This is a genomic window from Psychrobacter sp. K31L, from assembly GCF_017942195.1.
GTDB classification, from domain to species: Bacteria; Pseudomonadota; Gammaproteobacteria; order Pseudomonadales; family Moraxellaceae; genus Psychrobacter; species Psychrobacter glaciei.
In genome coordinates, this window is sequence record NZ_JAGKSC010000006.1 from 115343 (window position 1) to 173013 (window position 57671).

Genomic DNA, 57671 nt, shown 5'->3' on the forward strand with positions numbered 1-57671 from the left:
TACCAAATTCACCCAGATGGGCGGTACCGATGTTCAAAATACAAGCCACGTCCGGACGGACAATTTCAGTGGTATAAGCAATTTCACCAATATGATTGGCACCCAACTCTAAGATGGCATAGCGATGGTGATCAGATAATTCGAGCAGCATCATCGGTACACCCAAATCGTTATTGAGATTGCCACGAGTGATGAGCGTCGGTGCTAATCTGCCGAAGATACTTCCAAGCATCTCTTTACAAGTGGTCTTACCGCTGGAGCCTGTAATGGCAATCACGGTCAAATCTTGATGCTGCTGACGACGATAGGCGGCTAATTGCCCTAGCGCTAAGCGAGTATCCTTGACAACTAACTGCGGAATATTGGTAGAGATAGGTCGTGAGACGATAGCGGCAACTGCGCCCTGTGAGGCAGCCATATTGATATAATCGTGACCATCAAAATTATCACCCGTTAAGGCTAAAAATATATCACCGGTTTTTATCGTGCGCGTGTCAGTGGCAATACGGTTGCTAGTAATGCCGTTACTTATCTCTGCTTGTTCTTCATTTAACTGTCCTGCATCTAACTGCCAGTGACCATCAATAGCGGTGGTGGCTGCTAGCAAGTTATCTGCTTGCCAGACATACAGCCCTTGCGACTGTATGGTGTTATCGTTGTCGGCTGTCATAGTAGTGATTACCTTATATGATGATTACGTATTTCTTATAACTAGGGTCTGTTGAACATTCAAATATTAGGACTGCTGATCGCTAAAATCACCTCAAACCTTTTACCAAATCAGGCGTAAACCGACGATAATGTCGAGACCTTAGCTAGGTTTACAACAACGTTTGAGGTAATTTTAGCATCAGCCTTTCAGGGCAGGGCTATTTTTCGCCAATACATGGCGAAATTGTCTAACCTAGAATGACTAGGCATCAAAAATTTCACTGCGTATTGTCTAAAAAATAGCCACTGCCAGTGCCACATTTGAATGTTCAACAGACCCTGCATGTTAAAACTTATAAATATTATTAAAAAAATTAGTGGTGCTAAAAATTATTGATGCTAAACATTTAGACAGCACTCTTTTATACGCGCCCAGCGTGCTCTAGGGCATGTTGTAAAATAACACTGTCGTCAAAATCATAACGGACATTATTGATTTCTTGATAAGTCTCATGACCCTTGCCAGCGATGACCACAATATCATCGGCAGCCGCTTGATTGACGGCATATTCAATCGCTGTTTGCCGTGCTGGTTCGATATGGGTACGCTGATATTGCTCCGCACTCATGCCTGCTTGCATATCTTGCAAGATCACTTGTGGGTCTTCGGTGCGTGGGTTATCTGCTGTTAGAATCACTTGATCCGCACCTGCCAGCCCTGCTTGCGCCATCAATGGGCGCTTGCCTGCATCACGGTCGCCACCGCAACCAAACACTGCCCATAGCTGACCTTTGCAATGGGTTTTTAGACTGGCTAACACCTGACTTAAAGCATCAGGCGTATGCGCATAATCAACGATAAAGCAGCCATCATTAGAGGGCACACGTTGCATACGACCAACAGCACCTTGTAGCTGTGGCACGACTGGCGCAATACGCTCAATACCTACATTTGACTTAGCACCAATCGCCACTGCTGCTGCCATAGCGGCAAGCAAATTCGCCACGTTAAAACGTCCAAGTAATGGACTAACGATATCTAAATTATTAATTTTCCCATCGCCGAAATCTGTATGCAGGCTAATCTCGACACCTTGTAAGCTGGGCTTGATTTTAGCGGCGACAAAAGTAGCCGTTTTTGAAGCATCCAAACTATAGGTCCAAACCGTCAATTCGCTGGCATGGGCCGTATCCAACATAACCTGCGCATGCTCATCATCGATATTGATAATAGCGTGGGTCAAATCCGGAAAATGGGCTTTATCAAACAATCTGGCTTTGGCCGCTGCGTACTCTGCCATATCAGCATGATAATCCAAATGATCGCGGCTTAGGTTGGTATAAATCGCCACCGACACAGGCATACCCTGCAAACGCTGCTGATCTAAACCATGTGAGCTGGCTTCCAATGCCAATAGCTCGGCGTTTTCTGACCCCATTTGATATAAGAACTGCTGGACGGCTAGCGCATCGCCAGTGGTATGGCTGGCTTGCACCAAGGCACCCAATCTACCGTTACCCGCTGTACCCATGACGGCACTACTCATGCCAGTCAACTGGGTTAATTGCGCCACCAGTTGACTGATGGTGGTTTTGCCATTGGTACCTGTCACCGCCACCACTGCTGGTAGTGTCACTGGCTGCTGATACTGCAAACGCGCTTGGATTAAGTCACCTAAAAAGTCACGGATGTTGGGCACATATAAAACAGGGCAAGGCAAGGAGTCTAATTGCTGCTGCACTATAGATTGTGAGTCATCCGTGCTTAGAGCAATATTGGCATGTGGTGGCACATTAGCCGTGGCAAGCAAAGCAATCGGATCGATTTCTGATAGGATAAAAGCCGCATTTTTAGCGGCTTGATAAAGGTAATCACGACTTTTTTGGCAGTTTGGCGTATGGCTCTTTAGTAGTACAAACACATCGTTTGGCGCTACCTGACGGCTGTCCAAACGAAACCGCTGAAACGGTACGTTGGCAACTGTATTTAGTTGAGCGGAAGCTGCCTGATTTGTTGATGTTTGAGTGGCTAGTACTTGAGCTGATGCTGCTATCATCGCCGATAATGCCTGCGCTAGGCGATGGTCATTACGGTTGCTAGCATCCATAAGCTGTTGCAAGTTAACCGTAGCACTGGTTGGCGATGAAGTGAGCATAGTCATTGGCAAATCCTAAACAGTTAAAACAAATCAGATCATTAGTAGCTGGATACTCAAAAATCCATATCCATGCCTACTGGGCTTCAGTTTTTAAGGGCTTATCTAATGGCACATTATAGAGGCGTAGCGCTTCTTTCATGACGTTATGGAATACGGGTGCTGCGGTCAGACCAGCATAATGAAGCCCTCGAGGGTCTTCTACTAAGATGACACCGACCAGTCTTGGGTTTGATGCTGGCGCCATGCCAGCAAAGACGTTGCGATATTGGTCAGTATAATAACCGCCTTTTGGGTTGATACGGCGCGACGTACCCGTCTTACCCGCTACTCGATAACCGTCAATCGCCGCTGCTTTGGCGGTACCACCTTCTTCGGTAACGCTCTCTAACATCTGTACAATCGACATGGCTTGTTCGTGCGCCATGATGCGTTTGCTTGGCTGCACTTTGTCACTCTTAACCAAGGTCAAAGGATGCATGACCCCGCCTGCTGCCAATGCCGAATAAGCCTGTGCCACCTGCGCTACAGTCGCCTCCATACCATAACCATAACTGATCGTTGCACGACGTGAGGTCTCTTTTTCTTCCGGTGTAACCACAAGCCCACTACCTTCCGCTGGGAACTTTAACGGTGTCTTTGAACCAAAGCCAAATTGCTTTTGCATATTGGTAATAGCATCAGCGGGCAAAGATAAGGCAATCTTGGTCGAGGCCACGTTACTTGATTTTTGTAGGAGTGTGGCAAGATTGATGGTGCCCAAATTATTATGGTCACGAATGGTATAACCACGCACACGAATTGAACCCGGATTGGTATCAATTAAAGTAGTCGATGTGTATTTGCCCGAATCTAGCGCGGCAGCAACGGTAAATGGCTTCATGACTGAACCCGGTTCAAATACATCAAGGAGCGCACGGTTACGCTGGTTTTCACCAGTCATCTCATTTAGATTATTTGAGTTAAATGATGGCCATGTCGACAATGCCAATACTTCACCAGTCTGCACATCAACGACCATGCCAGTTGACCAGCGGGCTTGTTGCAAGCGCCCTACTTTCTCTAGCTCTTTATAAAGCAAATACTGTAAACGTGAATCAATCGTCAACGCCACGTCTTTGCCAGGTATTTCTGGCTCAACCTGTTTGATTTCTTTTAGGCTGTTTTGTTTGGCGTCTTTAAGTACCAACACCTTACCATCATCACCCGCCAGATCTTTTTCAAATTGGCGCTCGATACCAGCGCGTCCCTCATAGCCACCTTCAGGATCGTTGGCATTTTGCCCCATAAAACCCAACAGCTGAGAGTTCGGTTGGGGCTGCGGATAATAACGCTGAAAGAAGTTTTTTTCGTACACACCAGGGAAATCAAGCGAGCTGACGCCTTGAGCTATTTCAGGTGTCACTTTATTAAGTAGTGGCAAATAATGCGAGCCTGCGCCCGACGGTAGTGCTGCTTTTACCGCCGCTTCATCGGTCACATCAATACTATCGTCGACAGCGGTGACCTTTTTTAATTCACTGACCGGAATATTTGCTGCCGCTGCCAGTCGAGTCAGATCCATATTATCCAGTCGCTTTTGCATGCGTGCTTGTAGCTGTGGACTATTAGGATTGGTGATTTTAATGCGTTTGAGCTCGTAGTATTCACGCGAATAGTCATGCGGACTAAAAGAGACAGTCGCAAGCGGTGCACTAACGGCTAAGGGTAGATTATTGCGATCGGTAATCATACCGCGGTAGGACTTTTGCGTCCGTACGCTGGTGATGAGCTCGTTACCTTTATCTTGATAAAATTGTGCGTTGGCCACTTGGATATAATAGGCACGTCCTATCAGTAGCGCCAGTACGACAAGCGCCATGCCCCAAACAGTACGGAATCGGTTTTTATCGTACTCAAAGCCGCCACGAGATGATGCACCAGTGGCCTTATTAAACACCATTTTTTTACGATTTTTGACACTGGTATACGCGCCTTGATCCTCATTTTTTTTGAGGCGACCAAAGAGTTTGGCTTTGCGATTGTCTGAGGACTTGCTGTCAGTTTGTCCTGATTTGGCCGCACTAGCAGGACGCAAAGGCTTGGTCACTTTACCGCTGGCAGGTTTTTTACTGGTATTTTTTGCGGTTGTTTTACCGCGATTGGTATTTGGCTTTTTATCACTCATTGTCCTGCCTCCGCAAGGTTGGCGTCGGTCACAGGAGCATCGGTTATAGGAGCGTCCGTTTCGATTACGTCTGAATCATTGACTCTAATCATCTCTGCGCTAGACGGCTGGGCTGGTGCCAATGCAACGGCAGCACCCGGCTGAATGATGAGCTTATCCGTGAGGGCTGGTGAAAACATGCCAAGCTCAGCAACAGCACGACTGGCTATTTGCGGGGTCGCACTAAAGGTTTGCTGTTCAATTAAGAGGCGCTGATGTTCAATTTTCAGCTTACGTTCTTGTTTTTTCATGTCTTGCAAGGTTCTATAGTCCTGATGATATTGCTGCACTTCCTCAGCGGTTTTGATACCGCTCCAGACGATGGCCGCTGCCAATAGCAATAATACGGCGACATAAATACTGACCACATTAAAGCGGCGCACGAATAGCTCGCCAACGTCAGTGGTATTGGCTGTAGCGGCGCGACGGTTTGCTGGTTTGTCAGATATTGCCATGACGATCTCAAAAAAGTAAACTTCAAATATAAAAGAGCAGCAACTGTCTGCAGGTAATAAAATCTCATCCCTGCTCAGTACCATCAAGAAAAATACAACCAAACATGCTGTGCAATGATAGCCATAAAAACCTGCCATGATTGACGTTTATTCTAAAACCAACTGTCATCTATGCTAAGAACTAATCGTCATCGCCAAATTAGCTCATATATAAACAAAAAAGTAACTGCTGAGCCTAGCAGATAATATTTACAGCTTTTTAACAGTTGCGTAAATATTAAGACATTTAGTCACATTCACTCACCAGAATACTAGGGTATGCCGTCGACAGGTTTTATTACTTTAGTGTTTGCTGATAATCGGTATCCGTACGTGTCGCTAATCGCAACCATGCACTACGCGAGCGTGGATTATGACTGACCTCAGCTTTGCTAGGGCCAACACGTTTGGGCTTGCTAAAATACCGTGGACGATTTGGCGGCATTGGCAGATTTTCGTCTTCTGGATATTGCCCTTTGCTATGACGCTGCAAAAACTGCTTAATGCGGCGATCTTCTAAAGAATGAAAGCTGATAACTGCCAACTGTCCGCCTGACTTTAATATAGGAATACTTTGTTCTAAAAAGTCATCAACATCGCCCAGCTCATTGTTAATAAAAATACGCATGGCTTGAAAGCTTTGCGTCGCTGGATGCTTGCCGCGCTGCCAATTAGGATGCGCCACTTTTATTACTTCTGCCAGCTCGAGCGTGGACTTGTAACTTTCCATCTGCTTAATCGCACGCGCAATACGGCGACTGTGACGCTCTTCACCAAACTCATAAAGCACATTGGCCAAGGTTTCATCGTCAACTTTTTCTAACCACTCAGCGACCGACTGGCCACGACTGGTATCCATACGCATGTCCACCGCACCGTCGCGCATAAAGCTAAAGCCACGGCTACCATCATCAATCTGCGGTGAGGAAATACCCAAATCCGCCATCAACCCATCAACTTGCATGATGCCCATGGCTGCCAGACTGTCCGTCAATGTCGCAAAGCTGTCATGAACCACTTTTACACGACTGTCGGTAGTTGCCAATTCGCGAGCAACGGCAATGGCGGTCGGGTCTTTATCAAAGACGATCAATGTTGCATCATCAGCAAGTTGACTCAATAGTAGCCTGCTATGACCACCGCGACCAAAGGTTGCGTCGACGTAGATGCCACTCATTTGCAAGCTATTTTGACGGTCACTGCTTTGTTCGTCACTGCCTGTTTGCTTGGGCAGTGCATTAACACCAAGCACAGCGGCGACGGCTTCTTGCAGTAAAACAGCATCGTGAACGAAACTTAATTCATCTGACACCTTATCGCCTTGATTAGGGTCTTGAACAGAAATGTCTTCCATAGCAGATGGGCTAAGCGCTGACTCAGGGCTATCAGTAGCAGCAGAAGGACTGGCGTTAACATTTGGCGTTAGCTTAGATTTAGATTTTGATAATGACACAAACAACTCAGTAGATGACGACCATAATGGCCAGTAATAGTAAAAAATCGGATGAAAATAAACAAGTTATACCTTGTCTAACATTATTATCGCAAGGATACGCTGGTAGTCAAGCGCTAGAAGGGCTTTTCATTAAAAATATCACATCTCTCTGTTATACTAGCGCTATATTTTACGCTATTTTTCAACATTGACGGCTATTGTTTCATCCGTATTTTTTCAAACTTTTGATTCATATTTGTCCTTACCCTCTTTCACTGCCTTATTTATTAACAACAACATTCTGAGATTCCTATGACGCAAACATCGACCCAAAAACCAACCCAAGCATCAACACGCCCTGTGCGCACTCGTATCGCACCCTCACCAACTGGCTTTCCTCACGTAGGCACCGCTTATATTGCGCTATTTAATTTGGCTTTTGCTAAAGCCCATGGCGGCGAATTTATTTTACGTATTGAAGACACCGATCAGACGCGCTCAACTGAGCAATCAGAGCAAATGATTTTGGACGCCTTACGTTGGGTAGGACTTGATTGGGCAGAAGGCCCAGATATTGGCGGCCCACACGCCCCTTATCGTCAGAGCGAGCGCAGCGATATCTACAAAAAACACGCCGAGATACTCATAGAAAAAGACCATGCGTTCCGCTGTTTTTGTACCAGTGAAGAGTTAGACGCTATGCGTGCTGAGCAAATGGCCAATGGCGAAACCCCACGTTATGATGGTCGCTGCGCTCATCTTGCTCCAGAAAAAACTGAGCAACTGGTAAGCGAGGGCAAGCCGCACGTGATTCGTATGCGCGTACCGACTGAAGGCATCTGTCAGGTACATGACATGCTACGTGGCACCGTTGAGATTCCTTGGACTCAAGTCGATATGCAAGTACTGCTAAAAACAGACGGCATGCCAACATATCATTTAGCCAACGTCGTTGATGACCACTTGATGGAAATCACTCATGTGATGCGCGGTGAAGAGTGGTTGAACTCTGCGCCTAAGCATCAACTGCTATATGATTATTTTGGTTGGGAAATGCCAACGCTTTGCCACATGCCGCTACTGCGTAACCCTGATAAATCAAAACTGTCTAAACGTAAAAACCCAACCTCTATCACCTACTATCGTGATGCAGGCGTGCTACCTGAAGCATTGCTAAACTATCTCGGTCGTATGGGCTACTCAATGCCTGATGAAGCAGAACAATTTACCTTAGAAGAAATGATTGCCAGCTTTGACATTCAGCGTGTGTCACTTGGCGGCCCTATCTTTGATATCGAAAAGCTCAACTGGCTCAATGCTGAATGGCTACGCGCACTCACGCCAGAAGAGCTAAAAAATAAAATCCTTGAATGGGCAAGCAACAGTGACAAGCTAACCGCTATCGCAGCGGCGATTCAACCACGTATCGAGCTATTGTCTGATGCGGTTAATTGGGGTGGTTTCTACTTCCAAAACCTACCTGACATCAATGCTGAGAGCTTCACTCATAAATCACTCACCCCTGAGCAAATCATGGAGATGCTTCAACTGTCATTATGGCAGCTAGAAGTATTGCCTACTTGGTCAGAAGAAAACATCTATGCTACGCTAAAAGGGCTGGCTGCACATCTTGATACTAAGATGCGTGACTTTATGGCGCCGTTCTTTATCGCTATCGCTGGTAGCACCTCATCGACACCAGTTATGAACTCTATGGCGATTATCGGTGCTGATATGACGCTGACACGCTTGCGTCATGCCGTTGACGTGCTGGGCGGCTTAGGTAAAAAGAAACTCAAAAAACTAGAGAAACAAGCAGCAGAATTGCCAGACTTTTTGGCTGTTGAATAGCTTAGCTACTGAGTAATAAATTAGCTGAAATTTTTGGATTTGAAAGGGTCAGGCCAGTTCTGACCCTTTTTCATTCTTAGTCAGTATTACTATAGTCGTTACTAAATGAAATGGATACACGACATTATGATGCGTGACTGGTACAAATTTTTCTTGCTTGCTGTGCCTAAGCAGACAAAGGCTACAAAAAATTCATATCCGTCACGCTGTCTCTTTTTTATATTGACCTGACTATACCCTTCTACTGTCAAACCTCTTAACTGGAAATAAACATGGCCGCCAAAACCGTCACGATAGAAAGCAAAGATTATGTCTTTAACACGCTCAAAGAAGCGCAGAAATACTATGATGCCATCGTAAAAGAGCTTTATGATGCAAAACTTACCCTGACAAAGGGTCAAGATTTTGAAGATTTGAAGTGGATATACACCACTTACTGTGGTTATACCAATCATAATGTCGATCAATTAAAAGAATCTGACATCGTTGGCTTTAAAGGAATCAGCACAGTACAACAAAAAGGCGGGCAATATATCCCCACAGAATGTGCTGCTATTGTTTTTTCAGATAGCACCGAAGCAGAATTCTTTACCGATAAAGCCATTAAAGAGATTGCTAGTCAGCAAAATCCACGCTAATTTGGGCTTGTTAAGCAGCTAAAATCGCTTTAACCACGTTTTTTCGCATATTTATGCATTATTTTTAAAATAGTGGTTGACAAGAAGGCTGCTGTTACCTAAAATACGCACACTCTTAGCGAGGGGCTATAGCTCAGTTGGTAGAGCACTTGCATGGCATGCAAGGGGTCAACGGTTCGACTCCGTTTAGCTCCACCATACTATTTAAGACAAAGCTCAGTTTACTGACACTTTAGAATAAATACTCGCTAGTAGGACGATATCAGCACCTAGGCAAGGCTTTCTCTATTATTAATAGATAAGCGCTCTGATATTGTGAAGTACCGTTGTAACCACTGGTTATAACACTCTATGCGTCCCCATCGTCTAGAGGCCTAGGACACCGCCCTTTCACGGCGGTAACGGGGGTTCGAATCCCCCTGGGGACGCCACTATACGGCGTCACTTATTAGCACTTTTGCTTAGCACCTTTAAGCATCAGGTTAGACTAATAAGCGAACAATGAAAAATCCCAGTCATCATACGGTGACTGGGATTTTTTATGTCTATAATTTTTATAATAGCTTATTGCGACTCACCTCTCAATCACCATTTAAGACTTTATCGGACAAACTTCTAGCCTGTCCGATAAAATCGTTTACGACTTGACCAAGCCTTTTAACGACAAGTTTAATGATAGATAAGTGCCAAACAAAATCACGACTGAGCCAATGATAGCGCCGATATCCAGTGCCTCGCCAAGCAGGACATAACCAAAAAATATCGCAAAAATGGGAATAACCAGCGTAATACTGGTTGCACGCATGGGGCCAATATTTTTGATCAACTGGTTCATAAAGATAAGCGCAATGGCGGTCGAAAACACCCCAATACAAATCACCGATACCCAAGCTTGCAGGCTAATGCTTGCGCCATAAGGGAATTTATATACAGCAATTGGCATCATTACCACGCTTGCGATGATTAGTGAGCCTGCCGTAATAGCAATCGGTGAGATGTCGTAAAGATAGTTCCTAGTGATGTTTGCCCCTATCGCATAGCCAACACAGGCAAATAGCGCATAACCCATCGGTAACAACGCTGAGCCTAAATCCGTCCCCAAGCCCTGCCCTTGCGCACCAAACAAGTTCTCACTCATCAAAATAATCACCCCAACAAGGCCAATCACCAACCCTAGCGTTTGGCGCTTAGTCAGTCTTTCTTTAAAAAACGTGCTGGCAATAAAACCGCTCATCATTGGCACAGAAGCATTGAGCACTGCCAGTACCCCAGCGTTTACGGTCTGCGCTGAAAAGGAAAATAGCACAAAGGGAATCGCAGCGGAGAACAAACCAACGACGGTCAGCATTTTGTAGCTTTCTTTAATACCTTTGCGATTTTTTGCGCTGATTAACACAAAAATAAGCATGGTTAAGCCAGCAAATACCACGCGTAAGCTAGCAAATGCCAACGAGCCAAACTCAGGGACACCCACCCGATAAAATATAAATGAGAGCGACCACATAAAGGAAAGTGCAAAAAAGGTAATAAGGTCGCGTCTGGTCATGGTGTACTCAATTTGGCTGGCTATTTATTTAGCGGTGTTAAATGGGTTGGTTAAGTCATAAAAAATATTGTGATCATAACGTTTTAATGGCTTTAGAGATGCTGTTTTTATGTGTTTTTGCAGGATAGATATCAAGAAATAAGTAAGACTTCTTGAGTTTTGGCAAGACGAAAATTTGAATGTAGCGCAGGTTTGTAATGATTGAGATAACTTGGTTTGAGTAAGATTGATTTGAACAAGGTTAATTTTATGGATGTCGGGCGTGATAGGATTTGATAACAGATGGGTGTTCTTGCTAATTAAACTTAAGCTCACTACTATCTATCCTATAAAAACTTATAAAATATATAAACACTCTATAACGTAGGGATTTCTAGGGCTATCACAGGAAATATTTGGCTATGTTCGGTATTGAAAATTATCTAGGATTCATTTTGGCGGCTATTCTGTTAAACCTAACACCCGGCACCGATAGCATGTACATCATTACCCGTAGTATGGCGCAAGGGCAAACAGCAGGGTTTTATTCGGTGTTGGGCATCACCTCAGGTATTTTGGTGCACACGTTATTGGCGTCGCTCGGGTTATCAGTATTGCTTGCCAACTCTCCTACGGCATTTATGCTCGTCAAATATATTGGTGCCAGTTACTTGTGCTATTTAGGCTTTAAGATGCTAACGAGCAAAAGCTCGAACTCAATAGCGAACAGTTTGTCCAAAGATCAGCACGTTACTAGCCAAAAGGATGTCGACGGCTGGAAAATCTATAAGCAAGGCGTATTAACCAATGTGTTTAATCCAAAAGTGGCCTTGTTCTTCTTGGCATTTTTCCCGCAGTTTATTGACTCCAGCTATGCTTATGGCATGCTATCATTTTTGATGTTAGGACTGACTTTTGCTGTGACTGGTTTTGTTTGGTGCTTGTGTTTGGCCTTATTAGCTGCACGATTTAGCGCACGCCTGCGGGAAAACCCCTCTATTGAAACGATGTTAAATAGAATCAGTGGTGTGGTGTTTATCGGGCTGGGAATTAGGCTGTTGACTGAGAAAGGTTGAAGCAATGGGAATAAACGGTAAAGGAAATAATAATGAACGATGACACTAAGCAGAAAATCACTTTACTACTTGAAGAGTTACTTAACACTACATGCTCAGAAGCAAGGCAAATAGAAATAAATCTTGAAGTAAATAAATTATCACCCGATCCACTTTGGAGTGATTATATATTCTGGAGTGAGGAGTATGTAAACGAAGATTTAAGTATAAATTACGAGGGATTTTTGGATAAAATTTCTGAGTATCCAAATTCTTATGAGTACAGAACAAAGAGTCGCATTTTAGAATTGGCTCAAAAGCTTATTATTAAAGATTTCTCTGAAATTAGTGAAGTTGACATAGTAAATGAAATCAATGAACTGTCTCCTGATATTAACTGGACGAATTATCTTTTTGTCGATAAGACTTGCTTGAACAATGACGGTAGCCTCGATAAAGAAACGTTCTTAAATAAAGTATTTAAGGAGAGCTGGAATGAGAACTTCAAATGATTCAATGAAATAGTTTCCAGATACTACAGTCAGTAAAAAGTAATATCGATACATCACGCACTGCTGATATCAATTTTTCTTGCTTGCTGTGCCTTTACAGACAGAGGCTACAAAAAACTGATATCAGCAGTATCGTAGCGTTTTTGGAATATTTTGACTATAGTTTCCTTTTTCCTCACCCAATAAAAAAGCCCAACCCCTATTTTACTGGGATCAGGCTTTTTGTCATGCTAAGTCTAACCTGTCATTAAGCAGCGTCTTTATTCTCAGCCGCCAATTGACGTAGTACATAGTGCAACACGCCGCCATGACGCACGTATTCGCGCTCTTTTGGCGTTTGTAGACCGACGTTAACCTCAAAGGTTTCTGCTGATCCATCAGCACGAGTAGCAGTGACTTTGGCGGTTTTGCTTTCACCATTATCGAGACCACTAATGCTGATCACTTCTGAACCATCAAGCTTATAAGTCTCAGCGTTTTCACCTTCTTTAAAGGTCAATGGCAACACGCCCATGCCGACTAGGTTTGAGCGGTGAATACGCTCAAACGAGCTGGTCAGTACCGCTTTTACGCCGAGCAAAATAGTACCTTTGGCTGCCCAATCACGGCTAGAGCCAGAACCATACTCCGCGCCGCCAAGGACGACTAAGGGACGCTTGTCTTCTTTATACTTCATCGCGGCATCATAAACGGCCATTTCTTCACCGTCTTGTAGCGTGGCGCTGTCGCCTTTGAAGTAATAGGTATAGCCGCCTTCTTTACCGCCCATCATCGTGTTCTTGATACGGATGTTAGCGAAAGTACCTCGAGTCATGACCGCATCATTACCACGGCGTGAGCCATAGCTGTTGAAGTCGGCTTGCATAACACCGCGCTCTTGCAAGTATTTGCCTGCTGGCGAGTCAGGATCGATATTACCAGCGGGTGAGATATGATCGGTCGTGATTGAATCACCGAACAGACCTAAGATGCGTGCGCCTTCGATATCACGGATACCGTCTGGCTCCATGGTCATACCATCAAAGAACGGTGGGTTCTTAATGTACGTCGAGCCTTCATCCCATGGATACAGCTGGCTATCGGCTGAGCTAATGGCGTTCCAAGCAGCACTACCATCAAACACTTCGCCGTAGTTTTTGCGGAACATTTCAGCGTCGATATTGTTGGCAATCAGCTCATTGATCTCTTCTGATGTTGGCCAGATATCTTTTAAGAACACATCATTGCCATCTTGATCCTGACCTAGCGGATGGGTAGTCATATCGATATCGACCGTACCAGCTAGTGCATAAGCGACAACCAATGGCGGTGACGCCAAGTAGCTTGCTTTCACATGCGAGTGGATACGACCTTCAAAGTTACGGTTACCAGACAGTACAGCCGCAGCGACCAAGTCATTTTCTTCAATACCTTTCTCGATAGATTCGAGCAGCGGGCCTGAGTTACCGATACAAGTCGTACAACCATAACCGACTAAGTAAAAGCCCGTTTTTTCTAGCTCATCCATCAGTTTGGTTTTTTCTAAATAGTCAGTCACGACTTTAGAACCAGGTGCTAGTGAGGTTTTTACCCAAGGCTTAGCCTTTAGGCCTTTAGCAGCGGCTTTTTTGGCTACCAAACCTGCACCAATCATCACCGCAGGGTTTGAGGTGTTGGTACAAGAGGTAATGGCGGCAATCACAACTGAGCCATCACGCAACTTGTGGTCTGTCTCATCAATTTTTACCGTAGAGAACACCCCATTGGCAGGCTGATATCCATCATTTTGATTATTATTGATCTTTGGCTGCGCTGCCAAGGCCTCGGCTTGCTCTTGCTCACCGCCTTCTTGGTCAAAGCGTACTTTACCATCGACTTCTGACTTGCGATCTTTGGTCATTTTTTCTAAGGTTTCGCCAAATTTTTCGTGCATATCAGATAAGTTGATACGCTGTTGTGGCAAGTTAGGACCAGCAAGCGCAGGCTGTACTGAGGACAAGTCTAAATGCAAGTTGCTTGAATAGGTCGCCGCTGGAGTGTCGGCATCGTGCCACATGCCTTGTGCTTTGGCATATTTTTCAACCAGCTCGATTTGCTCTTCGTCGCGGCCTGATAGACGCAGATAATCAATCGCCATTTGGTCAATTGGGAAAATACCACAAGTCGCGCCATATTCTGGCGACATATTGGCAATCGTCGCACGATCGGCGAGCGGCATACTGTGTAGGCCTTCACCGTAGAATTCGACAAACTTGCCAACCACGCCATGAGCACGCAGCATTTCAACCACACGCAATACCAAATCGGTTGCGGTGACGCCCTCGGTTAATTTACCCGCCATCTCAAAACCAACGACTTGTGGAATCAGCATCGATGATGGCTGACCAAGCATGGCAGCTTCTGCTTCAATACCGCCCACGCCCCAACCAAGCACGCCAATACCATTAATCATCGTGGTATGACTGTCAGTACCAAACACCGTATCAGGATAAGCGGTTAGCTCGCCATCTACGTCAGCGGCCATCACCACACGTGCTAAATACTCAAGGTTGACTTGATGAACAATACCAGTCGCTGGTGGTACAACAACGAAGTTTTCAAAGGCATTACGACCCCAATGCAAGAACTCATAGCGCTCATTATTACGCTTAAATTCGATCTTTTCGTTCAAATCTAGCGCGTCTTCGCGACCATAAGCATCGACTTGTACCGAGTGATCGACGACCAATTCACTAGGGATAAACGGGTTAATTTGCTCGGCTTTACCACCCAGCTCAACCACCGCATCACGCATGGCTGCCAAATCGACGACCGATGGCACACCAGTGAAATCCTGTAAGACGACGCGAGCAGGCATAAAGGCGATTTCTTTTGAAGCTTCAGCACCTGCGTCCCAATTGGCAACAGCTTCGATGTGGTTTTTACCCACAGATTGACCGTCGTCTTCATTACGCAGGAGATTTTCTAATACGACTTTCATGCAATATGGCAGTTTACTGATATTGCTATAAGTTTTGGTCAGCTCAGGCAGGCTGTAGTAGGCATGTTCCTTGCCATCGACCGACAGGGTGTCTTTTACGTCAAAGATATCACTCATGGTAGCTTCCTTATCTACTGGGTAGATTGTTATGAATTTATTGTTATAACTGGTGGCTAGATGGATTTGCTATGGTGGCTAGATGGATTTGCTATAAAGGTGTTCGTTTGAAAAAGGCTTAAATGAATTTTGTACTTTCATAGTTGGAATTTCGAAAAAAAATCATTAGACCTTGCATCGTTCATCACGACTCTCCTTTACCATAACAAATCTAGAGCGCTTTGTTAACGCCTAGACGTTGTCAAATCGTGGCACAATCGTAAACGCAACAGCAGCTTAGCGGTTTATAAATAAGGTGTTCAATGATTTTTCACTTTTTGCTTTTGCGGCGACCATGACGGAACACATAAGGGTCGTCATAAAAGCTCACATCGGCATTTTCTGCCCAAAAATGCGGCACGCCCAAAATAGGCAAAGGGGCAAGCTGACGCGGTGTGACGTTATCTTGTGACAACAATTTATCCATATATTGAGCAATTTTGCTGTCCAAATAGACCATGCGCGCAGACAACGATAAACTAAAAAAATCCTGCGAAACATCAATAACGATACTGTGCGCGCATAAAGGTTTGCGCGGTCGTATTAATTGCTCCAGCAGTGCATGACCAAAAATATAAACCGCAGTCTGAGACTGACGATTCAGTTGCTGTGGATTGTCCCAGCTATTACGTGACTCTACCAAACTTGCTTGCCAATTAAAATCAATCAGCGCCTCGCCAATAAATGGCTCAGACGTCACTAGCACTGCCCCATTTTCATCAAATACGGTGATGGTATCGCGGACGCGTCCTCTGCTAGCGCCAATTCCCTGATGGGCAATCTCCGCCATATGATAATAATTGAGCAGTGCTTTAGTCTTCGGAAAGGTCAGCCAAATGCTGCCGTTAAATAAGTCATGCAAGTTGTCACGCGTCGGGATATTGCCTGTCGTGGCGATAAAGCTCTCGTACGCTTCGCCTTCTGGCAATGCATGCTGTGAGACAAAGTTTAGCGTGTGTGCCTGATTATCTTGGGTAGGATTGGTGGTGGGTAGCTGGCTTTGCAAATGCTCACTTTGCTGGCTTAACGCTTCGTTTAAAACCTTAGCAATCACGTCAGGCCGACTCTTTGGTTTAGCTTCATTAGAGCCCTCAGCTTCATTAGAGCCTTCAGCATTATCAAGGCATTCAGCATTTGTCTCACTGAGCTGAGCGATGGCGTTACTGATATGGTCCAACTGGTGTAAATGAGTCAACCACGGCGCTTGCCAATCAATCTCAGCAAAGCTTTTATCAAGACTGCCGTCGCGTGTAAACAAGCTTTTAATAAGCATATCAGAATGGAGTGTGGTGGATAAATCAATGACGGTCATGGGGCGGATCTCTATTAGACGTAGGGCTTGTCTATGGTATCATAGAGCGCTTTTTTGCTGCGAGATAGGCAGCTTTAAGCACCCTTTTTAGCGATATTTTATGGCAAATCTTTATGGCAAATTTTAATACCCACCTAAATGTCGCATTCATGGCCAGTGGTACGCTCAGTTTGACGGTTTATAAAGCGGGATTAATTGATGATTCAGGGTTTTTGATGTGTGTGGCGCTCGGTACCATCGGTGGGCTGCTGCCTGATTTGGATTCTGATAATTCGACACCGATTAAGCTGGGTTTTAATATCACCTCGTTTATCTTTGCCTTTGGTCTGGTGATGCATTGGCGCAGTGATCTGAGCTTATTGGCGCTAATAGCATTATGGCTAGCTGGCTACGGTTTTATGCGTTACGTGGTTTTTCATATCTTTACCACCATGACCGTACATCGCGGCGTCATGCATTCTGTACCCTATATGGCGATACTGGGTCTGGGGCTAACCTACCTAAGCTACAGCGTGCTACAACTTCCACTGACGGCCAGCTGGTTTTACGGTTTGTTTTTATTCAGTGGCGCAATGGTACATTTGGCATTAGATGAGCTATATAGCGTTAATTTATCAAATATGAAAATGAAGCGCTCATCGGGTACGGCGATGAAGTTTTACCAGCATAAAGATAAATGGTGGTATCTGCTGCTGTATGTCATCCTTGCGCTCTTGATCTACTTTGCGCCACCTTTCGATGAATTTTGGCAGCAACTACGTGACCCAGCACCTTGGGCGAAACTTAAAATCGGTCTATGGCCAGAATTGATAAAAAACTGGCTGAATTAAAATTTATAAAACTGTTAAAAAATGAATAACAACTCGAGTAAATGATGTCGATTTCCCTACAAACCTGCCCTTGCCAAGTTAACCCATCATCAAACGTTATAAGCTCACCGCTACTTTATAAAGATTGCTGTCAGCCTTATCATGACAGTTTATTGAGCGAAGAAGCTGATAAGACAGATGGCGTAAAAGCGGACTCTGCTGAGCGTCTCATGCGGTCGCGTTATAGCGCCTTTGTATTGGTCAAGCCAGAATATATCGTTAAGACCTCGCTACCTGTACAGCAAAAATTGCTAGATATTCAGGCGATTGAGTCTTGGGCAAAAGAAACAGATTGGGCAGGATTAGAAATCGTAGCGCATACAGCAAAACTTGGTAAACGCCATGCGCAGGTTGAGTTTAAGGCTTATTTCAAGACAAATAAGGATTTGCAAGCACATCATGAGTTGTCTGCCTTTGTGAAGGTGACAGACAAAATCAATAATGATGAGCGTTGGTATTTTTTAGACCCGACGGTCGAGATGACTGTCAGCCAAAAGCAGCCGTGTATTTGCGGTTCTGGAGAGAAGTTTAAGAGGTGTTGTGGTGTTTATTTGGTTTAGCTTCTCTCTCATTTTTCAATATTTCTCTCTCAAATTACTAGCTTAGTTATAATTATTCATTTTATAAAAACCATATATATCAATACTTTAAAAAATTATCGCTCTTTCTCTCTCTCATTTAGGCTTTTTCTCTCTCAAACCTCTCTCAATTAAAATGCTTCTCTCACTTCATAACCCACTTAGAGTACCGACCCACTCCAACGTTTTCTATTTTTTCTGTTTTTCTAAGTTTCGTCAATAAATGACCTATTTTAGTGACTTTCTGTTTTTCATCGAGAACTTCACTAAGTGTTGGTATTAGCAAGCTATCGATATCAGGCCTTGTAGCACATTCGTATTTGTCTATATAGTCTAAAATAAGTTGCATATAAAAAGTATCATCTTGAATCCTATTACGTATGTATTTAGCTTTTTTATTAGTGGCTTCTGCCACTGATGATGATACATAGTAGTTAGGTCTTCGTCCTTCTATAAGGTTCTTCCGTTGTAACTCCTTAGCCATACTTTTAGAAATATTTTGACCCTTTTGAACTCTATCTAAAGCTATAATTTCCATTATTGATAAATCTGTATTTTTAATTAATAACTTGCTATATGCAGGGTCTACAACATCACCGTATATAATTAACTTAACAGCCTGAGGCATTGTCAAATCGTAATCAGGTAACGGCAGATAGCGCTTCGCCTGTTTCTCGTACATTTCATGGATTCCATAACCCATTGTGTCAATCATATTCAATTGAACCATAGCTTGGGCAAGCTTATAATTACGATACTTTTTTGGTCTTCTCTCTTCTGTTACATAATCCACAGGTTTACCTTCGAAAAAGCTTCCTTCACTTTCAAAGATTAAACGATCTATTTTTTCAGACACGATAATTCTAGAGTTTTTAGTGTAGTCCTGATGGGCTATACAGTTATGCAAAGCTTCTAAAACGACACGTTGATTATATTTATCGATTTCAACAGGAATGAGCTCATCATCAGGTAAAATTCGTATTTGGAAATTACGTATCTTCTGGTATAGCTGTGTTGATGTTAATAAAAAAGGTGGATAGAAGTGTTCGTAAGCTCTTTCTTCCGCTTCTAAGCTCCATACCATAGCCGCAGGGTGAGGTGAAAGAAATCTAGCTGACTCTGGTTTGCCAAGAAGTAAAAGCGTAGATCTAGTAATTTTGCCATTTTCAGTTAATCTAGCTCTGTTTAGAAAATCTAAATCATCTAGCTCAAGCACTGCTTGGCTTTCTAGCCTTTGATCCATTTTTCTAGCAAAACCTTGCTTTGCTTTATTTAATGCATCCGGATCTAGGTCATTTATAGTCGCTTCTGATACTATTTGTGCCGACCAATCTATCCATTTTTCTTGTTGATTAATCTCATTTAACTTGTCCAATCCTAGTGCTACTAAACTTTCACCAGCTCTAGCGTAGTAATGCCCGTTGTAAGATATTGGCGAACCTTTAGGTGCTGCTGGAATTTGAAACATAACAACACCCCCTTTAGGATGTTGCAATTCAAAAATATTTCTAAAGGTGATTGTTGGTTGCGTATCTTGAGAAATCTGCTGACTCACTGCTTGGATACGTTCAGAACTCTTAGCCTTGTAGTCTGTGCCAATGACTTGTCGGGTTTTATCATCAATACCAAATACTAGCCAGCCAAAACTTTGCCCTCGCAAATTAGCTTCGTTAGATATAGCTGAGAAATACTTCCCGATATCAGATAAAGAGAACTCTTTTTTACCGCGCTTAAATTCGACAACTTCATTTTCCCAACATTCAATAAGAGTATCGAGTAACTCTAAAAGCTCATCATGGTTCATATCATCCCCTAAACACTCGCTCCAACCGCTCGTGCCACCGCAATACCTTCCTCAATCGTCAAAAACTTACGCTGGCTTGGGCAGTCTTTAAACAGAATCTCGCCGTCTTGGAAGATGAGACATTCATTGACCGCCAGCTGTTGCCATTTTTCATTTTCAGTGAGTGGAACGGTCACTAAAATAGTGACTTTATCCTGATCCGTCGTCACATCACCAAAGTTAATTGCCAAGTCATCATCTGACAGTTTGGCTTCCCCAAAAGGTGCTTGGCGCGTGAGATAAAACAATAAGCTACCGGCATAAGCCAATTGCCATCGACCATTCGATATTAGACAATTAAATAGACCGTTGGCGGATAAATAACGACATTGAGTAGTCAAAAAATTAAACAGCGTTTGATCATCGGGACGCGACTTAAAGCTACTTTTTAGGCGATTAACTAAATAGCAAAATGCCATTTCAGAGTCAGTATTGCCTACTGGCTGGCAATGTGAGGCGTTACCGTTGTCTTGCAAGCGCTGACAGCGTTTGATAAATTCACTATTCATCTGTCCATTATGCGCAAACACCCACTGCTCGCCCCAAACTTCACGAACGAAAGGATGGGTATTCGCCAAGCAATTCTGCCCTTGAGTCGCTTTACGAATATGCGCAATGACGTTCATGGCTTTGATTGGATAGTTATTGACCAAATCAGCGACTGGTGACAGATGGCTTGGTCGGTTGTCATGGAACAAGCGCAGTCCCGTTGAGGCATTTGCCGACTCATCACGCTTAGAGCATTCACTACGCTCAAAAAACGCAATGCCAAAGCCATCTTCATGACTGTCCGTCATGCCGCCGCGCTTGCGAAAACCAGCAAAGCTAAAACCAATATCCGTCGGGGTATTACAGTTCATTCCTAGGAGTTGACACATTTATGCGTTACCACCTTTATTAAATTGGTTATCTGCTGCGTCATGATTGACCGGACTACCTGACACAATACCAAGTTCTATATCACTCATACTAGCCAACAAATCTGCTCCAGTACTATCATCGCTTTCAACACCATCTAGGATACGCTGGGCTTGTGCCAAATCCGTGTTTTCTACCCACAGGACGACACCAGAATTCATCCCTGGAATGGCACTTAGCGGTTGCAAGGACACGGTAATGCCATTGTTGCGCAGCAGATTGGCATGCAGCTCGCCTTGCATATTGGTGTCGTAGCGTGCCAGTTTGTGCCAGTTATCAACTTGATCGGTCATGGGGTCGCCTCTGAGGTTTTGGTACTAAAATTGGTACTAGAATAAATGCGTAAGCAATGTTTACGATAATTGATCTAGCGTATATTCTTTGATTGCAAACTCACTGCTATTGCTCAATTTTTCACGTGCTTGCTCGGCTTGCGTGATGTTGCTAAAGACACCGACTACTTGATTGTCTACTTTATTCCCCAAAAGCACAAATACTGTATTATTTTGCGGTTTTTCTACATGAGCCCAATGATAAGCAGCAAGGCGTTTCATCAAGTCAGGGTTTTTGACCATGATATTATCGCCCGTACGCCCTTCGGTACGGTTGTAATGGATAACATTCAAACGTAACAGCCAAAAAATAACGGCCGCTTTTGCCAGCATAACCGATAACGCACGTTTTTCATCGTTGCCAAGTGGACGTTTTGACTCATAGCCTTGTAAAAATGCCGCCATCTTATTGCGGTCAAAATTCACTGACTCGCCTTGCTCGGCATCGCCCCACGTGGTACAAAAATCATTAATCGTAATGGCAATATCCATCACATAATGCTCGACGCTGACCTCGGTAAAGTCTAACAGCCCCGTTAAGCGCTCTTCACCTTTTTGGCTATTATTTAACGACAAGTTCCATAAGGTATTATCAGCAAACATGTCTAAATGACACAAGCCTTTTGGCAAAGTGGCAAGCGGCAAATCTGTATAAGATTGCCAAATATCACTCATGAGCTTAGCTTCGTCACCGGGCATAAACTGTATTTCACGGTCACGAACTTCTGACCATGGGTATAAAGGTACGCCGTATTCCTCAGCAGGTTGCAACGCTTGCAAGGTCTCATGCAGCATCGCTAAGGCGGCACCGATTTCATGACACATCGCTTGCGTGGTTTGCTGTGGATGCGAGCCTGCCAAACATGGCACTAGGGTAATGGCTTTATCGTCGTAATGGATAACATAGCGTTTATCACCACTATTTTTATCACTGTCTAGTCCTTCATCATCAATCAATGCCAATGGCGCAGCGACCGGCAACTTACCGTCTAATTGATTGAGGATAACGGCCATTTTTTCGATATCTTCTGGTGGACGCTCTTCGAATAAGGTAAATACATAAGAGTGCGCCCCATCTACATCATCAGTTGTCTGAATAAACCAGTTAGAGTTTTTTATTCCTTGGGTAATCGGAATGGCGCGCGCGAACGAGACGCCAAAGCGTTGACAAAAGGCGGCAAACTGATCATTGGTTAACTGGGTATAGACGGACATGACATCTCACTTTTGGCAATTAAATAAAAAGTTAAATAGGATAGATTTAAACAGCAATGGCGACAATTGTAACGCGCCTGAGCAAACGATAGCGAAAAGCGTAATAATCTTGCGAAAATCTGCCTGATACAGCGGTGATTTTGCTAGACTAGCGCATTGAGAGAATTGATTATAAGGTGAAAGACCCTATGTTAGCAAAGCGTATCATTCCTTGTTTGGACGTTGATAATGGCCGTGTGGTCAAAGGTGTGCAGTTTGTCGATATCAAGGACGCAGGCGATCCTGTTGAAGTCGCCAAACGCTACAACGAACAAGGTGCAGATGAGATTACTTTTTTGGACATTACTGCCACCAACGACGAGCGCGATACCACTTATCATACGGTTGAGCGTATGGCAGAAACGGTATTTGTGCCATTAACCGTCGGTGGCGGTGTGCGTAAAATCGCTGATATCCGCAACTTGCTCAATGCTGGCGCGGATAAAGTCGCCATTAACTCAGCAGCAGTGTTTACCCCAGAGTTCGTCGGTGAAGCCGCGCAAAAATTTGGCAATCAATGTATCGTCGTGGCTATCGATGCCAAACGTGTCGCGGATATTGAAGTTGATGGCATCATCCTGCCGCGTTGGGAGATTTTCACCCATGGTGGTCGCAAGCCAACGGGCATTGACGCGGTTGCTTGGGCAAGTAAAATGGCTGCTCTCGGTGCTGGCGAATTGCTAGTCACCTCGATGGACGGTGATGGCACCAAAAAAGGCTATGATTTGGCCTTGATGCAACAGATTACCAGCCGCGTTAACGTACCTGTTATTGCCTCAGGCGGCGTCGGCAACCTACAGCATTTAGCAGAAGGCGTATTAGAAGGCGGCGTCGATGCCGTACTTGCCGCCAGTATTTTTCACTTCGGTGAGTACACCGTGCAGGAAGCCAAAGAATATATGGCAGCGCAAGGGATACAGATGCGCCTGTAATACGTTTGTAAAATGCAAATAAATTAGAAAAAATGTTATCATAGCGCTAACTGCTTATTATCATTTGGTTTTCGTTCATTTAACGGTCAATTCGTTTACGTGATAACCAATCAAATAAGTTATACCATTCACAAAAATTAAAGTAGCAAGGAAAACGAGTGTAAGTACTACGCATTGTAGACTAAACAAGTTTGACACCGCTAATCGTACTTTTTGGGTTTGGTATTATTTGACTCTATCATTATATTTAGCTACTCCTACATTTTAATTAAAAGCCCATTAGGCGAAGGATATTTTTATGTCGAATTTACAACAGCAACGCAATGACGTGACTCATATTGATGGTAACTTACATCAGAATGAAGATGCCCGTATTGGTATCGTGGTTGGTCGTTTTAACGGTTTTGTCGTTGAATCATTGGTAGATGGTGCTATCGATGCGCTACTTCGTCATGGTGTTTTGGGTAGCAATATTACCGTTATTCGCGTTCCTGGTGCTTTCGAATTGCCATTGGTTGCTCAGCGCGCTGCTGAATCAGACCGTTTTGATGCCATCATTGCATTAGGCGCGATTATTCGTGGTAGCACGCCGCATTTCGACTTTGTCGCGAGTGAATCAGCCAAAGGCCTAAGCAGCGTTGCGATTGATTATAATATCCCTGTTGCCAACGGTGTATTGACGACCGACAGCATTGAGCAAGCGATTGAGCGTTCTGGCACGAAAGCTGGTAACAAAGGCTCTGAAGCCGCTATGGTCGTGTTAGAGATGATTGCGGTGCTATCACAGCTAGACATCGATGACGATAGCGATGACGCTTAATTGAATGCGTTGCTCATTTATCAGCATTTGAATATTTTTGAGTCACGATTCAGCACCATTCTTTATTGATAAGTATTATTGTTGATTAAATCTGTTAGGGCTATGGTTACTGCGATAGCCCTAAGTATGTCATTTAAATGTTCAACAGCAGTATCTAAAACTGTCTGGTAAATTTGCCAGCCGACTACTATTTAACATTTTATTTTAAAACTTCTTATCTTAAAACTAGGTATAGACCCCCTATGACTGACCAACTCAAGCGCGCTATTAACGCTGCGAAAACCGCCCAAACCAATGATAGTCAAGCTGAAGCCACGCGTATTGCGAGCAGCAGTGCGGGTGATCAAACCTTCGATATGAGTGAGTCTTCTTACAAGACCAGTCACACCGCTATCCGTAAAGCGCGACGCTTTGCGATGCAAGGTCTATACGAATGGCTCGTCACTGATCGCCGTTTTGATGTAGACGGCAAGCTTGGCTGGAAGGCCAATGCGCCGCATGATATCGCTGCTCGTACACGCGCGACCAATGCCATGCATACCGTACATATCGGCTATTATCATGAAATGATGCGCGATATTCCTGAGCAGATTGAGGCACTAGATGCGCTTATTAGTCAGTATCTCGATCGTGAAATTGATAAACTCGATACCGTTGAACACGCTATTCTTTTGATTGGTTCTTACGAGCTGCAAAACCGTTTAGAAATCCCTTATAAAGTCGTGCTTGACGAAGCGATGAAGCTAAATAATCACTTTGGTGCCACTGACGCCCATAAACTGATTAATGCCGTCCTTGATAAAATGGCAGTTGAGCTGCGCGCTACCGAAGTAGAAGCAGATAGTAAAGCCAATCTACGCACCTCACAAAAAGCGGCCGCTAAACCGGTAGTAGAAGCTGATACAGATAGCAGTGCCGATACCCATGCTATGGAAGAAACACTCACTGCTTCAAACAAGCCACGTATCAGCGCCAATAATGCTACCGTCAAACGTAGTAGCGTTAGTAAAGCCAGTGCAAATATTAGTGACTTTAAGGCGAGTAAGAAAGATGCTGCTGAAAACACGGTTGAAAACGACAGTGTTGAAACAGTTACTGCAGTAGAACCGATTGTTGAAGAAAGCATTGTTGAAAAAGATATCGTCGTTGATGAACAGCCTGCAAAAGAAGCGGTAGCTGCTGACGCTGTCAATGACGACAGCAATGTAGAAAATACCACAGCGGATACTGGTCTAACGGACTCTAATATTCTCAATGTTGACTCAGAAGAGACCACATCAGATACTAATGTGTCAGATGTTACTGCAACAGACGATACTGATACGAAAAGCCAAGACTAACCATGAATGAATTTGAGCTGATCGAGCGCATATTTTCACAGATGCAAGCGGCACATGCACCATTAATCGGTATCGAAAAAGGTATCGGCGATGATGCAGCCGTCATAGCATTGCCTGCAGGCTCGCGCTTGGTCAGCTGTATTGATACACTGGTTCAAGGTCGTCACTTTCATGCCGACTGGCAACACATTAACGAGCTGGCATTTGCGATTGGTTATAAAGCCGTGGCGGTTAACGTCTCAGACATTACGGCGATGGGCGCAACACCGCATAGTATTCTGCTAGCATTAGCACTACCTGAACGTTTAGCGAACGAGCAATGGCTGACTGAATTTGCCAAAGGCTTGTTTCATGCCTGCCAATTATTCGGGATTACCCTTATTGGCGGTGATACCACGCGCAGCGAGCGCTTAGTACTCAGCGTCAGCGCGCAAGGATTACTTGCCGCAGACACGCCAGCTGTCTACCGCTCAGGGGCGCAAGTTGGTGATAAAGTCTACGTATCAGGGTCGCTCGGCGATGCCAGCTATGCCCTGCAACATCCTGACAGTGCTCAAGGCGTAGAGCTTGCCCATCGTTTGCATATGCCTACCCCGCGTATTGCCTTAGGGGCAGCACTGGCAAAAAATGGTGCAACCGCGATGATAGATATCTCTGATGGTCTTTATCAAGATCTTGGCCATATCTGCCAACAGAGCAGCGTTAGTATGCGGCTTAATCTGGAGCAGCTACCTACTAGCAAACCATTAGCAAGCGTAGATTTGTCTGAGCGCTTATTGTGTCAGCTGGCGGGTGGCGATGATTATGAGTTGGCTTTTACTTTGCCTGCGCATATTGAACCACCTACTGGCAACACGCTAGTCACCTGTATCGGTGAGGTGACTGCGATGACAAATCATAAAGACACAGACACACCTACCGCTTTACGTCCTGAATTATTTTATCAAGGACAGCCAGTCACACCGACTCATCCCGCGCCGTTTTCTACATGGCCCACCCTTACCGGCTACCAACACTTCACAGGCTAATCCATGACTGATCACGACCTATCTAAGCCTGACATTAGCAAAGCCAATGACTGCCCTCCATTGCCCGTAAATGCTAGCCTGCTGGATCGTGTGGTTTATTGGCTCGGTATCGGTTTAGGTAGTGGCTTGCCTCGCCGTGCTCCCGGCACTTGGGGGTCAGTTGGTGGCTTAATCGTCGCCATACCTCTAATGAGCTTAGGTTTTGTGCCATTTTTGATTATTACCATCTTGTCCTGCCTCATTGGTATTTGGATATGTGGTCGTACCTCAGAGCTAATGCAAGGTCATGACGATCCGCATATTGTTTGGGATGAATGGGCAGGCATTTGGATTACTTTACTACCGTTTTCTTACATGGGGGTGTCTACTGCCAGTTTTTGGCAAGACATTTCACAAAATTTATCTATCATTGCGCTTATCATCGCTTTTGTACTTTTTCGCTTTTTTGACATTATTAAGCCACCACCGATCGGTTGGGCAGACAAAAAAGTCGCCGGTGGTCTCGGTATTATGCTCGACGATATAATTGCCGGCGTAATGGCGGCAGCGGTATGGATGATTGTCATGCTCGGTATGCTGTTGTAGTCAATACTCTATAGATCAAATACGGTGTCAGGCTCGCTTAGCCCACTATTTTTAGTACTTTCACTCGCCTTTATGGTATCTAAACTATATTGAACCGATTAGGGTCTGTTGAACATTCAAATGTGGTACTGGCAGTGGCTATTTTTTAGACAATACGCAGTGAAATTTTTGACGCCTAGTCGTTCTAGGTTAGACAATTTCGCCATGTATTGGCAAAAAATAGCTCTGCCCCTGCTTGTATACTTGGGGCTGATGCTAAAATCACCCCAAACGTTGTTGTAAACCTAGCTAAGGTCTCGACATTATCGTCGGTTTACGCCTAGTCTGGGGCGATTTTAGCGATCAGCAGTCCTAATATTTGAATGTTCAACAGACCCTACATAAGCAGATACGCGGTTAGGCTTTTTTGTATGACTGACTATATAACCCTTTGTATAACCTTAAGTTACAAAGCTTGCACGGCATTGCATTTTTTTGCCTTGGCGTTTGCGCTATAATCATAAATTATATTTTGTTACATTTAACGAGCTACTATGACCTCTCCTCTTTCTGTAATTATCCTAGCTGCTGGTAAAGGCACGCGCATGCAATCGGCCAAGCCAAAAGTGCTACAGACACTGGCCGGTAAGTCTTTATTAAGTCACGTATTAGATACCTGTCACCAGCTGACTGTTGACGCAACTATCATCGTCCATGGTTTTGGTGGCGAGCAAGTAAAATCAGAAATTGCTAACCAATATACCCAATCCTCAATTACGTGGGTTGCCCAGACTGAACAGTTAGGGACAGGACATGCCGTTAAAGTGACCTTGTCCGATTTGCCAAAATCAGGGCAAAGCCTCATTCTCTATGGTGATGTGCCATTGGTCAGCTGCCAGACGCTAGCGGCATTAAAAGTGGCTAATACTGACGGTATGTCGATGCTGACACTTACTGTCGACAATCCGTTTGGATTGGGTCGCATCAAGCGTGACCAAGCAGGCAATATCGAAGCCATCGTCGAACAAAAAGACGCCAGCACCGATGAGCAAAGTATCCAAGAGATTAATAGCGGTATTTATTGCGTCGACAATGCCTTATTGCATAAATATCTGCCTGAGCTCTCTAACGATAATGCGCAACAAGAGTATTATTTAACTGATATCGTTAAAATGGCCGTCGCTGATGGTATTACGATTGCCGCGATTGAGCCTGAGCATACGTTTGAGATTGAAGGCGTCAATAACCGTCAACAGCTGGCTAGCTTAGAGCGCACATGGCAGGGTAAACTGGTTGCCGATTTGCAAGAAGCTGGTGTGCAGTTTGCTGATCCGAGCCGCGTTGATATTCGTGGCACCTTAACAGCCGGTCAAGACGTATTCGTCGATGTCGGTGTGGTGTTCGAAGGCGACTGTACTTTGGGTGATAACGTTTATATCGAAGCGGGCTGTGTCATCAAAAATGCCCACATTGGTAACGCTTGTCATATCAAACCGTACTGTGTGATTGATCGCGCCGAGGTTGGTGCAGGTGTTGATGTAGGGCCTTTTGCCCATTTGCGTCCTGAGACCGTATTGTCTGATAACAGTAAGGTCGGTAATTTTGTAGAAATTAAGAAATCGACCATCGGTCAAGGCAGTAAAGTCAATCACTTAAGCTATGTCGGTGATGCAACGGTCGGTACAGGCGTCAATATCGGCGCTGGTGTCATTACCTGTAATTATGATGGTGTCAATAAATCGCAGACTATCATCGAAGACAATGCCTTTATCGGCTCTAACGCCAGCCTAGTCGCGCCAGTCACCATTGGAGATACCGCAACGGTTGCGGCAGGCTCTGTAATTACTAAAAATGTTGATAGTAAAGCATTAGCCTTTGGTCGCGCGCGTCAAGTGCAGAAAAATGACTTTCAACGTCCAATCAAAAAATAAATTTAAGGAATACTTATGTGCGGAATAGTTGGGGCAGTCGCTGAGCGTAATATCGCCAATATCTTGCTTGAAGGTCTTAAACGTTTAGAATATCGCGGCTATGACTCAGCTGGTTTGACAGTCATTCGTGATGGTGAGCTACACCGCGAGCGCCAAGTCGGCAAAGTACAAGCATTGGTCGATGCTGTCGCGGTTAATCCAGACGCTTTTGATGGTCATATTGGTATTGCGCATACACGCTGGGCCACGCATGGCGAACCTGCACAACGTAACGCCCATCCGCACGTATCAGGCAAGATTGCCGTGGTGCATAACGGTATCGTTGAGAACTATGCCGAGCTAAAAGAAGAATTAATGGCTAAGGGCTATGAATTCACTTCGCAAACTGATACCGAAGTCGTTGCGCATCTAATTCATGATATTTATAAAAACACGCCTGATTTATTAGAAGCAGTTCGTGCGGTTATTCCCTTACTCCATGGTGCATTTGCGCTTGGTATTGTGCATATCGATTGCCCAGATGAGCTCATTACCGTACGTTTAGGTTCACCTCTCGTCATTGGTGTGGGTATCGGTGAAAACTTTATCGCCTCCGATCAGTTGGCGCTATTACCCGTTACCAACCGCTTTATGTATCTAGAAGAAGGTGACATTGCAAAGCTGACTCGCAATAGCATTAAGGTCTATGCAGATGGTGTTGAAGTGCAACGCCAGATACATGAGATTGATGCCGCCCAACATAATGCGGATAAAGGTGAGTTTAAGCATTATATGCTCAAAGAAATTTATGAGCAGCCGGACGCAGTAGCACGTACTATCGAGATGGCCATAAATAATAGTGAAACCTCTAAATTACGCGATGACTTTTTGCAGCGTCATGAAGTGCTACTAGCAGATATTCGCCATGTGCAAATCCTCGCTTGTGGTACCAGTTATCATGCAGGCATGGTAGCCAAATACTGGTTTGAAAGTCTGATACGGGTGCCCTGCTCAGTCGAAGTAGCCAGTGAGTTCCGTTATCGTAACCCTGTCGTCGTCGACAACACACTGGTCATTTGTATTTCTCAATCTGGTGAGACGGCTGATACCTTATCAGCGCTACGTGATACCCAAAAACAAACCCCAGCAGGGCTAGTTAGCTTAGCCTTATGTAATGTACCGACCTCATCGTTGGTACGTGAAACCGATATTTTCTTACCGACCCTCGCGGGACCTGAGATTGGTGTGGCATCTACTAAAGCCTTTACCACGCAGCTGGTGGCATTAATGCTATTGGTATTAAAGGTTGGGGTGGTTCAGCAACGTATGACTGGCGAGCGATTGAGCACATTGCTCGGTGAGTTACAACAGCTACCTGGTCAGCTGCATGCCAGCTTAAACCTAGATGCGCCTATCAAAACCATGAGTGAAAGCTTTGAAGATAAGAAAAGCTGCCTGTTCCTAGGTCGTGGTCTTCAATTCCCAATCGCCTTGGAAGGCGCGTTAAAACTCAAAGAAATCTCTTATATTCATGCGGAAGGTTATGCGGCTGGTGAGCTTAAACATGGCCCATTAGCGTTGGTTGATAAGGATATGCCTATCGTGGTGCTTGCGCCCAAAGACAGCATGTTTGATAAGCTTAAAGCCAATATGCAAGAAGTTCATGCGCGTCACGGTGAGCTATTCGTATTCGCCAGTGAAGCCAGTCAAATGGTCGCAGAAGATCGTTTGCACGTGGTATATGTACCCGATGTTTGCGAGACGCTTGCCCCTATCGTCTATAGCGTGCCAGTACAATTACTCTCGTATCATGTGGCAGTGATGCGCGGTACAGATGTCGATCAGCCGCGTAATCTTGCAAAAAGTGTTACGGTTGAATAATTTTTACGTTTAGATAGTAAATGTTGTCAGAGAGTAATAAAGTATCATACTAAGTAATAAAGTATCATCCTCTTGCTTAGATATTCACCCCTGCTATTTTCGATTCAATAGCAGGGGTTTTTTATGCGCTCAAGAAACTGACCTCTACTATAAAATCTGTAAACTTGAACTTGAAAGAGTTTAGGGCGTGTTGAACATTCGACCATGGCATTGATTCGCGAATGTTCAACACGCCCTAATCAATCAGCGTTCACTATCTCGATGAGATCGAAGGCTTCTATTCAAAAAAATGATAAATATATATATTCATTTTCGTAGAAATACTTGTTACTATGACTGCCAGTCTATACAATGACCAGCAGTCACAACATGAATAGGTGTAGATTATGGGTATTCAAGAGCGTAAGATTCGCGAATTCGAACAACGCGGTCAGGAAATTCTCGATGCCGCTTTGAGTCTGTTTGGGTCAGATGACTGGGAACAAGTCACTGTTGAGCAGATTGCAAAAAAATCTGAGGTCGGTAAAGGCACTATTTATAAGCATTTTGAAAGTAAAAATGAGATTTATGTGCGACTAGCCATTCGCTTTCAAAAACGCATGGCAAGTGAAATAGGTCTTCTCGATCAGTCGATGCCTGTGCTCGACCGGCTTCGCTGTTATATTCGCGCGGCATGGGAGATGCACTTATCTAGTAAAGAGCTACATCTAGTATTCATGTTTTGCAGCCGAGCTGAATTTCGCGCGCAACTGCCTAGTAATTTACTGACCGAGATGCAAGAAGCTGAATCACGAGTCATTATTTTTACCCACCAACTTATGGTTGAAGGTATTGAACAGGGCTTGTTTCCAAACAAACCGATCAATCTGCTAATTTTTGGCCTCCAGTCAATGTTTTGGGGTGCGATACAGCTCATATGGAGCGGTTATCTTGGCGACATTGATCATGAGCAACATTTGGAAGAAGTAACGAGTTTTATGATCGCTGGATTGGTACATCATAACCAGCCTATCCCGCAGACTAAAGACTAAGTAACACTATTAACCCCATTTTAAATTTTTAGCACGCCGACCTATACACGCTTTTTTTTACCTAACCGTGACCAACAGTCATATATAGACCAACAGTCTTAAAAGAGAAATCAATCATGAACCCGCATGCAAAAAGCTTAAAAAACTCACTGTACCCATCTGCTATTACACTACTGGTACTCGCCACTCTAGGAATGAGTACGGCGGCTATCGCTCAGTCAGAATCGAACGCCAGTAATAAAAGTGAGTCGAATTTCACAGTGGGTGCTGGTTTGGCTTACTCACCAGAATATGAGGGATCAGAAGATTATAAGACCAGTGTTTTACCACTGATTAATTATCGTAATGGTCGTTTTTTTGCGGGTGCGCTTGGCGGCATAGGCTATGACTTATCGACCAAAAAGGGTTTATCTATCGGGCCTGTTCTTTCTTATCAACCTGGGCGCGACGAGAGCGACCACGAACGCTTAAAAGGACTTGGTGACATTGATCCAAGCGCCAATTTAGGTGCTTTTGTGAAATGGGATCTACAACCATTTTCTGTGAATAGCACCATTAAGCAAGGTTTAGGTGGTGATGTAAGTGGCACTGAACTTAAATTAGGGGTTGGTTATGCGCTACCTTTAGGCCCTAAAGACAGCCTCAATTTTGATGCCTCTATAAATTGGGCGGATCAAGACATCATGGAGGGGTATTTTGGTGTCACACCAGAGCAATCGAATAGCTCTGGCCTTGCTACTTATGATGCCAGTGCTGGTATCAGACGTTATGGTGTGGGTGCCTCTTGGACTCATATCTATACCCCAAAAGTATTTTCAACGTTAAATGCAGGGGTTTATCAGCTCGGTAGTGAAGCGGCGGATAGTCCAATTACCACATCACGTACTGGTGGTCTCGTAGGCGCTAGTGTCGGCTACAAATTCTGATAAAAAAGCTGATGATATTTTTAGCAACAACAGGTGTTAGATTTTATGTGCTACAACGCTCAGAACAGTTACTTCAGGCACTAATAGGTGGTTGTAATAGTACATCCCGATAAGCCCTAAAACATAGCAAAACATAGAGAATTACAATGAATATTAAATACTGGGCTTTCCCCCTTAGTGTCGTACTGGCTTTGACAGCGGCATGTTCAAAAGAACCTGAGGTTATCGATACCAAGTCGGAAGAATCGAGTATTCGGACGGTTAGCGTAGATACGGTCATATTACGTCCTATGACTGGAAGTGTGACTGCTTCTGGATTACTGTTACCGCGCGAAGAAGTGGCAGTTGGTTCCGAGATATCAGGCTATCGAGTAGCTGAATTGCTGGTCGATGAAGGGTCAACCGTTAAGAAAAATCAGGTATTGGCTCGTCTTGATCCAAGTCTACTCTTAGCCAAAATCGCTCAAGCGGAAGCCAATCTTACTCAAGCTAAAACCCTTGCAAACCAGTCAAGCGCTGAAGCTGATCGCATCAAAGGCTATGAGGACATCGGTGCATTTTCAGAGGAAGAGATTGCGACCCGAGTGGCTAAAGCGAAGAATGCAGATGCTGGGGTTGAGGTGGCTCAAGCCCAGTTAAATGAATTACAAACACAACGCAATCTTATGGAAGTACGCTCTCCAGTAAATGGGTTTGTACTTGAGCGCATCGTGCGTCTTGGAGATGTCTCGGGGCAGTCGCAACCTATGTTTCGTCTTGCCAGCAATAGCTTAATTGAAATGGATGCTGAAGTACCTGAAGATGATCTTGCTACTATTACTATTGGTCAAGCTGCAACGGTCATATTACCATCGGGCGCTGAGTTACAAGGTAAAGTGAGACTACTATCACCTCGTATCGATCCAGAAACGAAACTGGGTCATGTGCGGGTACAGCTTCCAACCCACCCTGAGCTAAGAGCGGGTGGTTATGCGAAAGTTGTCTTTCAACAGGTTTCTACACCTGTCCCTGCTGTCCCTGAAAAAGCCGTACAGTTTGAGGCCAGCGGAGCGCTATTAATCGTCATTGATAAAGACAATTTGGCACGGCGTGTTATGGTAGAAACTGGCGCTCGAACCGATGGTTTTGTTGAAATTAAAAACGGACCAGCCGTCGGTACTCGTGTTGCACTTGGCGGTGGGGCTTTCTTATTGAATGGTGATGCCGTCAATCCAATCAATAAAGCAAATGAGCCTGACGCTGTATCAGACAAGGTTGCACCAGCCACGAAGGTGACACCATGAATTTGCACATTTCGGCATGGGCAATTCGCAACCCAATCCCAGTTGTTCTCCTATTCATTGTACTCATGATTGCAGGGATGAGCGGTTACCGCGCTCTCCCTATCAAACTTTATCCAGACGTCTCATTTCCGATTGTCCAAGTAAGCGTTACCTTATCAGGTGCAGCAGCAAGCGAAGTTGAAACTCAGATTACTCGTACCGTTGAAGCTGCCGTATCCAATGTCTCTGGCGTCAAACATGTGCAATCCGTTGTCACACAGGGCTTGTCATCCAGTACGATTGAGTTCGAAATTGGTGAAGATGCACAAAAAGCAACAGACGAAGTTCGTTCAGCTATTGATCGCATCAGAAGCAGTCTGCCGTCTAGTATTGAAGAACCTATCGTACAGCGTTTTGATATAGACTCAGCACCTATCGTCACGTATGCCGTCTCTACCGAAACGATGACGGATGTCGAGCTTAGCTGGTTTGTAGAGGATACCGTCGCGCGTCAGTTAATTACGCAAGAAGGGGTAGCACAAGTCGATTTGGTTGGTGGCATCAACCGAGAGATTAATGTCACACTCGACCCCAATCGTCTGCAAGCATTAGGTTTGACAGCGCCCAATATCAATGATGCATTACGAACATCAAGCACCGATGTGCCTGGTGGACGTTCTGAAATTGGTGAGCGCGAACAAACGGTGCGTGTACTTGGCGCGGCCGAATCGGTACAAGCACTAAATAACTTGGTCATTCCTAGTATCAGTGGCAATACTGTTCAGCTCTCTGATGTTGCTACTGTCTCTAGTGGTGCAGCCGAAAGACGTGGATTTGCTTCTCTAAACGGTCAATCGGTCGTTGGCTTTCAAGTCAAAAAAACCAAAGCCGCCTCTGATGTTGCGGTAGCAGATGCCATTGCTAGCGCCACTAGCCAGTTGGCAAAAGACTATCCTGATGTAAAATTTGAGCGCATTGTATCGACAGCTACCAGTACACAAAACAGTTTTACGGCTACTCTGAGCGCTTTGATAGAAGGGATGTTGCTTGCCGCCATCGTAGTCTTTCTGTTTTTACGTAACTGGCGCGCGACGCTCATTGCCGCTGCAGCTATGCCGATTTCTCTCATTCCGACCTTTGCGGTGATGAGTTGGATGGGTTTTAGCTTAAACATGATTACCCTACTCGCTTTAACGTTGGTTATTGGTATTTTGGTCGACGATGCGATCGTTGAGATAGAAAATATTCAAAAGCGTATTGAAACAGGTCAAAGCCCCTATGAGGCTTCATTGGTAGGGGCAGATGAAATTGGGCTAGCAGTAGTAGCAACCACAGCAACGATTGTCGTTGTATTTTTACCAGTATCATTGATGGGTGGTTTTGCCGGTCAGTTCTTTAAAGAGTTCGGTTTTACGGTTGCTATTTCAGTATTGTTTTCGCTGCTAGTGGCTCGCTTACTGACCCCTTTGATGGCCGCGTATTTATTAAAGCCATCAACCAAACCACATGAACCAAAACCCTTTAAAGGTATTTACCGCACAGTGCTAGATCTTGCGCTCGTGTACCGTTGGACATCACTTGGTCTAGCTGGGTTGCTACTCGGCGGCTCTGTTTTTCTAGCCACTTTGCTACCAACGGGTGTGACACCTCCACAAGATAACGGCATTGTTCAACTGTCTATTGAAGGCGCGCCTGGGGCAACCTTGGATGACATGCGCCGTAGTAATGATGTCCTAACCAAAAAATTGCTTGCTTTAGACGAGGTAAAAACAGTATTTACTTCGATCGGTTCAAACTCTAGTAATGGTGATGTGAGCTCTGGGCAAGCAACGGTACTGCTTACAGAAGAAAGATCACAATCAACACAATCTTTCCAAAGCTCATTAGATGCTCTATTGCTGAGTGTTCCTGACGTGCGTATCGGTTTTGGTCAGGCTGGCGGCGGCGGTAGTACCACGCTGCAAATTGTTTTAGCCAGTGAAAACGCTGATGCGTTATCTGAATCGACTCTCAAGCTTGAACGCGAAATGCGTGAGCTTGCCGAGCTTAGTAACGTGCATCAAGTGACACCTAGACCCAGTTCGGAGCTGATTATAACGCCCAAACCAGCTGAAGCAGCTCGTCTGGGTATTACCTCTAGTACGCTTGGCTCAGTGATTCGTGTCGCCACCCTTGGTGATGTCGATTCCAATACTGCCAAATTCAATACAGGTGATCAGCGTTTGCCTATTCGTGTGCGCTTGCCTGATAGCGCACGTACCGATTTAAAGACCCTTGGAAACCTAGAAGTACCCACATCTAACGGAACCTCAGTTCCTTTGTCAGCCGTGGCTGATCTCAGTTTCCAACCGGGTGCATCACGTATTGATCGCTACGACCGTAAGCGCCGTGCCACTATTGAAGCACAGCTCAATGGCGTGACCTTGGGAGAAGCAACAGCCGCCATTGATCAACTAGATACTCTCCAGAACCTACCCTCTGACGTGACTCAACCTGCCTTTGGTGATAATGAAACCATGAATGAGCTTTTTTCTAGCTTTGGTATTGCCATATTGGCGGGTATCGGTCTCATCTACGGGGTGATGGTGCTGTTATTCAAGAGCTTCTTTAAGCCAATTACGATATTAGCGGCATTACCTTTATCACTAGCGGGTGCTTTTTTGGGTCTATTGATAGCAGGCAGCTCGCTTGATTTGTCAGCACTGATTGGCTTATTGATGCTCATGGGGTTGGCGGCTAAAAACTCTATTTTATTGGTTGAATTTACCATTGAAGCTGAAAATAAAGGTGCATCACAAAGAGAGGCATTACTCTCGGCTTGCCGGGAGCGTGTACGTCCAATCGTGATGACAACGATAGCCATGGCGGCGGGGATGGTTCCTACCGCGCTAGCACTGGGCGAAGGATCCGAGTTCCGTGCGCCTATGGCTATTGCCGTCATTGGAGGACTGATTAGCTCGACATTGTTATCGCTTATTTTGGTACCCGTGGTCTATGAGTTAATCGAAGACTTTGAACTATGGATAAAACCAAAGCTGGCTAAATTGGTTGAGCTGCCACCAGAGAAAAATTTGGAGCCAGTCACAACGAAAAGAGAAAATAACGAACACGATTAATCACTTACTTAATACAAGCATTCGCTCTCTTGAGCGTTTACGTGCAAAGCCTTTAGCAGATAGCAAATGAAACATACCTGCTGTCTGCTGGGGTTTGCAAAATTTGAAAGTTGATAAATATAATATAAGGATAAAATTATGTTAAAACAAATAACCGCTCCAGACCATGTCATCGCCCTATCCCTCGATGGAACGCTGACTGGCGAAGGCCTACAAGAATATCGTCATGTTTTGGAAAAAAAGCTACAAGAGCATGATCAAATTGGTCTCTATATTGATATCACAGAGCTGACGGACATGACTGCGAATTCGATAGTAGAAGGAACTAAAGCGGACATGGAGCTATTTAGCCACATAAAGCAGCTTAAGAGATGTGCTTTTGTGTCAGATAAAGAATGGCCGAAAGCGGCTATCTCAATTGCTGATCGACTACTGCCGATGTTAGAGATGAAAGTATTTTCTTCAAATGAGAAAGAAGACGCCTTAAGCTGGGCAGCTGAGAAATCCGAGCAGCCTATAGAAAAGCGTGGTGCCATTCGTTTCTTGCCTACGAATAAAGACAACGTGCTCGCTTTTGAGGTGGACGGTGTATTGTCCTCAAGTGAAATGCCAGGCGTCACGCAAAAGCTTGAGCAATTTCTTAATGATCATGACACGGTAAGATTGCTTGCCCGAATGAAAAACTTTGATGGTTTCAATCCCTCTATCCTTATACACAGCAGCGGTTTACTGTCCATGAAAGTAGCTGCTATGAAAAAGCTAGAGCGCTACGCTATCGTCGGCGCACCGCGCTGGATGTGTACATTCATTGAAACGATGAACCCAGTTTTTCCAAAAGTGGACATCAAAACCTTTACTGCCGATCAAGAATATGAGGCGCTTGCTTGGCTTGATGCTGAGCTGGTGAAATAGCCTTTATGGAACGATAACTGACATATTTGCTCTTACTAACAGCTCTTCAAAAGAAGGGCTGCTCTATTTGTAAGTCGAACTAATAATAATATTGGCTCAATGAGACATTTAAATGCTTACTTTAGAAGCGTCTTGATATGTTCTCAATATTCAAAATTACTGCACTTATATTCTATTGATATGATTTAGGACACCATCAAATGGTCAGAAAACATGCTCAAACAACATGGGCTTTACTATCGGCGATAGCAATATTGAGCATATTAGCGATACTTTTGCTGCTGACACTGTTCATCTAATGACAGTTTCGGTATATAACAGTCTAGAGTGAAATGGACACTAGGTTTTTGAGGTTACTATATGGTATCTGACACGTCATTTTTATTAATAGGAACGTTGGCGATGCAAGCCAATACCACCAAAGACACTGTGCGCCATTACCATGATATGGGTTTATTAAGATCCCGTAAGCGCCAAGCAGGTTCGCGCCTATACACTGAGTTTCATCCAGAATGTGTCGAGCGTATCGACCTTATCAAAAATGCACAAGCGGTCGGTTTTAATCTCAACGAACTTAAAGTCTGGTTGAATGATTATTACGATGGCACTCTCGATATTGATAAGCAAATGGATGTGATTTCCGAAAAGATTGCTCAAGCGCAGCGTCAACAAGTCAATTTAATCAATGTGATTAACCAACTTAGTGCGCGCCATACCGCTTTGAAAGAAATGAAATCAGATAATATTGGCAAAGCAAATATTCAGTAATGCATTGGCGATTGCCAACAGCAGACGTAGTGACCCTTCGTCATTCAAAGAAAAGCGGTCAAAGTGCTAAAACATAGTCGCAGTGACATTCCATCTATGAGATGAATTGTCACTGCGACAGTCGTGCTTAGCGGAGATTAATTATTTTTGATCTCTTTCTAATACCACTCGATAGCGAGCGTTACCACTCTCTAGTCTCTCGAATGCTTCATTTATCTCAGACATTTTATAGGTTTCAGTCACTGGCTGAATATTATGTCGAGCAGCAAAATCCAGCATTTTTCGCAGGGTCGACGGTGAGCCGACTGGCGAGCCTGATAGGCTGTTTTGAGCCATGATCATTGGCGCAGCCACTATCTCTAACGGCGCTTCTAATAGACCAACAAAATGCAGTTTACCTTTTGGTCTCAACGTCTTAATAACGACATCCCAATTCATATCAACGTTCACTGTTGATATGATTAAATCAAAAGAGCCCGCTGCTTTTTTGATTTCGTTCTCATCTCTTGAGTTTAAAGAGTGATGAGCACCCAACTCTTTTGCTTCTTCCATCTTTGATTCGCTGGTAAATGCTGTCACTTCACAGCCCCACGCATTAGCAAACTGAAGCGCAAGATGACCCAGACCACCGATACCGATAACCGCTACTCTAGAGGTTGGTTTGATATCGTATTGCATTAGGGGGTTAAATACTGTGACACCGCCACATAGCAGTGGCCCTACCGCATTGAAATCAAGCCCTTCAGGAATTTTGATAACGCTGGTATCTTTTGCGCGTACTTTATCTGCAAAGCCGCCATGGTTACCAATGATGGTTCCTTCCTGCTTAGCACAGAGGTTATGGTCACCGCCGATACATAGGTCACAAACATTACAATAGCCTTTATGCCAGCCAAGACCGACTTTATCGCCTAGCTCAAGATGCTTTACGTGCTTGCCTTTTGCGAGGACTTTACCTGCAACTTCATGCCCACCGACAAACGGATATTCGGTCATACCCCATTCGTTTTGCCACATAGAGAGGTCACTGTGGCAGACACCGCAGCTATGCACTTCGATTTCTACTTCGTGATCGCCTAAGGTGCCAGGATCATATTGATAAGGCACAAACTCGCCGCCTTTCTCTTTTGCTGCGTATGCATTAATCATCATTATTCCTTATTTAATAGTATTTATGGAGGAGCGCTCATAACAAATGAGCCAGTCGTTTCTAACGATTCGAATTTTTCCCATTCAAAAAAGGGTTGTCGATAAGTTGAACTGGCCTGACCAAAGATTGGTTAAGTTATACCATCCAAGTCAATAGTTGTAAGACTATCATAATACAAAGCCTCGTACTTGAAAGGCGACGAATCACCAACACTATCGCTTTGCCGCTGCAATCTGAATGTTCAGCATGATTGTCGAGAGAGACATTGGATTCATAATGACATGCATGGCTTTGCGGTAGTAACTAGCAAGGCAATCACATCGTTTGTGCTTGTGTGCTTATAAAATGACAACAAGCCCATACTTAATCAATAAGTATGGGCTTGTCTGTGTCAGACCTAGCATTATTACTGCTAATGCTAGGTCATGTATAAGATCAAATAAAGACGTTAAATCATATTTTACTGTCCGTTGTTTTCTGCTCTTTGCCATTTGGCACAAGCCATTTAGCAAACCATCCTGACAGATCATCCATCAACGTATAGACGACTGGGATGACCACCAAACTCAGTAGCGTTGAAGTCACTAGACCACCCAATACCGCTGCTGCCATCGGTCGCCTAAAAGTAGGGTCAGCATCACCCCAACCAAATACCAATGGCAACATGCCCGCCCCCATTGCAATGGTGGTCATGATGATAGGACGCGCGCGCTTATGACAGGCATCAATAATCGCCTCAAAACGTGCCAGCCCGCGACGTTGGGCAATCAAGGCATAATCAACCAACAGAATCGAGTTTTTGGTCGCAATGCCCATGAGCATAATAAAACCAATCATCGAGGGCATCGACAGGCTACTGTTGGTAATAACCAAGCCGACGAACGCACCGCCTATCGATAGAGGTAATGCCATCAAAATGGTAAATGGCTGCAACAAACGACCAAATAGTAAGATAAGCACGCCTAATATACAAACTACACCCACTGACATCGCAATGATAAAGCCACTAAAGAGGTCAGCCATATTTTCGGCTTGACCTTGATCGATGATAGTAATCGAAGGCGGCAATTGTTGCATGGTCGGCACTGACTTGACCGCTTGTACCAAATCGCCTAGCTCGCCATCTGCCGGTTGCACCGTAATACTGATGGCGCGCTCTCGATCCAACCTACTTATCTGAGCAGGACCTGTGCCAAAATCTAACGCAGCGACTTCGCCCACACGTACCCCTTGACCTGCTGGTAGTGAGTTTGGTACGTACAAGCCCTCTAACTGACTGACGTTTTGCTTGGCAACATCTGGTAGGCGTACCACGATAGGAATCTGACGAGTATCAAGATTGAGCTTAGACAAACGCTGCTCATAGTCGCCGACAGTCGCCACACGTAAAGTCGTAGCGATATCTTGCGTGGTCACGCCTTTATCAGCCATCGCCAGTCTATCAGGCGTGACGGTGAGCTCTTGACGTGGCAAACTGCGATCACTGGTCACAGCACCTACGCTTGGCAAACCTCGAATTTCAGTCATGATCTGCTGAACAGTCTGCTCAAGCAGCTGTGGACTGGTACTGGTTAACGAAAAATTATAGCCACTCTCACCACCACTTGATAGTCCAACGGTAAAGCGAGCACCGGGTACTTCTGTCATCAACTTACTGATTTTACGTTCTATTTCTTGCTTAGTGCCCCGCTCTGCACGCGGTGCAAGCACAATATCCAAACTGGCAATATTCTCCGCTTTGCTACCACCAGACTCTGAGCTCAGGGATGCTTGTGCTTCTCCCACTGACGTAAAGATATTCGTCACCTCAGGCATGGCTAAAATGCGCGCACTGGCAAGCGCTGACACGCGCTCCGTATCTGCGAGCGACACATCAGGGGTTAGCTCAATAGCCACACGGGTTTGGTCAATATCGTTGTCTGGAATAAAAGAAGTCGGTAGTAGTTTCACTAATGCCAACGAAGCCACAAACAACACCAACGTTGCACCCATAGTCAGCCAGCGATAATGAAGCGTCCATGAGACAATTTTGAGATACCACGTCATCAATGCACTTTGCTTTTCGACATGCTTTTTCTCGGGTCGTAAAATGTATGCAGCCATCATAGGTGTGATCAGACGCGCCACCATAAGCGAGGCAAAAATCGATAACGCAGCCGTCCAACCGAATTGACGGAAAAACTGCCCAACAATACCACCCATAAAGGCTGTCGGTAAAAACACAGCAATCAAGGTAAAGGTAGTGGCGACAACAGCCAAACCAATTTCATCAGCGGCTTCCATCGCCGCTTCATAAGGTGTCTTGCCCATCCTTAAATGCCTAATGATGTTTTCGACCTCGACGATTGCATCATCGACCAGTACCCCAATGACCAATGACAATGCCAATAGTGAGATAATATTGAGACTAAAGCCAAATAAGTACATACCTAAGAAGGTAGGAATCACTGACAGCGGCAACGCCACAGCGGCAACAATAGTCGCCCGAATATTGCGTAAAAACAGAAATACCACCACCACGGCAAGCAAACCACCTTCGATCAGCATGCGTAATGAAGCTTGGTAATCTTCCGCAATAGGCGTCGCTCGATCGTAGACCTTTTCGATACTGATATTGCCCACATCGGCAGTCAACTTGGCAAGCTCGTCATCGACCAGTTCCATCACCTCAACTTCACTGGCACCACGCGAGCGAGTGATATTAAATGCAACCACCGTTTGACCATCGAGCTTAGCGATAGAGCTGGGATCAGCCGCACCATCAGTGATTTGCGCCATACGCCCAAGCGCTTGAGTGCCACCTGTAGGGACAGCCACTTGTAGGTCATTAAGCTCGCCTGCACGCTCGACCGCGCCCAAAACGCGAATGGTTTGGGTGGTTTTACCCACTTCTGCTTCACCCCCTGAGCTGTCTTGTTGAATACCTGCTATTTGCTGTGACAGCTGAGTAATCGAAAACTTTAAACCACTCAAAGTGATAGGATCAGCTGCGACCGTAATCTCACGCTGAAGCCCGCCGATACGACCGACTGTACTGACACCTGGTATATCAGAGAGCCGTTTGGTGACCGTGTCATCTACAAACCACGAGAGATCCTCTACACTCATATTGTTAGCAGCGACAGAGTAAGTAACGACTGGAAATCCTGCGGTAGATACCTTGGTAATGATTGGATCGTTGGCGGCGGCTGGCAGATCACCACGCACTTCGCCAACCGCCGAACGTACATCGTCGACCGCTTCTTGAATGTCTTTTTCTAACGTAAACTCGGTGGCAATAGTCGCCGCACCCGTCTGTAGGGTAGTACGAATATGACTCACACCTTCGATACTGGTTAGTTTGTTTTCAATTTTCTTTGCGATATCGTTTTCGAGCTGCGAAGGCGCAGCCCCAGGTAGGGTCACCGTGACGACCACCGCTGGCAAGTCTATATCCGGAAACTGTTGTACCTTCATTTTCATAAAGCCATAGATGCCGCCTAAGGTTAGGAGCACAAATAGCAGAATAGCCACGAGCGGATTTTTTATCGAGTAAGCGGAGACGTTTAAGCTCATGGTTGTGCCTGCGTTGCTGTACTCGTTTGGCTCACGCCATTAACTATACGCACTAGGTCGCCATCGTTCAAAAAGCTACCGCCTTGCTTCACGATACGACTATCGCTTGGCAGAGGCTCTAGCACTGCTACGTTCTCGCCAAGTCGCGCGCCCAAAGTCACTCGTTGTTGCTTGATACGACCCATGGACTTACCGTCTTGGTTTGTAAGACTGGTCACTAGCATCACATAATCATAACCGTCATTGCTGACGATGGCGCTGTTAGGAATCGTTTGGGTGCTGGCACTTCCTAATAGAAATTCGCCAGTCTGATACATGCCTGCGCGTACTTTTGAGTTGGCCGCTAGACTCGCATAAATAGTGATTTGACGGTTATTTTCCGCCGTCGGTGCGATACGGCTCACTTGCCCCATCACTGAATCACCATTTGGCAATCCTACTCGCACCGATGTACCGACATTGATGTCACCGATAAGCTTAGGATCTATATCTGCCCGCCACTCCAAAACACCACCTTTGATAATCGTGAACAATGGCTCACCGCCAGCCACCATTCCAACTTCCACCATTTTTTCACTGATAATACCGCTGACAGGCGCCACAACCTTTGAATTGTCTAGCGTCAAGCGCTGATTATTTAAGCGAGCTTTGGAGGCCTGCAAAGACGCTCTAGCACGCATCTCAGAGGTACGATAGCGATCGGCCTCTTGTTTGCTAATGGCATCAATATCTACCAATGGCAAGACACGTGCGGCATCAGCGCTGGCATTGGCAAGCGTTGCTTCAGCTTCTGCCACATCGGCCTCTGCTTGCAAAACTTGCTGCTCCATGGCATCGGTATCAAATATCGCCAATACTTGACCTGCTTTGACCCGCTCACCTTCCTCAACCAGTACGCGCTCAATAGCCACGCCATTGACTTTAGCGCTGACATTAGCCACGTCTTTGGCATTGATGGTGCCGTCAGCACTCAACGTATTGCCAATCGTATCTTGGCTTGGCATCACCGTTTCTACCGATAATACAGATTGTTCTGTGCTAGCGTCGCTAGTAGGGGGGCCATCATTTTGTGTACTGGCAGATGCTAGTGCCTCGTCATTCATCGCTTTATCACCAGCACCCCAGTATTTTCCAAGCAGAACACCCATGACCAGCACAATGCCCAATACTGGCAACAACCATAGCGGCAATTTCGACGAAGACTTATTAGCATTAGCCAGCGTGTCAGGTTGACGATATGGTGGCAACTCAGATTGAGAAGATGGTTTAGGATTGGTTTCTTCAAGATCGCTCATGATAGGTCTCTATAAATACGGGCAATAATAAAAATTAAGATAGTCGGTCATTGGAATGTGTTTTTTGATCGCACACTCTGGCAATACCGAGCCTATCCCACTAACGATGGGGTCAGTAGTAAAAGAGCAAAGGCAGATTGGCTAAATGAAAATGGGATAACAGTGGCACAAGCAGGCGTAGACGTCTGTTTCATAATACATCCTTGTATAAATATTCAGACAGTTGAAAAGTAGTGGTACAAATAACACGATAATGATGCAACCTCATAAATTGCCACACTACTCGATGCATATCAATGACAATCAGCGAACACATGAGTTAGTATTAATAAATAAAAACTACCAAAGAGCTATTTTCATCAACTAAAGCGATGGCAGAAAAAATGATGCATAAATCATTGATTTCGCTCGCTCTTTATATTCATTGTTTAGGGCGTGTCCTCATTTTAAAAATGGTGATAAAGATGAGATAAATTGCCGTCAAACGAAGAAAATAGCGCAGATAATATCGGGATATTAACCAGCTGTTTAACGATGTTTGGCAAAATTTAGCCATTTTTAGCCCATTTAGATATGATCAATTGAATTGAGGACACGCCCTAGCATTAAATAATGAGCATGACTAACAAGGATAAATAGCATCCCGAATTATTCGGTAAGAATGCAGAGAAAAAAACTCTGCTATGCATTGGTGTAACGGCTGGCTTCTGGCATCCAGCGATGGATCAGCTGGCTGACATCTGCTTTACGTGCAGGATCTGCAATTAAGTGTTTGGCGAGACGCTGGGCAATCGCAAATAATTGCTCATCACGGATCAAATCCGCCAAATAATAACCGACATTGCCCGTTTGACGTTTGCCTAACAGCTCACCAGGCCCGCGCAGTTCCAAATCTTTTTGGGCAATAACAAAACCATCGGTGCTGTCGCGCAATACATTTAGACGCTCAGTGCCTGTCTCCGACAATGGCTTTTGGTATAGTAGAACGCAGTAACTTTTGGTCGAACCACGACCTACACGTCCGCGCAATTGATGTAGTTGCGATAGACCCAAACGCTCGGCGTTCTCGATAACCATTAGCGACGCATTTGGTACATCGACGCCAACCTCGATGACCGTTGTGGCAATGAGCAAGTCAAGACTTCCGGATTTGAATGCTTGCATGATGGCTTGTTTATCAACGGATTTCATCTTGCCATGGACAAGACCAATACGAATATTTAAGCGCTCATTTAAGTCCTCGTAAGTGGCTTCAGCGGCTTGTGCATCCAGCACGCTAGACTCTTCCACCAGCGAGCAAACCCAATACGCTTGCCTGCCCGCCTCACAATTAATCGCAATACGTTCGATCACCTCATCACGGCGGTTACGATCAATCGTCACCGTCGTAATTGGCGTGCGACCCGGTGGCAGCTCATCAATGATGGAGGTATCCATATCGCCGTAGACACTCATCGCTAGCGTACGCGGAATAGGTGTTGCCGTCATTATTAGCTGATGTGGTGTGCTATTGGCCACGCCTTTACTGGTCAAAGCCATGCGCTGCTCGACACCGAAACGGTGCTGCTCATCGATAATAACCAAGCCCAATTTAGCAAACTGTACTTGCTCTTGAAATAACGCATGGGTGCCGACGACCACTTGCACGGTGTTTTCAGCCACAGCTACCAACGCTTCACGGCGCTGCTTTGCGGTTTGTTTACCCGCCAGCCAACCGACCCCAACACCTAAGGGCTCAAACCATTGTTTAAAATTAACCAAATGCTGCTCTGCTAAAATCTCAGTCGGTGCCATAACAGCCACTTGCCAGCCACTATCAAGCGCATATCCTGCGGCACCTGCCGCCACCAACGTTTTGCCAGCGCCTACGTCCCCTTGTACCAGTCGTAGCATCGGAATAGAAGTCGCCATATCGGCCGTGATGTCTTTCATCACTCGTTGCTGCGCGCCCGTTAAATCAAACGGCAACGCGGCAAATAATTGATCAGCCAATGGGCTTTTAGTGGCACATTTAGGGGCTTTATGCTGATGCAATTGCTGACGACGGTACAATAGACTGAGTTGATGCGCGGTCAACTCTTCAATGATCAAGCGCTGACAAGCAGCATGGGTGCGAGCACTTAGTTGGGTCAATAGCTGATACTGCCGCCCAGCATCGGTATAAGTTGGTGGAGTGTGCAACAGTACCAAGGCTTCAAATATCGTCAGGGTATAGACATTATTAGCGGCCATCGTATCGAGATTATGATTCATCGCGTCATACGTTGCATCATAATCAGCGGGATGGGCTTTATTGACACTATTACTGGTAGCATTGTCGGGCACACTGCGGGCGAGCGTCGAAAAAATATCTTCAGACTCATACGCCTCTATTACCGATTTTTTTGGTGGTTCAAAAGGTACCAATGGTAAATCCGCAACGACGGCAAAATCTTCATTGGTAAACAGCGTCATCGGTAGACCCTGACTACGCACCGTTTGCAGTGCCAACTTAATCAAGGTACGCAATTTATTCTGATGCAAGCCTTTGACACTGGGATAAATGGGCTGCAACCCAGTATTAGTCATCACACTGCTATCAGTGATAATTTGATATTCGGGATGGTGCATCTGCTTGCCATAACGGCTGACTTTTACTTCGCCGAACAATTGCAATTGTGTACCCAAACTCATGGTCTGCGCCAGACCACGATAGACCTTAAAGAACCGCAATGATATCGTATCGGTGTCATCGTCTACAATTACGGTCATGCCACTGCGCTTGACATCGACGTGTACCACACGCCCAGTGATTAATGCTGCTTGTCCATGCCCCACGTCTGCTATCGATACCAGTCGGCTACGATCTTCATAATCTCGTGGCAGATGCAGCAGCAAATCAAATATTCGTATGATACCCAACTGCGCGAGTTGCTCAGCAACCTTAGAGCCGACGCCTGCCAACGCAGTCACTGGCATATCGAGTGCCGATAGAGGTTGCTCAGATATCCCATGAGCGGTTGACTGGGCTGAGGAAGGAGCTGAAGCGTGACTGACCGACATGGGCATCAAAAATCCTAACGATATTGGTTTTAAATTCCGTAAGCGCAAAATGTTTTATTAGAGCGTGTCCTAAGCATTCTACTGCTAGTAACGAGCTGCAAAGGTGATAGCAATCAACCAACTATCAAAATACTGAATCAGTCTCATTATAACTGACAACATGATTGATTATGCTAAGCTATTTAGTAATACTGCGTTTAGACACTTTGTAGAGAAATACATCCAGTCTATTTTATGGATAAGCAACTTTATCGATAAGTAGCTTTGTCGATTTGGCAAAATTTCTAACGATGTTTAGCAAAATTTAGCCATTTTAAGACCACTAAATATATAAATGTGCTAATTGATAACACGCCCTAATTTACGATGATTTTATAAGGTCTTTTTTATGTTTGCTCCTGCTCTATTGCCTCAATCTTATCATCATTTGATACTCCTGCGTATCAGTGTGCTTGCTGTATTGGCTCTAGGCACTAACGCTTGTAGCACACTGACACCAGCACCGGCACCATTAACGCCTATAGCAGATGAACTCAGAGTTGCGTTAGTGTTGGGCGGCGGCGGTGCCAAAGGTTTTGCGCATGTTGGCGTGATTAAGGCTTTAGAGGAAAACGGTATCAAACCAACCTTGGTCGTTGGCACGAGCATCGGCAGCTTGGTTGGTAGTCTATACGCTAGCGGCTACACGCCAGCACAGCTTGAGCGCTTGGCATTGACCACCACTGACAGCGAATTGACGGACTTCACCTTATCCAACCAAGGATTTATAGAAGGTATCAAACTCAAAAACTTTATTAATGCAAAAGTTGGTGGTCGCCCTATAGAATCGTTTCCCATTCACTTCGCTGCTGTCGCGGCTGAAAAGCACACGCTAAAAAAGGTCATCTTTACCACCGGAGATGCTGGGCTTGCCGTTCAAGCATCTTGTAGCGTACCTAATATTTTTATTGCCCCGCGTATTCCTGAAAAAGTTGGCAAAAAATATATCGATGGCGGCGTGGTCAGCTTAGTGCCTGTCGATAGCGCCCATGATTTGGGGGCAGATATCATCATCGCCGTCGATGTGACGGTGCCTACCTCGAATAAAAAGAACATAACAAGCAATCTCTTACCCGCTATCACCTCATTGAGTAGCTTTTGGAGCTTACTTGAAAACAATTTAACCGCCAGCACTGCTCATTCAAATACCAAGCACAGCGCATCAATGCGCAATGAACGCGCGCGTGCTGATATTGTGATTACCCCTGATGTCGGTCATATCAGCTCATTAGATACCAGTCAACGTAGCGCCCTTATTGCTGCTGGCACACAAGCAACCACACCACAAATCAATGCGATTAAACAATTAGTTAAAGAAAAATCACAGAGTAAATATGCGACTTTATAACGATATAGTTAGTCCACTATTAAAAAAATACAGCGGGACTGGGATGCTTAGTTTTTAATATTGGTTTTGCAACCTCTGTCGGCATAGACACAGCAAGCCAGAAAAATGTATACCAGTTTCGCATTATTAAATAACGTATCCATTTTATTCAATATTAACTTATAGTTAATCAAATCCTCGACAAGCTAACCTCAAACATTAGGATTTCAGCCATTAAAAAAGCACCGCAGTCATAAACTGTGGTGCTTTTCACTATTAGCTAAATCAATTTTGCTTAAACAGCATGTATCAATTAATAAGCAAATCTATTTAACGCGGGCGCGGTATTTCAATGCTACGGTGTCATTGAGGCCAACACCTTCGATATCCCAGCGTACTGCTTTGTAGTATTTGAATGGGATTTCTTGTAATTGATTGTCCACCTTGCCACGTAGCGGCATACGGGCGAAAGTATCGCCATCGGTGCTGCCATATGGGAAGTCAGGCGAGACCGCGCGCAATAGTTCTACTTGCTCAGGGATACTCATGGTGACCGTCATTTTGCGTACTCGATCAGCATTGGTATTGGTAAAATACCCTTGATACTCTAAGACGTTGCCTGCTTGCAAGCGCGTGTTGGCATTAACAGGTACCAAGACCTCCTGACCATTGGCATCAACACTGATCAGCGAGGCAGTAATTTTGGTATTAACGGCTTGCACACTAGAATTACCGCTACGGGTGCTTGCTTGATTGGTACTTGACTGCATGGTAGCTAAATTATCTACTGCTTGCTCTGGGGTCGGCAGCATCGCTGAGGCTTGGGTCACAGCCATGACGCCGACGAGCGTACCAGCGATCACGTGAAACAGACGGTGTCCGCTAAAAGCGCTAAAAGGATTGGCAAAATGGTTACTTTTTTTCATGACTTTCATTATCCCTAGTTAATATATCGGTAAAACGCAGCTGGCAAAACCTGACTATCTGGTTAATGCATTTTCAATGCTTTTTAAACTCTGACACTTATCGCTTTAACTTTTTAAGTTTCTCGCGGTTTGGATAGACGAGACTTTATATGAGCAATACACTTAATGACGACATCTCGGATTATGAGCAGGCTATCATCATATACGCTCCATGCTAGTAACGTTCATTTTTATTGATTATCTGCGTTAGCTGTCTATAAAGCAATAGCGCTTAGCATAGCAAAAAGCGTTTGTAGGTACACTAACCCCGTGTTGAGGTTGTGTATATTGTCAATTTACTACAAAGATTGATGAACGCTACTGAAATAAAAGATAGCTCACAACGGCGTTTTTTGCTATGGTAATTCTTTAGCGACTGGCATTTTTTGTCACGTCCTTTTTTCTTATTCTGACTACTACTGCTCCCATTATGACTACTAGCGCCATGCCACAGATTAATCCCGAATACGTTCATTGGTTCCGTAATTCTGCCCCCTACATTAATACCCATCGCGGTAAGACTTTTGTGATCATGTTTGGCGGTGAAGCGGTCAATCACCCGAATTTTAGTACGCTTATCCATGACTTCGCCTTGTTACATAGCTTGGGCATCAAGCTGGTGTTGGTACATGGGGCCCGACCGCAAATCGAAAACAACCTGCAAGGCACTGATATCACCTCGCCGTTGCATGAAGACATTCGAGTGACGCCGCGTGTAGCGATGCCGTCTATCTTGCAAGCCGTTGGTGCCATTCGCTTACAGATTGAAGCACAGCTATCGATGGGACTGGCCAATTCACCCATGTACGGCTCGCGCATCGATGCCGTGTCAGGCAATTTTGTCACCGCCCGCCCTTATGGCATTCGTAATGGTGTCGATTATCAAATGACGGGTGAAGTGCGCTCTATCGACGTTGAGGCCATCAAAAACAACCTACTCCACGATCATATCGTGATTTTAGGCTCGATGGGTTATTCAGCGACTGGCGAAGTTTTCAATCTACTCGCTGAAGATGTGGCATTGAGTGCTGCCGTCGCACTTGGCGCGGATAAGCTGATATTCTTAGGTGAAGAAACGGGTATCAATGACGATGATCGCTTGCTACGCGAAATGATTCCAAATGAAGTCGATCGTTTCTTACGTGGCCGTGATCTAAATTGTGAGATCAACTACTTTTTAAATTGCGCCAGTAATGCTTGCCGTCAAGGCGTTCATCGCACCCATATTATCTCTTATGCCAAAGATGGTGCATTATTAGAAGAGCTATTCACTCGTGATGGCTCTGGTACGCTCATTAGCCACGACCCTTATGAAGAAATTCGCCGAGCAGATATCGACGATGTCGTGGGACTTATTGAACTGTTATTACCGTTAGAAGAACAAGGCATCTTGGTCAGTCGTTCGCGCGAATGCTTGGAGCAAGAGATTGATCACTATAGTGTGATTGAGCGTGATGGTATGATTCTGGGCTGTGCCGCGCTTTATCCATTAGATGCAGATGCGGCAGAAGTCGCTTGTGTCGCTGTTCATCCCGAATATCGTAGCGGCAGCCGAGGTGCGGATTTGCTAGCGTTTTTAGAGCAGCAAGCGCGCAGCCATGGTTTGCACAAATTATTTGTGTTGACGACTCGTACCGCCCATTGGTTCGTCGAACAAGGCTTTGCAGAAGTTGAAGCAAGTGCCTTACCAGAAGCACGACAAGAAAAGTATCATAACGGACGTAACTCTAAAGTCTTCCAAAAGACACTTTAACGAGTGACTCAATTGATGAGTAAACAGTGAACTAAATCATGTCCAAACAAAAAGCCCTCATAATATTTATGAGGGCTTTTTCTGTTTTAGGACGAGATAGAGTATTAGATTTTATTTCAGAATTATTTTACTTTTAACAGCTCAACCGTAAAGATTAAAGTGCTATTAGGCTCGATACCTGAGTTACCTGCCTCGCCATAAGCGATGTCTGATGGGATATAAAACTCATATTTGCCGCCCTCTTTCATCAACTGTAGACCTTCCGTCCAGCCAGCGATAACTTGATTTAATGGGAATTCAATCGGCTCACCACGCTCATAAGAGCTGTCAAATACCGTACCATCGATCAATTTACCTTCGTAGTTTACTTCAACCACGTCAGTCGCTTTTGGTGATTTACCAGTACCTGGAGCAATTACTTTGTATTGTAGACCAGAGGCAGTCTCTTTTACGCCTTCTTTTTTCGCATTTGCAACTAAGAATGCTTCACCAGCGGCTTTGTTGTCAGTCGCTTTGCTTTCCATATCTTTGACAAACTTCTCTTCTTGCTCTTTTTGATAGGTCATCAATACTTCTTGCATTTGCTCTTGTGTCAGTGCGGAATCATTGCCTTCATAACCATCACGAAAGCCTTTTTCAAAGGTATCAAGATTGAGATCGCCGACCGCTTCTTTGTTACCTTCTGCCATCATATAGCCCAAGCTATAACCCACTTTTTCATTGGCTGGGCTTTTTTCAGTCACTGAAACGCTTTGACTAGAGGTTTCTTGATTACCATTATTAGTACTACAACCGGTAACTAATAACATAGCACTAACAAGTGCACTAACGCTTAAAGTAGTGATTTTTTTCATAGAGTACTCTCAAATTGTAAGTATAGTGGCGAGATGTCACATATTTCTATAATAACAAATCTTAGTTTTAGGAGCCATGTTTAGGATGAAATTATCGGGCCAATGTACAGTCTGTGTTAACATTTCTCGCAAAAATAACAAGTTATCACACAAATATAGTAACAGGTTAAGCTTTCTGTCTTTAAATCTATCAATACATCAGCTAAGCTAAATTAGTTAAGGTGATAAGTAACTGGACGTCAGTTTTACTTCTATATATTGGGATATCGGTAGCCACATTGCGTAATAGAGATGTATGGCCATCGCAGATCCACATTTTTCTATAGCAGTATTACTTTTCCAGTCACTATAATGTCCCTGTATAACTTAAATTAAAAACACTATTTATAATTACCATCTATATGATTTTGCTCAATAACTAAGGTTCTGATTACCTACTATTTGTGATGGTTACCTTTGTTATTTCACAGCTCATATATGATGCTTCAAGGAGGATAAGATGAATCCAACATTTACATCTTTTAATGGTTATCTTGGTGGGCCGATCGGCTCCATTATTGGTGCTATCTTAATATTTATTATTGGCTGGCTCGTAGCTTTAGGCATCGCGGCACTGGTACGCGGTGTGCTGTCTAAAGTGAATCTTAATCAACGTATGAATTCTTCTACTGGCAAAACCTATGATCTAGAGGGTATTATCTCTAAGATTATTTTTTGGTTTATCTTTATCATTGCCATCTCAGGAGCGCTTAGTCAGTTGAACTTGAACTCTATCTCAGCACCGTTTGCAAATATGGTTAACCAAGTATTGGCGTTCATTCCTAATCTGATCGGTGCTATTGCTCTTGGTGTGATTGGTTGGGTTGTGGCAACTGTTGCCCGCACAGCGATCAACGCAGCACTAGCCAAAACATCAATGGATGAGCGTTTAAGCGCTAAAGCTGGCGTAAAACCAATGAGTAGCACGATTGCTGATATGGTTTACTGGTTCATCTTATTGGTTGTTCTAACCATGGTATTGGGCCAATTAGAGCTTGACGGTTTATTTGCCCCATTGACTAATATGGTAGACAAAATCTTCAGCTTTATTCCTAACATCCTAATTGCTGGTGTGGTGTTTGTCGTTGGTTATATCATTGCTAAAGTTGTACGCGGCATTGTGACCAACCTTGTTTCTACTTTTAACGTGCAAGAGTTGGCGTCAAAAGCAGGTTTGAACGAGCAAAACAGCCTACCTAATATCGCGGGTTCATTAGCGTTTTTAGTTGTGATTATCCCAACGATTATTGCCGCATTAAATGCGTTAAAAATCGAAGTGATTGCTCGTCCTGCGACGAATATGCTGAACAAAATCATGGAAGCTTTGCCAAACATCTTTATGGCAGTGGCTATCCTAGTAGTGACTTTCTACGTGGTACGTATGGTCGCTAATATTATTAAAGGCTTGATCGAAAACACTCAGATCAACCAGTTGCCTGCGAAAGTTGGCTTACAAGAAACCATGGGTGATAAAAGAGTCTCTGACCTTGTTGGTTATGCGATCATCTTTTTTGCCATGTTGTTTGCCGCTATCGCAGCCGCTGATTTATTAGGTTTTGAGCCTATCTCAGCTATTATCACGATGTTTATCGCTTTCGGTGCCAACATCATTTTGGGCGCGATCATTCTATTCATCGGTTTCTGGCTTGCCAATATCATTGCTGGTGTCGTTGAGCGCTCTGAGCAAGGCTCACAGTTCTTAGCAAACATCGTACGTGTACTAATCATGGGCTTGGTACTAGCCATGGGTCTAAAAGCGATGGGTATTGCTGACTCTATCGTTAACTTAGCATTTGGTCTAACGTTAGGTGCCGTTGCGGTTGCCTTTGCTCTATCATTCGGTCTTGGCGGTCAAGAAGCAGCAGCACGTTTCCTACGCAAGATGCAGGACAAAATGGACAAAGAGCGTACTGAAGCAAAAGCGAAGTCTGCTTTGACGCCTAATTCATCAACGCAAGACAAAGTTGCTGATTCAGTTCGTGAGAATACGCCGAGTGCACCAACTACCTCGACTACCAACTTACGTACAGATACGGTCGATACCACAAAACTTGGTACTGACCCTGTAGATACTACTGATGTTGGAACTACTGGAACTACGACTAATAACGATTTATTACCTGGTAGCGGTCTTATCGACGACACCAATAAATAAACCTTTATGAAAGTATAATTTCTAAAAAAAAAGACAGCTTAGGCTGTCTTTTTTTATGGGTGTTTGTATGATAGATGATTTCTTTAAGTTAAACGACGACAAATTTATCCATAGTCAAAATACCCCAAAACGCTACGATACTGCTGATATAAACTTTTTGTAGCCTCTGTCTGCACAGGCACAGCAAGCAAGAAAAATTGATATCAGCAGTGCATGATGTATCGATATTATTTTTCACTGACTGATATTACTTTTCACTGACTATAGTATCGATTTATAGCTTATCTTTACGGGCTGGAATAGAAAGGTTGAGACGGATCTGAGGCAAATCATTTACTGGCTCGTTTGGCTTCTTAGCCGCTTGCTTCTTAGCCACTGGCTGCTGAATATCTTGCTGCTCAGCACCTTGCTGTTTGAGACGCTGTATTTGCTTGGTAAGTTGACGCTCGCGCTGAGTCATATTATTCACGGGTTGAATCCACAGATCGATGTCCATGAAAGTCTCGCCGGCATCAGAGATAAAATCTATACCAAGTATGATGACATGGTGTAGCTCAGCCATCGGCAGACGCGTGGCAACATCTTGCGCAATGTGCTGTAAGTTTGGCTGAATAGCCGCTTTACTGTTCTGCCCCGCCAAATCTTGCCCATAAAATATCAGCACATAATGCCGACCAAGATTTTCATATGAATGCTGATGTACCACATAGCCAGTTTTTTGCAACGCCAGCTCTTGTTTTGGGTGTCTATATAAAGTGCGAATCAGTTCATGCCGCGAAAACGCGGATTCGTCTAATAATTGCTGCTGCCAAAGAGAGAACTGTGGCTTTAGCGACTCGGTGTTTGCTTGAGCTGTCAGCTCTGCACTGACTGTTTGGATCATCTGCGTACTAAGTTGCGACCAGAGTGTTGCTGCTTGTTGCCTATGTTGTTGATACATCTGGGCAGTTTGGCTCTTATTTTTTTGGGCTAAGGTCATGGCTACCAAGGCAGAATTTGGTGCTTGCTGAATACCATATTTGATCAGGGCATTATCGATCGTGATAGCATGGTCAAATAAGAGCGCACTGCTTAAAAACTGCGTGACAAGCATGTCTTCAGATTCAAAACTCGCGACATGGCTGGAGACCGAGCGCTGGAGCTGGTCAAGATGATATCCTAAGAATCGCCATAGCTCGCATGGCGTCTGTAATGCGAGCGTTATCGAACACCAGTCATGCCAGCTAAATACTTGCAGTCGCTGTGCATGGTCACTCATATCGACGACCAAATTTTCCATAAAATAGCGTGCTGCAAATTCGTGCTTTAAGCGCTTCGGTAACTGATTGCGCTGACGGTTATGTTCAATATTATTGTCATTGTTGTGTTCATCATTATTGTCACTGTTATTATTGTTGCTACTATTAGCGTCCTCACTGAACTGGATGTCGACGACCAATACGTCATAAACGAGCGCCTGATTGTCTTTATCTTGAGAAGAGTCAGTCTTAGTCTTTTGCCATGCTAGCACCGCTTTGACCGCTGCCATACGTACTGTTTCGATATTAGCCAAGCTGGTCTCAGAAGGCAGATATAAGATGAGTGCTAATAGTTGAAGCTTACCTAGTGGTAAATGATAGTGATACTGTCGAGCTGTATAATGAGCCTCATAACGAATCTCTATGGTTTGCATGTTAGGTAAAGCAATGTCTAAAGCATCTGTCTGTAGGTAGCAGGCCAACTCATTGACCAGATAACCCCCATCAGATGTGCCAGTAATCGAATTGAACACAGTCTCAACCTTCTATTATCAATGAAATATAACGTACCCTACACGGCAACTTACAAAGATCATGCCATTTTTGTGAAGATGATAGGCATAATTCAATAAAGAAAAAGTAAACTACATAAGTGCAATTATACAAAGTCGCTTTCCAAGCAATGACTTGTTATGATGACATAAAAGTAGCACAGCTGACGCATTGATTTATAGTGCAGCCATTACGTTAGGGTCTGCTCATTCATTTTTTATGTAGTGACTATTATTATTTGCATATAAGAACAAGGACTGAATACTATGAAACGTTTTAAAGAAAAAACCGTTATCGTAACAGGAGCAGGCTCAGGTATTGGTCGTGCGACGGCCATTCGCTTTGCTCAGGAAGGTGCCAGTGTTGTTTTAGTGGGACGGACTGCCGATACGTTGGCAGAAACCGCCAAAGAATTCCCGCAAGACCGTACGTGGATTCATACCGATAATTATATGACCATCACTTGCGACATT

General features: G+C 44.6%; 42 protein-coding genes and 2 tRNA genes (2 of these 44 running past the window's edge). 25 read left to right on the top strand and 19 right to left on the bottom strand.

Annotation, left to right across the window (positions count from 1 at the left end):
• From J5X94_RS10785 to rsmH, 5 genes are all read right to left on the bottom strand, one after another.
• On the bottom strand, positions 1-670 hold the beginning of the coding sequence (locus J5X94_RS10785; RefSeq protein ID WP_210541254.1) for a UDP-N-acetylmuramoyl-tripeptide--D-alanyl-D-alanine ligase. 782 nt of this gene lie to the left of the window's left edge; the window shows 670 of its 1452 coding nt (coding positions 1-670); it begins with the start codon at positions 668-670; the stop codon falls past the left edge of the window.
• A gap of 403 nt (positions 671-1073) precedes the next feature.
• Positions 1074-2813 (bottom strand): UDP-N-acetylmuramoyl-L-alanyl-D-glutamate--2,6-diaminopimelate ligase, encoded by a 1740-nt coding sequence (locus J5X94_RS10790; RefSeq protein ID WP_210541255.1) that lies wholly within the window; start codon positions 2811-2813, stop codon positions 1074-1076.
• Between the two features lie 70 nt (positions 2814-2883).
• Entirely contained in the window at positions 2884-4974 is a 2091-nt protein-coding gene (locus tag J5X94_RS10795; RefSeq protein ID WP_201589837.1) for a peptidoglycan D,D-transpeptidase FtsI family protein, read from the bottom strand.
• Positions 4971-5468 carry a cell division protein FtsL gene (locus J5X94_RS10800; RefSeq protein ID WP_189585860.1) on the bottom strand — a complete coding sequence of 166 codons (498 nt, stop codon included), beginning with the start codon at positions 5466-5468 and terminating at the stop codon, positions 4971-4973. The genes J5X94_RS10795 and J5X94_RS10800 overlap by 4 nt, the downstream gene beginning before the upstream one ends.
• 337 nt (positions 5469-5805) lie before the next feature.
• The gene (gene rsmH / locus J5X94_RS10805) at positions 5806-6861 is read right to left on the bottom strand and encodes a 16S rRNA (cytosine(1402)-N(4))-methyltransferase RsmH (RefSeq protein ID WP_210541288.1); all 1056 of its coding nucleotides are present in this window, start codon (positions 6859-6861) and stop codon (positions 5806-5808) included.
• Positions 6862-7254: 393 nt separating this feature from the next.
• On the opposite strand from rsmH, the gene gltX reads away from it, so the two are divergent.
• From gltX to J5X94_RS10825, 4 genes are all read left to right on the top strand, one after another.
• Complete coding sequence (gltX, locus tag J5X94_RS10810) at positions 7255-8793, top strand: glutamate--tRNA ligase (protein ID WP_210541256.1); 1539 nt, start codon at positions 7255-7257, stop codon at positions 8791-8793.
• A gap of 272 nt (positions 8794-9065) precedes the next feature.
• Entirely contained in the window at positions 9066-9431 is a 366-nt protein-coding gene (locus J5X94_RS10815) for a hypothetical protein (RefSeq protein WP_210541257.1), read from the top strand.
• Positions 9432-9553: 122 nt separating this feature from the next.
• Positions 9554-9629, top strand: a tRNA-Ala gene (locus J5X94_RS10820).
• A 157-nt stretch (positions 9630-9786) separates the two neighbouring features.
• Positions 9787-9862: transfer RNA gene (locus J5X94_RS10825), tRNA-Glu, on the top strand.
• Between the two features lie 206 nt (positions 9863-10068).
• Here the strand turns inward: J5X94_RS10825 and J5X94_RS10830 are convergent.
• The gene (locus tag J5X94_RS10830) at positions 10069-10977 is read right to left on the bottom strand and encodes a DMT family transporter (RefSeq protein WP_194620957.1); all 909 of its coding nucleotides are present in this window, start codon (positions 10975-10977) and stop codon (positions 10069-10071) included.
• Positions 10978-11378: 401 nt separating this feature from the next.
• Here J5X94_RS10830 and J5X94_RS10835 point away from each other — a divergent pair, with 401 nt between their 5' ends.
• Both J5X94_RS10835 and J5X94_RS10840 read left to right on the top strand, forming a co-directional pair.
• A complete protein-coding gene (locus tag J5X94_RS10835) occupies positions 11379-12032 on the top strand; it encodes a LysE family translocator (RefSeq protein WP_210541258.1) in 654 nt (217 codons plus the stop codon).
• Positions 12033-12064: 32 nt separating this feature from the next.
• Positions 12065-12523, top strand: coding sequence for a hypothetical protein (locus tag J5X94_RS10840; RefSeq protein ID WP_210541259.1), 459 nt, complete (start codon positions 12065-12067; stop codon positions 12521-12523).
• A gap of 247 nt (positions 12524-12770) precedes the next feature.
• Here the strand turns inward: J5X94_RS10840 and acnA are convergent, their stop codons facing one another.
• A complete protein-coding gene (gene acnA / locus J5X94_RS10845; protein ID WP_210541260.1) occupies positions 12771-15599 on the bottom strand; it encodes an aconitate hydratase AcnA in 2829 nt (942 codons plus the stop codon).
• A 310-nt stretch (positions 15600-15909) separates the two neighbouring features.
• Entirely contained in the window at positions 15910-16950 is a 1041-nt protein-coding gene (locus J5X94_RS10850; RefSeq protein ID WP_210541261.1) for a DUF3025 domain-containing protein, read from the bottom strand.
• Positions 16951-17063: 113 nt separating this feature from the next.
• On the opposite strand from J5X94_RS10850, the gene J5X94_RS10855 reads away from it, so the two are divergent.
• A complete protein-coding gene (locus tag J5X94_RS10855; RefSeq protein WP_189585836.1) occupies positions 17064-17780 on the top strand; it encodes a metal-dependent hydrolase in 717 nt (238 codons plus the stop codon).
• Positions 17781-17824: 44 nt separating this feature from the next.
• Positions 17825-18379 carry a YchJ family protein gene (locus tag J5X94_RS10860; RefSeq protein ID WP_194620962.1) on the top strand — a complete coding sequence of 185 codons (555 nt, stop codon included), beginning with the start codon at positions 17825-17827 and terminating at the stop codon, positions 18377-18379.
• A gap of 163 nt (positions 18380-18542) precedes the next feature.
• Here J5X94_RS10860 and J5X94_RS10865 read toward each other — a convergent pair whose 3' ends face one another.
• The 4 genes from J5X94_RS10865 to J5X94_RS10880 are packed head-to-tail and all read right to left on the bottom strand — an operon-like array spanning position 18543 to position 22705.
• Positions 18543-20201 carry an RNA-binding domain-containing protein gene (locus tag J5X94_RS10865; protein WP_194620963.1) on the bottom strand — a complete coding sequence of 553 codons (1659 nt, stop codon included), beginning with the start codon at positions 20199-20201 and terminating at the stop codon, positions 18543-18545.
• Positions 20202-20209: 8 nt separating this feature from the next.
• The gene (locus tag J5X94_RS10870) at positions 20210-21118 is read right to left on the bottom strand and encodes a class II glutamine amidotransferase (RefSeq protein ID WP_210541262.1); all 909 of its coding nucleotides are present in this window, start codon (positions 21116-21118) and stop codon (positions 20210-20212) included.
• Complete coding sequence (locus J5X94_RS13925; RefSeq protein ID WP_228293233.1) at positions 21119-21451, bottom strand: hypothetical protein; 333 nt, start codon at positions 21449-21451, stop codon at positions 21119-21121.
• A 60-nt stretch (positions 21452-21511) separates the two neighbouring features.
• Positions 21512-22705: a homoserine kinase gene (locus tag J5X94_RS10880; protein WP_210541263.1), complete on the bottom strand. Its 1194-nt coding sequence runs from the start codon at positions 22703-22705 to the stop codon at positions 21512-21514.
• 188 nt (positions 22706-22893) lie between these two features.
• Between J5X94_RS10880 and hisF the strand changes: the two genes are divergently transcribed.
• The 13 genes from hisF to J5X94_RS10945 all read left to right on the top strand — a co-directional run bounded on the left by hisF (position 22894) and on the right by J5X94_RS10945 (position 39234).
• Positions 22894-23676, top strand: coding sequence for an imidazole glycerol phosphate synthase subunit HisF (gene hisF / locus J5X94_RS10885; RefSeq protein WP_194620965.1), 783 nt, complete (start codon positions 22894-22896; stop codon positions 23674-23676).
• Between the two features lie 298 nt (positions 23677-23974).
• Positions 23975-24496, top strand: a complete 522-nt coding sequence (ribE, locus tag J5X94_RS10890; protein WP_010200525.1) for a 6,7-dimethyl-8-ribityllumazine synthase — start codon at positions 23975-23977, stop codon at positions 24494-24496.
• 242 nt (positions 24497-24738) lie between these two features.
• Positions 24739-25836, top strand: a complete 1098-nt coding sequence (nusB, locus tag J5X94_RS10895; protein WP_189586992.1) for a transcription antitermination factor NusB — start codon at positions 24739-24741, stop codon at positions 25834-25836.
• 2 nt (positions 25837-25838) lie between these two features.
• Entirely contained in the window at positions 25839-26864 is a 1026-nt protein-coding gene (gene thiL / locus J5X94_RS10900) for a thiamine-phosphate kinase (RefSeq protein ID WP_210541264.1), read from the top strand.
• Positions 26865-26867: 3 nt separating this feature from the next.
• Positions 26868-27449 carry a phosphatidylglycerophosphatase A gene (locus J5X94_RS10905; RefSeq protein ID WP_210541265.1) on the top strand — a complete coding sequence of 194 codons (582 nt, stop codon included), beginning with the start codon at positions 26868-26870 and terminating at the stop codon, positions 27447-27449.
• A 533-nt stretch (positions 27450-27982) separates the two neighbouring features.
• Positions 27983-29359, top strand: coding sequence for a bifunctional UDP-N-acetylglucosamine diphosphorylase/glucosamine-1-phosphate N-acetyltransferase GlmU (gene glmU / locus J5X94_RS10910; RefSeq protein ID WP_210541266.1), 1377 nt, complete (start codon positions 27983-27985; stop codon positions 29357-29359).
• Positions 29360-29374: 15 nt separating this feature from the next.
• Positions 29375-31219, top strand: coding sequence for a glutamine--fructose-6-phosphate transaminase (isomerizing) (gene glmS, locus J5X94_RS10915; protein WP_210541267.1), 1845 nt, complete (start codon positions 29375-29377; stop codon positions 31217-31219).
• Between the two features lie 386 nt (positions 31220-31605).
• Complete coding sequence (locus tag J5X94_RS10920; RefSeq protein WP_210541268.1) at positions 31606-32250, top strand: TetR/AcrR family transcriptional regulator; 645 nt, start codon at positions 31606-31608, stop codon at positions 32248-32250.
• Positions 32251-32366: 116 nt separating this feature from the next.
• Entirely contained in the window at positions 32367-33176 is an 810-nt protein-coding gene (locus J5X94_RS10925) for a MipA/OmpV family protein (protein WP_210541269.1), read from the top strand.
• A 146-nt stretch (positions 33177-33322) separates the two neighbouring features.
• Positions 33323-34459: an efflux RND transporter periplasmic adaptor subunit gene (locus J5X94_RS10930; protein WP_210541270.1), complete on the top strand. Its 1137-nt coding sequence runs from the start codon at positions 33323-33325 to the stop codon at positions 34457-34459.
• Complete coding sequence (locus J5X94_RS10935; protein ID WP_210541271.1) at positions 34456-37554, top strand: efflux RND transporter permease subunit; 3099 nt, start codon at positions 34456-34458, stop codon at positions 37552-37554. Before J5X94_RS10930 ends, J5X94_RS10935 begins: the two co-directional genes overlap by 4 nt.
• 138 nt (positions 37555-37692) lie before the next feature.
• The gene (locus J5X94_RS10940) at positions 37693-38466 is read left to right on the top strand and encodes an STAS/SEC14 domain-containing protein (RefSeq protein WP_210541272.1); all 774 of its coding nucleotides are present in this window, start codon (positions 37693-37695) and stop codon (positions 38464-38466) included.
• Between the two features lie 360 nt (positions 38467-38826).
• Complete coding sequence (locus tag J5X94_RS10945) at positions 38827-39234, top strand: MerR family transcriptional regulator (RefSeq protein WP_201589742.1); 408 nt, start codon at positions 38827-38829, stop codon at positions 39232-39234.
• 141 nt (positions 39235-39375) lie between these two features.
• Here the strand turns inward: J5X94_RS10945 and ahr are convergent, their stop codons facing one another.
• From ahr to recG, 4 genes are all read right to left on the bottom strand, one after another.
• Positions 39376-40383: an NADPH-dependent aldehyde reductase Ahr gene (ahr, locus tag J5X94_RS10950; protein WP_228293234.1), complete on the bottom strand. Its 1008-nt coding sequence runs from the start codon at positions 40381-40383 to the stop codon at positions 39376-39378.
• Positions 40384-40837: 454 nt separating this feature from the next.
• On the bottom strand, positions 40838-43939 hold the full coding sequence (locus tag J5X94_RS10955; RefSeq protein ID WP_210541273.1) for an efflux RND transporter permease subunit: 3102 nt from the start codon (positions 43937-43939) through the stop codon (positions 40838-40840).
• A complete protein-coding gene (locus J5X94_RS10960) occupies positions 43936-45234 on the bottom strand; it encodes an efflux RND transporter periplasmic adaptor subunit (RefSeq protein WP_210541274.1) in 1299 nt (432 codons plus the stop codon). Before J5X94_RS10960 ends, J5X94_RS10955 begins: the two co-directional genes overlap by 4 nt.
• 681 nt (positions 45235-45915) lie before the next feature.
• On the bottom strand, positions 45916-48282 hold the full coding sequence (gene recG / locus J5X94_RS10965; RefSeq protein WP_228293235.1) for an ATP-dependent DNA helicase RecG: 2367 nt from the start codon (positions 48280-48282) through the stop codon (positions 45916-45918).
• 382 nt (positions 48283-48664) lie between these two features.
• Between recG and J5X94_RS10970 the strand changes: the two genes are divergently transcribed.
• Positions 48665-49663, top strand: coding sequence for a patatin-like phospholipase family protein (locus J5X94_RS10970; RefSeq protein WP_210541275.1), 999 nt, complete (start codon positions 48665-48667; stop codon positions 49661-49663).
• A gap of 305 nt (positions 49664-49968) precedes the next feature.
• On the opposite strand, the gene J5X94_RS10975 is transcribed toward J5X94_RS10970, so the two are convergent.
• Complete coding sequence (locus J5X94_RS10975; protein ID WP_210541276.1) at positions 49969-50568, bottom strand: hypothetical protein; 600 nt, start codon at positions 50566-50568, stop codon at positions 49969-49971.
• 469 nt (positions 50569-51037) lie between these two features.
• Here J5X94_RS10975 and argA point away from each other — a divergent pair, with 469 nt between their 5' ends.
• Positions 51038-52360 (top strand): amino-acid N-acetyltransferase, encoded by a 1323-nt coding sequence (gene argA / locus J5X94_RS10980; RefSeq protein WP_189586965.1) that lies wholly within the window; start codon positions 51038-51040, stop codon positions 52358-52360.
• 122 nt (positions 52361-52482) lie between these two features.
• Here the strand turns inward: argA and J5X94_RS10985 are convergent, their stop codons facing one another.
• Positions 52483-53214, bottom strand: coding sequence for an FKBP-type peptidyl-prolyl cis-trans isomerase (locus J5X94_RS10985; protein ID WP_010201297.1), 732 nt, complete (start codon positions 53212-53214; stop codon positions 52483-52485).
• 499 nt (positions 53215-53713) lie between these two features.
• On the opposite strand from J5X94_RS10985, the gene J5X94_RS10990 reads away from it, so the two are divergent.
• Entirely contained in the window at positions 53714-55408 is a 1695-nt protein-coding gene (locus tag J5X94_RS10990) for a mechanosensitive ion channel (RefSeq protein WP_210541277.1), read from the top strand.
• A gap of 274 nt (positions 55409-55682) precedes the next feature.
• On the opposite strand, the gene J5X94_RS10995 is transcribed toward J5X94_RS10990, so the two are convergent.
• Positions 55683-57179, bottom strand: coding sequence for a hypothetical protein (locus J5X94_RS10995; protein WP_210541278.1), 1497 nt, complete (start codon positions 57177-57179; stop codon positions 55683-55685).
• Positions 57180-57464: 285 nt separating this feature from the next.
• On the opposite strand from J5X94_RS10995, the gene J5X94_RS11000 reads away from it, so the two are divergent.
• Positions 57465-57671, top strand: partial view of an SDR family NAD(P)-dependent oxidoreductase gene (locus J5X94_RS11000; RefSeq protein WP_210541279.1) — the 5' portion only. The gene runs 576 nt beyond the window's last position; the window shows 207 of its 783 coding nt (coding positions 1-207); its start codon is at positions 57465-57467; its stop codon lies off the right edge, out of view.

Coding starts and splice junctions, on each gene's coding strand:
- J5X94_RS10800 (WP_189585860.1), bottom strand. CDS start 5,468: ATGGCAATATCTGACAAACCAGCAAACCGTCGCGCCGCTACAGCCAAT.
- J5X94_RS10920 (WP_210541268.1), top strand. CDS start 31,606: ATGGGTATTCAAGAGCGTAAGATTCGCGAATTCGAACAACGCGGTCAG.
- ribE (WP_010200525.1), top strand. CDS start 23,975: ATGTCGAATTTACAACAGCAACGCAATGACGTGACTCATATTGATGGT.
- J5X94_RS10860 (WP_194620962.1), top strand. CDS start 17,825: ATGTCGATTTCCCTACAAACCTGCCCTTGCCAAGTTAACCCATCATCA.
- J5X94_RS10840 (WP_210541259.1), top strand. CDS start 12,065: ATGAACGATGACACTAAGCAGAAAATCACTTTACTACTTGAAGAGTTA.
- thiL (WP_210541264.1), top strand. CDS start 25,839: ATGAATGAATTTGAGCTGATCGAGCGCATATTTTCACAGATGCAAGCG.
- acnA (WP_210541260.1), bottom strand. CDS start 15,599: ATGAGTGATATCTTTGACGTAAAAGACACCCTGTCGGTCGATGGCAAG.
- J5X94_RS10940 (WP_210541272.1), top strand. CDS start 37,693: ATGTTAAAACAAATAACCGCTCCAGACCATGTCATCGCCCTATCCCTC.
- argA (WP_189586965.1), top strand. CDS start 51,038: ATGACTACTAGCGCCATGCCACAGATTAATCCCGAATACGTTCATTGG.
- J5X94_RS10985 (WP_010201297.1), bottom strand. CDS start 53,214: ATGAAAAAAATCACTACTTTAAGCGTTAGTGCACTTGTTAGTGCTATG.
- J5X94_RS10990 (WP_210541277.1), top strand. CDS start 53,714: ATGAATCCAACATTTACATCTTTTAATGGTTATCTTGGTGGGCCGATC.
- J5X94_RS10835 (WP_210541258.1), top strand. CDS start 11,379: ATGTTCGGTATTGAAAATTATCTAGGATTCATTTTGGCGGCTATTCTG.
- J5X94_RS13925 (WP_228293233.1), bottom strand. CDS start 21,451: ATGACCGATCAAGTTGATAACTGGCACAAACTGGCACGCTACGACACC.
- J5X94_RS10960 (WP_210541274.1), bottom strand. CDS start 45,234: ATGAGCGATCTTGAAGAAACCAATCCTAAACCATCTTCTCAATCTGAG.
- J5X94_RS10945 (WP_201589742.1), top strand. CDS start 38,827: ATGGTATCTGACACGTCATTTTTATTAATAGGAACGTTGGCGATGCAA.
- J5X94_RS10850 (WP_210541261.1), bottom strand. CDS start 16,950: ATGACCGTCATTGATTTATCCACCACACTCCATTCTGATATGCTTATT.
- J5X94_RS10930 (WP_210541270.1), top strand. CDS start 33,323: ATGAATATTAAATACTGGGCTTTCCCCCTTAGTGTCGTACTGGCTTTG.
- J5X94_RS10795 (WP_201589837.1), bottom strand. CDS start 4,974: ATGAGTGATAAAAAGCCAAATACCAATCGCGGTAAAACAACCGCAAAA.
- recG (WP_228293235.1), bottom strand. CDS start 48,282: ATGCCCATGTCGGTCAGTCACGCTTCAGCTCCTTCCTCAGCCCAGTCA.
- J5X94_RS10970 (WP_210541275.1), top strand. CDS start 48,665: ATGTTTGCTCCTGCTCTATTGCCTCAATCTTATCATCATTTGATACTC.
- J5X94_RS10925 (WP_210541269.1), top strand. CDS start 32,367: ATGAACCCGCATGCAAAAAGCTTAAAAAACTCACTGTACCCATCTGCT.
- glmS (WP_210541267.1), top strand. CDS start 29,375: ATGTGCGGAATAGTTGGGGCAGTCGCTGAGCGTAATATCGCCAATATC.
- J5X94_RS10955 (WP_210541273.1), bottom strand. CDS start 43,939: ATGAGCTTAAACGTCTCCGCTTACTCGATAAAAAATCCGCTCGTGGCT.
- J5X94_RS10830 (WP_194620957.1), bottom strand. CDS start 10,977: ATGACCAGACGCGACCTTATTACCTTTTTTGCACTTTCCTTTATGTGG.
- J5X94_RS10880 (WP_210541263.1), bottom strand. CDS start 22,705: ATGTCCGTCTATACCCAGTTAACCAATGATCAGTTTGCCGCCTTTTGT.
- J5X94_RS10905 (WP_210541265.1), top strand. CDS start 26,868: ATGACTGATCACGACCTATCTAAGCCTGACATTAGCAAAGCCAATGAC.
- J5X94_RS10815 (WP_210541257.1), top strand. CDS start 9,066: ATGGCCGCCAAAACCGTCACGATAGAAAGCAAAGATTATGTCTTTAAC.
- glmU (WP_210541266.1), top strand. CDS start 27,983: ATGACCTCTCCTCTTTCTGTAATTATCCTAGCTGCTGGTAAAGGCACG.
- nusB (WP_189586992.1), top strand. CDS start 24,739: ATGACTGACCAACTCAAGCGCGCTATTAACGCTGCGAAAACCGCCCAA.
- ahr (WP_228293234.1), bottom strand. CDS start 40,383: ATGATTAATGCATACGCAGCAAAAGAGAAAGGCGGCGAGTTTGTGCCT.
- hisF (WP_194620965.1), top strand. CDS start 22,894: ATGTTAGCAAAGCGTATCATTCCTTGTTTGGACGTTGATAATGGCCGT.
- J5X94_RS10975 (WP_210541276.1), bottom strand. CDS start 50,568: ATGAAAAAAAGTAACCATTTTGCCAATCCTTTTAGCGCTTTTAGCGGA.
- gltX (WP_210541256.1), top strand. CDS start 7,255: ATGACGCAAACATCGACCCAAAAACCAACCCAAGCATCAACACGCCCT.
- rsmH (WP_210541288.1), bottom strand. CDS start 6,861: ATGGAAGACATTTCTGTTCAAGACCCTAATCAAGGCGATAAGGTGTCA.
- J5X94_RS10790 (WP_210541255.1), bottom strand. CDS start 2,813: ATGACTATGCTCACTTCATCGCCAACCAGTGCTACGGTTAACTTGCAA.
- J5X94_RS10870 (WP_210541262.1), bottom strand. CDS start 21,118: ATGTGTCAACTCCTAGGAATGAACTGTAATACCCCGACGGATATTGGT.
- J5X94_RS10935 (WP_210541271.1), top strand. CDS start 34,456: ATGAATTTGCACATTTCGGCATGGGCAATTCGCAACCCAATCCCAGTT.
- J5X94_RS10855 (WP_189585836.1), top strand. CDS start 17,064: ATGGCAAATTTTAATACCCACCTAAATGTCGCATTCATGGCCAGTGGT.
- J5X94_RS10865 (WP_194620963.1), bottom strand. CDS start 20,201: ATGAACCATGATGAGCTTTTAGAGTTACTCGATACTCTTATTGAATGT.